General features: G+C 72.4%; 54 protein-coding genes and 1 pseudogene (2 of these 55 running past the window's edge). 19 read left to right on the forward strand and 36 right to left on the reverse strand.

Annotated elements, in window-relative coordinates; all coding sequences use genetic code 11:
- Together OG470_RS27515 and OG470_RS37385 are read right to left on the reverse strand one after the other, a co-directional pair.
- Positions 1-486, reverse strand: partial view of an MFS transporter gene (locus OG470_RS27515; protein ID WP_328416814.1) — the 5' portion only. Its footprint begins 51 nt before the window's first position; only the first 486 of its 537 coding nucleotides appear in the window; the start codon lies at positions 484-486; the stop codon falls past the left edge of the window.
- Between the two features lie 118 nt (positions 487-604).
- A pseudogene (locus OG470_RS37385) lies at positions 605-1,264 on the reverse strand (MFS transporter); the annotation flags it as partial.
- Positions 1,265-1,356: 92 nt separating this feature from the next.
- On the opposite strand from OG470_RS37385, the gene OG470_RS27525 reads away from it, so the two are divergent.
- Positions 1,357-1,863, forward strand: a complete 507-nt coding sequence (locus OG470_RS27525) for a MarR family winged helix-turn-helix transcriptional regulator (RefSeq protein ID WP_328416817.1) — start codon at positions 1,357-1,359, stop codon at positions 1,861-1,863.
- Between the two features lie 52 nt (positions 1,864-1,915).
- Here the strand turns inward: OG470_RS27525 and OG470_RS27530 are convergent, their stop codons facing one another.
- From OG470_RS27530 to OG470_RS27565, 8 genes are all read right to left on the reverse strand, one after another.
- The gene (locus OG470_RS27530; protein WP_328416819.1) at positions 1,916-2,401 is read right to left on the reverse strand and encodes a hypothetical protein; all 486 of its coding nucleotides are present in this window, start codon (positions 2,399-2,401) and stop codon (positions 1,916-1,918) included.
- 183 nt (positions 2,402-2,584) lie between these two features.
- Entirely contained in the window at positions 2,585-3,055 is a 471-nt protein-coding gene (locus tag OG470_RS27535) for a phage holin family protein (protein WP_328416821.1), read from the reverse strand.
- 123 nt (positions 3,056-3,178) lie between these two features.
- Positions 3,179-3,424 carry a hypothetical protein gene (locus OG470_RS27540; protein ID WP_328416823.1) on the reverse strand — a complete coding sequence of 82 codons (246 nt, stop codon included), beginning with the start codon at positions 3,422-3,424 and terminating at the stop codon, positions 3,179-3,181.
- Between the two features lie 125 nt (positions 3,425-3,549).
- Positions 3,550-4,206, reverse strand: a complete 657-nt coding sequence (locus OG470_RS27545; RefSeq protein WP_328416825.1) for a DUF3105 domain-containing protein — start codon at positions 4,204-4,206, stop codon at positions 3,550-3,552.
- Positions 4,199-4,831 (reverse strand): flavoprotein, encoded by a 633-nt coding sequence (locus OG470_RS27550; RefSeq protein ID WP_328416827.1) that lies wholly within the window; start codon positions 4,829-4,831, stop codon positions 4,199-4,201. The genes OG470_RS27545 and OG470_RS27550 overlap by 8 nt, the downstream gene beginning before the upstream one ends.
- Positions 4,813-6,981: a peptidase domain-containing ABC transporter gene (locus OG470_RS27555; protein ID WP_328426637.1), complete on the reverse strand. Its 2,169-nt coding sequence runs from the start codon at positions 6,979-6,981 to the stop codon at positions 4,813-4,815. Before OG470_RS27555 ends, OG470_RS27550 begins: the two co-directional genes overlap by 19 nt.
- Positions 6,982-7,025: 44 nt before the next feature.
- Positions 7,026-10,208, reverse strand: coding sequence for a type 2 lanthipeptide synthetase LanM family protein (locus OG470_RS27560; RefSeq protein ID WP_328416829.1), 3,183 nt, complete (start codon positions 10,206-10,208; stop codon positions 7,026-7,028).
- Between the two features lie 91 nt (positions 10,209-10,299).
- A complete protein-coding gene (locus tag OG470_RS27565) occupies positions 10,300-10,482 on the reverse strand; it encodes a mersacidin/lichenicidin family type 2 lantibiotic (RefSeq protein WP_328416831.1) in 183 nt (60 codons plus the stop codon).
- A gap of 321 nt (positions 10,483-10,803) precedes the next feature.
- On the opposite strand from OG470_RS27565, the gene OG470_RS27570 reads away from it, so the two are divergent.
- The gene (locus OG470_RS27570) at positions 10,804-13,440 is read left to right on the forward strand and encodes an AAA family ATPase (protein WP_328416833.1); all 2,637 of its coding nucleotides are present in this window, start codon (positions 10,804-10,806) and stop codon (positions 13,438-13,440) included.
- A gap of 76 nt (positions 13,441-13,516) precedes the next feature.
- Here OG470_RS27570 and OG470_RS27575 read toward each other — a convergent pair whose 3' ends face one another.
- Positions 13,517-13,915, reverse strand: coding sequence for a DUF6223 family protein (locus tag OG470_RS27575; protein ID WP_328416835.1), 399 nt, complete (start codon positions 13,913-13,915; stop codon positions 13,517-13,519).
- Positions 13,916-14,189: 274 nt separating this feature from the next.
- Here OG470_RS27575 and OG470_RS27580 point away from each other — a divergent pair, with 274 nt between their 5' ends.
- On the forward strand, positions 14,190-15,320 hold the full coding sequence (locus OG470_RS27580; protein WP_328416837.1) for a sensor histidine kinase: 1,131 nt from the start codon (positions 14,190-14,192) through the stop codon (positions 15,318-15,320).
- The gene (locus OG470_RS27585; RefSeq protein WP_328416839.1) at positions 15,317-15,979 is read left to right on the forward strand and encodes a response regulator transcription factor; all 663 of its coding nucleotides are present in this window, start codon (positions 15,317-15,319) and stop codon (positions 15,977-15,979) included. The genes OG470_RS27580 and OG470_RS27585 overlap by 4 nt, the downstream gene beginning before the upstream one ends.
- A gap of 25 nt (positions 15,980-16,004) precedes the next feature.
- On the opposite strand, the gene OG470_RS27590 is transcribed toward OG470_RS27585, so the two are convergent.
- From OG470_RS27590 to OG470_RS27600, 3 genes are all read right to left on the reverse strand, one after another.
- On the reverse strand, positions 16,005-16,376 hold the full coding sequence (locus tag OG470_RS27590) for an ArsR/SmtB family transcription factor (protein WP_328416840.1): 372 nt from the start codon (positions 16,374-16,376) through the stop codon (positions 16,005-16,007).
- 16 nt (positions 16,377-16,392) lie between these two features.
- Complete coding sequence (locus OG470_RS27595) at positions 16,393-17,286, reverse strand: MHYT domain-containing protein (protein WP_328416842.1); 894 nt, start codon at positions 17,284-17,286, stop codon at positions 16,393-16,395.
- Positions 17,287-17,450: 164 nt separating this feature from the next.
- A complete protein-coding gene (locus OG470_RS27600) occupies positions 17,451-20,252 on the reverse strand; it encodes a DEAD/DEAH box helicase (RefSeq protein WP_328416844.1) in 2,802 nt (933 codons plus the stop codon).
- An 86-nt stretch (positions 20,253-20,338) separates the two neighbouring features.
- Here OG470_RS27600 and OG470_RS27605 point away from each other — a divergent pair, with 86 nt between their 5' ends.
- The gene (locus tag OG470_RS27605; protein WP_442930995.1) at positions 20,339-21,109 is read left to right on the forward strand and encodes an HAD family hydrolase; all 771 of its coding nucleotides are present in this window, start codon (positions 20,339-20,341) and stop codon (positions 21,107-21,109) included.
- A gap of 50 nt (positions 21,110-21,159) precedes the next feature.
- Here the strand turns inward: OG470_RS27605 and OG470_RS27610 are convergent, their stop codons facing one another.
- Complete coding sequence (locus tag OG470_RS27610; protein ID WP_328416846.1) at positions 21,160-22,014, reverse strand: LysR family transcriptional regulator; 855 nt, start codon at positions 22,012-22,014, stop codon at positions 21,160-21,162.
- A 70-nt stretch (positions 22,015-22,084) separates the two neighbouring features.
- On the opposite strand from OG470_RS27610, the gene OG470_RS27615 reads away from it, so the two are divergent.
- The gene (locus OG470_RS27615) at positions 22,085-22,999 is read left to right on the forward strand and encodes an EamA family transporter (protein ID WP_328416848.1); all 915 of its coding nucleotides are present in this window, start codon (positions 22,085-22,087) and stop codon (positions 22,997-22,999) included.
- Here the strand turns inward: OG470_RS27615 and OG470_RS27620 are convergent.
- The 6 genes from OG470_RS27620 to OG470_RS27645 form a co-directional block, all read right to left on the reverse strand.
- A complete protein-coding gene (locus OG470_RS27620) occupies positions 22,962-23,900 on the reverse strand; it encodes a diacylglycerol kinase (protein ID WP_328416850.1) in 939 nt (312 codons plus the stop codon). The two genes, OG470_RS27615 and OG470_RS27620, sit on opposite strands and share 38 nt — an antisense overlap.
- A gap of 167 nt (positions 23,901-24,067) precedes the next feature.
- Positions 24,068-25,021 (reverse strand): twin-arginine translocase subunit TatC, encoded by a 954-nt coding sequence (gene tatC / locus OG470_RS27625; protein WP_328416852.1) that lies wholly within the window; start codon positions 25,019-25,021, stop codon positions 24,068-24,070.
- 18 nt (positions 25,022-25,039) lie between these two features.
- The gene (gene tatA / locus OG470_RS27630) at positions 25,040-25,333 is read right to left on the reverse strand and encodes a Sec-independent protein translocase subunit TatA (protein WP_252414657.1); all 294 of its coding nucleotides are present in this window, start codon (positions 25,331-25,333) and stop codon (positions 25,040-25,042) included.
- Between the two features lie 181 nt (positions 25,334-25,514).
- A complete protein-coding gene (locus tag OG470_RS27635) occupies positions 25,515-25,760 on the reverse strand; it encodes a hypothetical protein (RefSeq protein ID WP_328416858.1) in 246 nt (81 codons plus the stop codon).
- A 10-nt stretch (positions 25,761-25,770) separates the two neighbouring features.
- Complete coding sequence (locus OG470_RS27640) at positions 25,771-26,865, reverse strand: helix-turn-helix transcriptional regulator (RefSeq protein ID WP_328416860.1); 1,095 nt, start codon at positions 26,863-26,865, stop codon at positions 25,771-25,773.
- Positions 26,862-27,860, reverse strand: coding sequence for a helix-turn-helix transcriptional regulator (locus OG470_RS27645; protein WP_328416862.1), 999 nt, complete (start codon positions 27,858-27,860; stop codon positions 26,862-26,864). The genes OG470_RS27640 and OG470_RS27645 overlap by 4 nt, the downstream gene beginning before the upstream one ends.
- 127 nt (positions 27,861-27,987) lie before the next feature.
- Here OG470_RS27645 and OG470_RS27650 point away from each other — a divergent pair, with 127 nt between their 5' ends.
- On the forward strand, positions 27,988-29,007 hold the full coding sequence (locus OG470_RS27650) for a cation diffusion facilitator family transporter (RefSeq protein WP_328416864.1): 1,020 nt from the start codon (positions 27,988-27,990) through the stop codon (positions 29,005-29,007).
- Positions 29,008-29,067: 60 nt separating this feature from the next.
- Positions 29,068-30,153: a DUF3866 family protein gene (locus OG470_RS27655; RefSeq protein ID WP_328416866.1), complete on the forward strand. Its 1,086-nt coding sequence runs from the start codon at positions 29,068-29,070 to the stop codon at positions 30,151-30,153.
- 60 nt (positions 30,154-30,213) lie between these two features.
- Here the strand turns inward: OG470_RS27655 and OG470_RS27660 are convergent, their stop codons facing one another.
- The 5 genes from OG470_RS27660 to rfbA form a co-directional block, all read right to left on the reverse strand.
- Positions 30,214-31,359 (reverse strand): oxalate decarboxylase family bicupin, encoded by a 1,146-nt coding sequence (locus tag OG470_RS27660; protein WP_328416867.1) that lies wholly within the window; start codon positions 31,357-31,359, stop codon positions 30,214-30,216.
- Positions 31,360-31,595: 236 nt separating this feature from the next.
- The gene (locus tag OG470_RS27665) at positions 31,596-31,790 is read right to left on the reverse strand and encodes a hypothetical protein (RefSeq protein WP_328416869.1); all 195 of its coding nucleotides are present in this window, start codon (positions 31,788-31,790) and stop codon (positions 31,596-31,598) included.
- Positions 31,791-31,857: 67 nt separating this feature from the next.
- On the reverse strand, positions 31,858-33,216 hold the full coding sequence (pafA, locus tag OG470_RS27670) for a Pup--protein ligase (protein WP_328416871.1): 1,359 nt from the start codon (positions 33,214-33,216) through the stop codon (positions 31,858-31,860).
- A 68-nt stretch (positions 33,217-33,284) separates the two neighbouring features.
- Positions 33,285-33,908 carry a dTDP-4-dehydrorhamnose 3,5-epimerase family protein gene (locus tag OG470_RS27675; protein ID WP_328416873.1) on the reverse strand — a complete coding sequence of 208 codons (624 nt, stop codon included), beginning with the start codon at positions 33,906-33,908 and terminating at the stop codon, positions 33,285-33,287.
- The gene (gene rfbA, locus OG470_RS27680) at positions 33,905-34,792 is read right to left on the reverse strand and encodes a glucose-1-phosphate thymidylyltransferase RfbA (RefSeq protein ID WP_328416875.1); all 888 of its coding nucleotides are present in this window, start codon (positions 34,790-34,792) and stop codon (positions 33,905-33,907) included. The genes OG470_RS27675 and rfbA overlap by 4 nt, the downstream gene beginning before the upstream one ends.
- An 87-nt stretch (positions 34,793-34,879) precedes the next feature.
- On the opposite strand from rfbA, the gene rfbB reads away from it, so the two are divergent.
- Genes rfbB through OG470_RS27710 form a run of 6 tightly spaced genes read left to right on the forward strand, consistent with a single transcriptional unit; the run spans position 34,880 to position 40,159 of the window.
- Positions 34,880-35,881 carry a dTDP-glucose 4,6-dehydratase gene (gene rfbB, locus OG470_RS27685; RefSeq protein WP_328416877.1) on the forward strand — a complete coding sequence of 334 codons (1,002 nt, stop codon included), beginning with the start codon at positions 34,880-34,882 and terminating at the stop codon, positions 35,879-35,881.
- Complete coding sequence (gene rfbD, locus OG470_RS27690; protein ID WP_328416879.1) at positions 35,878-36,765, forward strand: dTDP-4-dehydrorhamnose reductase; 888 nt, start codon at positions 35,878-35,880, stop codon at positions 36,763-36,765. The genes rfbB and rfbD overlap by 4 nt, the downstream gene beginning before the upstream one ends.
- The gene (locus OG470_RS27695; protein WP_328416881.1) at positions 36,762-37,133 is read left to right on the forward strand and encodes a DUF2304 domain-containing protein; all 372 of its coding nucleotides are present in this window, start codon (positions 36,762-36,764) and stop codon (positions 37,131-37,133) included. Before rfbD ends, OG470_RS27695 begins: the two co-directional genes overlap by 4 nt.
- Entirely contained in the window at positions 37,126-37,827 is a 702-nt protein-coding gene (locus OG470_RS27700; RefSeq protein ID WP_328416883.1) for a glycosyltransferase family 2 protein, read from the forward strand. The genes OG470_RS27695 and OG470_RS27700 overlap by 8 nt, the downstream gene beginning before the upstream one ends.
- Entirely contained in the window at positions 37,824-39,134 is a 1,311-nt protein-coding gene (locus OG470_RS27705) for a lipopolysaccharide biosynthesis protein (protein ID WP_328416885.1), read from the forward strand. Before OG470_RS27700 ends, OG470_RS27705 begins: the two co-directional genes overlap by 4 nt.
- Positions 39,131-40,159, forward strand: coding sequence for a glycosyltransferase family 2 protein (locus tag OG470_RS27710; RefSeq protein WP_328416886.1), 1,029 nt, complete (start codon positions 39,131-39,133; stop codon positions 40,157-40,159). The genes OG470_RS27705 and OG470_RS27710 overlap by 4 nt, the downstream gene beginning before the upstream one ends.
- 66 nt (positions 40,160-40,225) lie before the next feature.
- On the opposite strand, the gene prcA is transcribed toward OG470_RS27710, so the two are convergent.
- The 7 genes from prcA to arc form a co-directional block, all read right to left on the reverse strand.
- Positions 40,226-41,047, reverse strand: a complete 822-nt coding sequence (gene prcA, locus OG470_RS27715; RefSeq protein WP_328416887.1) for a proteasome subunit alpha — start codon at positions 41,045-41,047, stop codon at positions 40,226-40,228.
- A gap of 61 nt (positions 41,048-41,108) precedes the next feature.
- A complete protein-coding gene (prcB, locus tag OG470_RS27720; protein WP_328416889.1) occupies positions 41,109-41,948 on the reverse strand; it encodes a proteasome subunit beta in 840 nt (279 codons plus the stop codon).
- Positions 41,867-42,166, reverse strand: coding sequence for an endonuclease VII domain-containing protein (locus OG470_RS27725; protein ID WP_328416891.1), 300 nt, complete (start codon positions 42,164-42,166; stop codon positions 41,867-41,869). Before OG470_RS27725 ends, prcB begins: the two co-directional genes overlap by 82 nt.
- Positions 42,167-42,244: 78 nt before the next feature.
- Positions 42,245-42,460 carry a ubiquitin-like protein Pup gene (locus OG470_RS27730; RefSeq protein WP_030332902.1) on the reverse strand — a complete coding sequence of 72 codons (216 nt, stop codon included), beginning with the start codon at positions 42,458-42,460 and terminating at the stop codon, positions 42,245-42,247.
- A gap of 104 nt (positions 42,461-42,564) precedes the next feature.
- Positions 42,565-44,082, reverse strand: a complete 1,518-nt coding sequence (gene dop, locus OG470_RS27735) for a depupylase/deamidase Dop (protein WP_442930996.1) — start codon at positions 44,080-44,082, stop codon at positions 42,565-42,567.
- 110 nt (positions 44,083-44,192) lie between these two features.
- Positions 44,193-46,208, reverse strand: a complete 2,016-nt coding sequence (locus OG470_RS27740; protein ID WP_328416892.1) for a hypothetical protein — start codon at positions 46,206-46,208, stop codon at positions 44,193-44,195.
- Positions 46,209-46,357: 149 nt separating this feature from the next.
- On the reverse strand, positions 46,358-48,139 hold the full coding sequence (gene arc, locus OG470_RS27745; protein WP_121653287.1) for a proteasome ATPase: 1,782 nt from the start codon (positions 48,137-48,139) through the stop codon (positions 46,358-46,360).
- 177 nt (positions 48,140-48,316) lie between these two features.
- Between arc and OG470_RS27750 the strand changes: the two genes are divergently transcribed.
- Positions 48,317-48,607, forward strand: a complete 291-nt coding sequence (locus tag OG470_RS27750) for a ferredoxin (RefSeq protein WP_328416895.1) — start codon at positions 48,317-48,319, stop codon at positions 48,605-48,607.
- A 54-nt stretch (positions 48,608-48,661) separates the two neighbouring features.
- On the opposite strand, the gene OG470_RS27755 is transcribed toward OG470_RS27750, so the two are convergent.
- The 3 genes from OG470_RS27755 to OG470_RS27765 are packed head-to-tail and all read right to left on the reverse strand — an operon-like array spanning position 48,662 to position 51,370.
- Positions 48,662-49,234, reverse strand: coding sequence for a hypothetical protein (locus OG470_RS27755; protein WP_328416897.1), 573 nt, complete (start codon positions 49,232-49,234; stop codon positions 48,662-48,664).
- A gap of 46 nt (positions 49,235-49,280) precedes the next feature.
- Positions 49,281-50,282: a tRNA (adenine-N1)-methyltransferase gene (locus OG470_RS27760; RefSeq protein WP_442930997.1), complete on the reverse strand. Its 1,002-nt coding sequence runs from the start codon at positions 50,280-50,282 to the stop codon at positions 49,281-49,283.
- Complete coding sequence (locus tag OG470_RS27765) at positions 50,279-51,370, reverse strand: site-2 protease family protein (RefSeq protein ID WP_386991559.1); 1,092 nt, start codon at positions 51,368-51,370, stop codon at positions 50,279-50,281. Before OG470_RS27765 ends, OG470_RS27760 begins: the two co-directional genes overlap by 4 nt.
- Before the next feature lie 129 nt (positions 51,371-51,499).
- Between OG470_RS27765 and OG470_RS27770 the strand changes: the two genes are divergently transcribed.
- The 4 genes from OG470_RS27770 to OG470_RS27785 all read left to right on the forward strand — a co-directional run.
- Positions 51,500-52,414 carry a RecB family exonuclease gene (locus OG470_RS27770; protein WP_328416901.1) on the forward strand — a complete coding sequence of 305 codons (915 nt, stop codon included), beginning with the start codon at positions 51,500-51,502 and terminating at the stop codon, positions 52,412-52,414.
- 237 nt (positions 52,415-52,651) lie between these two features.
- Entirely contained in the window at positions 52,652-53,338 is a 687-nt protein-coding gene (locus OG470_RS27775) for a response regulator transcription factor (RefSeq protein ID WP_328416903.1), read from the forward strand.
- A gap of 354 nt (positions 53,339-53,692) precedes the next feature.
- Complete coding sequence (locus OG470_RS27780) at positions 53,693-54,460, forward strand: ABC transporter ATP-binding protein (protein ID WP_328416905.1); 768 nt, start codon at positions 53,693-53,695, stop codon at positions 54,458-54,460.
- Positions 54,460-56,761, forward strand: the 5' portion of a protein-coding gene (locus OG470_RS27785; protein WP_328416907.1) for an ABC transporter permease. The gene runs 254 nt beyond the window's last position; only the first 2,302 of its 2,556 coding nucleotides appear in the window; it begins with the start codon at positions 54,460-54,462; its stop codon lies beyond the right edge, outside the window. The genes OG470_RS27780 and OG470_RS27785 overlap by 1 nt, the downstream gene beginning before the upstream one ends.

Raw genomic sequence — 56,761 nt, forward strand, 5'->3', positions numbered from 1 at the left:
GGTGCCGCTCGGCTCGACGGGAACGCCGGGGCGGTTTTGATTGACGGTCGGGGCTTCGGAGGTGTTGAGCGCCGCCGCTGGTAGCCGCCGTTCGAGCCGGATGATCAGCGCGGCACCGGCTAGCACGGATCCGGTAAGGAACAGCCAGGGCAGCCGGCCGTCGACCACCAGCAGCGCGGTGAACAGCGCAGGCGCGATGGTGGCCGCCAGCGACCAGGACAGTTGGTAGGCCGCCAGGTATCGACCCCGGGCGTCCTCCGGCGCGGCGGCGATCGCCAAGGTGCTCGCGGCCGGGCTGTGCAGCAGTTCGCCGCCGGTATAGAGGACCGTGGTACCGACCAGCACGACGAGCAGTACGGCGGTGCTGCCGGGGCGGGCGGTGCCGAGCAGGATGAATCCGAGGAACGCCAGGGCGAACACGGCCGCGCCGGTCGCGGCCACCCGGGTCCGCCGTCCCATCCGGACCGCGAGCCGGGTCACCGGCACGCCGGCGAGCGCGCAGAGCGCGGTGTTGACCGCGAACAGCGCGCCGACGGTGGCCGCCGGGGGCGTGCAGGACGGTGATCGCGTACGCCGGCAGCAGCAACGACAACGCCGAGTAGCCGAGCGCGATGAGGAAGTTCGCCCCGGTCAGGCCGAGGAACGGCCGGTCGGCGAGCACCTCGCGGTAGCCGATCCGGGCGCGCGAGCGGATCATCGGCATCCGGCGGGGCACCCGACGAGCGAACAGCGCCGCGACCAGGAAGCTTGCCGCGTTGAGCCAGGCGGTGACGGTGAACCCCGCGTCGCCGGCCAGCCCGATGATCAGTGAGGCGATCAGCCCCCCGGCGCCGAGACCGCCGTTGCGCAGGCTGCGGGCCAGGGCGTTGAGGCGGTCACGGTCCGCTCCCTCGGCGATGTCGCCGATGGTCGCCTGCTGGATTGCCGGGAAGGCCCGGTCGCCGGCGGCGGTGAACAATGCGACGGCCGCGAACGCTGGCAGGGTGACCGCGAGCGGGTACGCGGCAAAGCCCAGGCCCCGCACGGTGTACCCGACCAACTGCATCCGGCGCGCGCCGAACCGGTCGACGGCGGCGCCCGCCAACGGCAGCAACGCCATGCCCGCGAGTCCGGCGACGGTCAGCACCGCGCCGATGGCAGTGAGCGGGAGGCCGGTGACCCTCTGAAAGAAGACGAGCGAGAACGGGACGTACATCCCGGAGCCCAGCGCGTCGATCGTCATGCCGGTGATGAGGGCCCGCTCGCCGGGGTTTCGTCTGGTCATCGTGCCGCCTCCCGTTAGCTTGCAGATAGCTTAGGACTAAGAAACTTAGTCAGGAGCATCTGAGCTTGTATGAGGTGTGACACAATCGGACCATGCGGCAGAAGAGAGCGACGGCAACCGGTGACGGGGTGGACGTGATCGTCGGTCAGTGGGCGGCCGAGCGCCCCGAGCTTGAGACCCTCCCGATGGAGGTCTTCGGCCGGATCTACCGGATCTCCCGCCTGATGGGAGACCGGGTCGAGCGGGCGTACGCGCCGAGCGGCATCGGACGCGGTGAGTTCGACGTGCTCGCCACCCTGCGCCGCGCCGGCGAGCCGTACACGCTGTCGCCGAGCCAGTTGTCGGCGGCCCTGATGCTCACCACCGGCGGCATGACCGGCCGGTTGGACAAGCTGGAGCGGGCCGAGCTGGTGCAGCGGATTCCCGATCCGGCCGACCGGCGTGCGCTGCGTGCCCGGTTGACCACCAAGGGTCGACAGGTGGTGGACGAGGCGCTCACCGCCGGGCTCGCCGAGCAGGCGGCGGCACTGAACCAGCTACCGGCCGCGCAGCGTGAGCAACTCGCAGGACTACTCCGTACGCTGCTCGCCGCCTGCTGAATCGCACCACTGCGGCGTGGCGTGGCGTGGCGTGGCGTGGCCGCTCCGCCGGTCACCCTGTCGTAGCGGGGCCAGGGTCGCACAGTGCGTCGACACGCTGATGCCAAGCGCTTCCCTCAACCGCGACGGTATAGCTGATCTCGTGGGTTCGCTGGTCCGCGGTCTGGACCGAGAAGCGCATCGGCAGAGGATCGGGCTCGGCGATCTCGCACTCAACCGTCACCCGGAGATCGATCACCCCTGTGCCGCCTGGATCCAACAACTGCGGCTGGCCAGCGTCGCGCACCAGAACGCCGGACTCCTGCGCTCCCACAACACGAGCGGTAATCGGCGCATGACCAGCATTGATCACTATCAGCTGGGCGTCCAGGTCCGCGGTTCCGTTGCCTCGATCGCCCCCGTTGCTCCCGCCGGCCATGGCCACAAGTGCGACCGTGGCTGACTGCGCCCGCTCATCGCGACGGTCCTGCAGCTTGGCAACACCGACGCCGCCAATCGCCACTCCGAGCGCGAAGGCGGCGACGAGGTGTACGGCCACGCGTCGTCCAGACGGTACGCGCTCGCGCGGGCTCTCGTCCGACGGCGGTTGCTCGCCGGCACGGCGCAGTAAGCCCCGTCAGTCATTGCCGGATCCCGGAACTCTGCGGTTCATCGGCGTACTGAAGCCGCTCGCACTGCGGCACCGTTCACCAGCGACGCTACCTGTCCCCGCGTGTCCACATCAGCCGTCGTCCCGCCCGGAACCCCACCGGTCGAGTTCGCCCCGAACGGCGGCTGCACCGGCCGGCACCACCTGACTCGCGGTGGTGGAGACGGCTTGCTGCATCTCGTCGGCCAGCCAGGCCGAGCCGCCTCCGGCCGCCCGCAGCTGCTGCAGGCCGGCCCGTCCCAGCACAACGGCGGCCACGAGGTAGCCGCCGGTGAGGCCCGCGGTAGCCAGCCGGCGGGGCAGAAAGGTCTCCAGCATGCGCAGCGCGGTCGCCGAAGCTGCGCCGGCTCCCAGGACGAGACATCCCCCGGCGGTCGCGAGCAGCGCCAGCCCCACTCCGGTCGGACGAGCCACCCTCATCAACTGGCTGCGTACCTCCCGGACCTCCTCACGCACCACCTCGGCCACGTCCGCGGCCAGGCGATCTGTCGCACCGACCGGCCTTTCGGCTCCTCGGGACCGTTCCGCCGCCGGGTCACTCATGGTCAGGTCACCCCTTCCGCGTCCGCTGCGGGCAGCCGCTTACCCACGAACGTCACCGCCATGCCTGTCCAGGGCTGTTCCGGGCAGGGACGAACAATGCGTTCCGGCCGTCGCCGGTCGAGGCTAGGTGTCGGATGCCCGGATCGTGCGGAGCAGGTAGCCGGGCAGAATAAGTTCCTGGCCGCCTGTCTTTGCGGCCACCTCGGTCTCCTCGATCTGCGTGTCGAACCATTCCGGCTCGGGGAATCCCGTCCGCAGCAACTCCTCAGTCACGCCCCAGCCGTGGCCCGCCTTCAGTGACACCGCCAGGACGAAGACGGTCGCGCCCGGAGCGGCGAGGCCCGCCAGTAACGCGAGGTATCCGTCCATCTCGCCACCGCCGCGCCGGTGGAGGACACCAAGACCACCTGCCCTGCCGCCCCGGTGTCCGCCACCCGCCCGGCGGGCACGTCACGCCACACGTCCGGCCTCCTGCCCGGTTGACGATCTGGGCGTCACATCCCGGTCGGCTCGGGCGCGTCGCCCGCCGGATGCGCCAGGACGAACCGCTCCACGACGGCGCCACTGACCGAGGCGCAGAACTGCCGGTACCCGGCGTGCGCGCCCCAGTGCGACAGGGCGATCGGACGGCCGGCCGGGAACGCCCCGTACCCGGGGTCCCACGGCGCCACCACGAACCTGCCCCCGTACCGGTCGCCACCGAGCTTTCGGGCCAGCGCCCGCAGCGCCTCGATCTGGTCGTGAGCGAGCGGTTCGACGTACCAGAGGATGGTGTACCCGTGTTCGAGGTTGTGGACCAACGTCTCGACAGGCGGACGGTCCCGGGCGGTGTAGAACCGGCGCACGGTCGGGGCCGGCACCACGAAGTGTGGCCCGGACGACGGCGGGACCAGGTCGTACTGGATCCGGGTGACGTGCGGCTCGGCGGTGCCGGGGCCGACGTGGACGCCAGCGCCGCGGATCGGGTCGGTCAACTCCGGGTCGCATCCGGCCCGGTCGGCGGCGACCCCGATCGCGGCGGCAGGCCGGCGGGCGACCGGGTCGGCGTACGCGCGAAGGAACGGGATGATCGCCACCACGAGCAGGACGACGCCGAATGCGACGGCCACCGCGGCGATCCGCGGCCCGTACCCGGGGCGCGCCTCAGCCACGACCTTCTCCCCCGCCGCGCAGGTGGACGGCGGCCCACTCCAGTACCACCTCGACGGCCGGCATCCCCCGGCCGGCGAGGGTGCCGGTGCTCAGGGCGAGCACGGGTACGGGCGGCACCACGCCGTACCCGTCGGCGCGCAACTGCGCCACGTTGCGCTGCACCGCCGGGCGCTGCCACATCGCCGAGTTCATCGACGGCACCAGCACGACGGGAGCGGCGGCGGCCAGCACGCAGGTGCCGACCAGATTGTCGGCGATCCCCAGAGCCGCCTTGGCCAGGGTGTTGGCGGTGGCCGGCATGACGAGCACCAGATCCGCCCACGCCGACAGGGCCAGGTGCGGAACCTCCGTCATCGCCTCCTCGTCGGTGAGGGCCGGGTGTCCGGTCAGCAGAGCGAACGAACGGGCCGGGACGAAGCGGGCCGCGGCGGCAGTGAGCACGACCCGGACGTCGAGCCCCAACGCGTGTCGCATCACCATGATCGACTGGGGCAGGGTCAGGACGTCCGCGGAGCCACAGGCGGCGACGAGGACCCGCCGCGCCGGGAACGCCTTCGGGTCGACGTCGGCGGACGCGGCGGGGCGGTCCGGCGCTTCGCCGGCGGTCACGGTACGGGTATCCACGGGTCGCCTCCTGAACGGGCGGGTTCGTCGTCGGTCAACTGACACCGGACCAGGTCGGCGTAGACGCCCCCGGCATGCAGCAGGTCGTCGTGCCGCCCGCGCTCCACGATTCGGCCTGCGGCGACGACGAGGATCTGGTCGGCGTTACGGACGGTGCTCAGGCGGTGGGCCACCACGATCCGGGTGCAGCGCATCGCCGAGATGGCCTGGTCGACGCGCCGCTCGGTGGCCACGTCGAGGTGGCTGGTCGCCTCGTCGAGCAGGAGCACGGCGGGCTGCCCCGCCACGGCCCGCGCGATGGACAGCCGCTGCCGCTGCCCGCCGGAGAGGGCCTGGCCCCGCTCGGCGACCTGGGTGTCGTACCCCATCGGCATCGCCGCGATGTCCTGGTCGATCGCGGCGACCTCGGCGGCCGCCCGGATCGCCGGCATGCCGACGCCCGGGTGCACGAGGCTGATGTTGCGCCGGATGGAATCCCGGAACAGGTAGCTCTCCTGCAGCACCACACCGAACTGACGGCGCAGCGCGGTCGGGTCGATCCGCGACAGCGGCACCCCGTCGAAGAGGATCTCCCCGCCGGTGGGCCGGTAGAGGCCGGTCAGCAGCATGGCCAGTGTGCTCTTGCCGCTGCCCGACGGACCCACCACGGCGACCTTCTCTCCCGGCGCGACGTCGAAGGAGACGTCCCGCAACACCGGCGCGGCGCCGCCGTCGTAGCGGAAGCTCAGGTCGCGGACACTGATCCGGCCGGTGAGCCGGGGCGCGGGCAGGTCGGGGTCCCCGGCCGGTTCGGGCTGGGCGGCGAAGACATCGCGCAGGCGTTGCAGGTGCGACACGACCGACTGGAGGACCTGGGCGCTGGCCACCAGGGAGGCGAGCGGGATGAGCGCGGACAGCGCCAGCGCCTGCAGGCCCAGGGTCTGGCCGAGGCCAGCGCCGTCGAACAGTCGACCGGTGCCGAGCCACAGCAGCGCCAGTGGCCCGGCGAGCTGGACGCTCGCGGTGATGTTCGCGACCGTTGCGGAGAGCCGGTTCTGGGCGACGTCGGCGTCCAGTGCCGTGGTGTAGCGGCGCAGCCAGCCGTCGAACACCTGCCGCTCGGCACCCATCGACTTGACGGTCGCGATGCCCGACAGCGCCTCCATCAGCGCGCTCTCCGCGTCAGCCTGCACGGTCAGGTGGCGCTGGTTCAACCGCAGCAGCCGGCCGTTGACCACCGCGACGGCCACCACCTGGGTGACGCCGATCGCGGCGGCGAGTCCGGCGAAGGCGAGGTCCTTGGCGAACAGCACACCGAAGTACGCGATCACCAGCACGCCGTCGATCACCGCGGTCAGCACCTGGGTGGTGACCAGTTCGCGCAGCAGGATGCTGCTGGACAGCCGCTGCATCAGGTCACCGCTGGCCCGCTGCTGGAAGAAGGCGTACGGCAGGCGCAGCAGATGCCGGAACAGTCGGGTCATCAGCGCGGCGTCCACCTTCGCCTGCAGCGTGACCAGGAGCCGGGACCGCAGGTAGGCCACACCGAACTGGGTGAGCACCAGTGCCGCGATGCCCAGCGCCAGGTACGGCATGAGGGCGGTCTCCCGGGCCGGCATGATCTGGTCGAAGGTGACCGTGGTGGCCAGGGGCAGTGCCAGTCCCAGCGCCTGCAGCACGAGCGAGACGCTGAACGCGGCTCCCAGTCGGGGCAGGAAGGGTCGCAGCAGCGGGTGAGCGCGCCGCCACCTGGCCAGCGGACCGGGCCGGGTGGGGGGCGGCTCGGGTGCGGACTGCGGGTCGTGGGTGAAGGTCAGCACCGTTCCGCTGAAGCCGGCGGCGAACTCGGCCGGGGTGAGCAGCCGACGCCCGAGCGCCGGGTCGACGAGCCGGAACCCTCTCGGACCGACGTGTTCCACCACGACGAAGTGGGCGTCCTCCCAGTGCGCGATGGCCGGCAGGGGCAGTGCCCCGACCTGACCGGCGTCGGCCCGGAAAGCCCGGCCGCGCAACCCGAACCGCGGAGCCGCGGCCAGCAGCGCCCGCGCGGTGACCCCGTCACGGCCGACGTCCAGCCCTTCCCGCACCCGGGCCAGCGAGGCGCGTACGCCGTGCCGGCGGGAGACCATGGCCAGGCAGGCGGCGCCGCAGTCAGCGTCGGTCATCTGCATCACCAGCGGCACCCGCCGCCGGCCCGGCCACCCCGGGACGACGGTCAGGCGGCGCACTGCCGCCCCCGATCGCCGAGCCTGCTGGTGGTGATGCGGTCGCGCACCGGCGCATCCGTCGGGGGCGCCAGCAGGAGCACCGACGGCACTCGGCCGGGTGCGGCCAGCCGCAGCAGGGCAAGTCCGATCCCCGACAGGCCGGTCATCAGCTCCGGTGAGGCGAGCGCCGTCGGGTTCGCGCAGCGCCAGCCGCCGGCGAGACCGTCGCGCAGCACCGCTGCGGCGGGTGCCGCCACCTGCTGCGGGGCGGCCGCCAGCAGCAGGTCGAGATTGCCGAGGTCGCCATGGCACAACGAGTGGTTGCGACCGAAGCCGGTGGCCAGGGTGGTGGCGACCGCCGTGGAGATCTCCGCGTCCAGGACCTCGTCGGTGCCGAGGGCGTCGCGGACGAGCAGCCGCGACAGGCCGATCCCCGGGGCGCCGTGGCACCAGGTCACCGTGCTCTGCCCGGGGCGGCGCAGGTCGGCCCAGTTCGCCAGCGCCGGGCGGAACAGGCTGCGGTCGTAGGCCAGGGCGCGGGCAGCGGCGTCGGCGTACCCGGGCTCGCCGGTCGCCTGCCGGGCCTGGGCCAACGCGGCGGCGAGCCCGGCCGAACCGTGGGACAGCCCGCCCAGGGGGACGCCGGTCGCCGCTCCGGCGGGGTGCGAGTAGCGGTCGGCGGCGACGCACAGTCGTCGGGCAGCGGCGCGCACGGCCGGCCCGACCCGCTCGGGATCCAGGCCGGCGCGGCACACTGCGAGGACGGCACCGGCGTACCCGTCGACCAGATCGGGGGCCTGGTCGGTGGCGGCCAGCGTGACGATCCGCGCGAGTGCCACGTCGACGACCGGCGTGAACCGGCGGGTCTGCCACAGCGCTCCGAGGTGGCCGAAGGTGTAGAGCAGCCCCGCCCAGCCGGTGAACGCGCCGATCCGGTCGCCGGGGATCCGGCGGTCGAGGACGCGGGCGGCGAGCCCGGCCGCCGCGCGATCGGCGAGGTCGGTGAAGCGCTGCTCACCGCTCAGCCGTCCGGCGTGGGCCAGGAAGAGTGCCACCCCGGCGACGCCGTCGTAGAGGTGCGGACCGAACGGCGCTGGCGCCCACCGACCCGGGTCCGCGGCGCTGGGCGTGAGACCGAACCAGGTCGGCTCGGCACCCGGGCCGGCGAGCCCGGCCACGAGGGCCGCCACCTCGGTCGCGGCGGCCAGGTACGCCGCCGGCGGAGGCGTCGGTGCCGGTGGGACGTCCGCGAGCCGCCAGCGCACCCGTGCATGAGGTGCGTCGGTGGCGTCCACCCGGGAGGCGAAGGCGGCCTCGATCAGCCAGCGTTGCCGGGCCAGGTCGGCCGCGTCGAGCCGGGCGACCCGACGACGCGCCTCAGCGAGGCCCGACCGGGCCAGCAGTCCGGGCAGTCGCCGTCCCCGACCGGTCCACAGGTCCCGGGAGTCCACCCTGGTGGTGAACATCGGCACGTCACGGCGCGCCAACTCGGCCCGTTCCTCGACGACGGTGGCCGCCAGCAGCGGCAGTTCGGCCACCCCCGACCAGAGCCAGTCGTGCAGGCGTTCGGTGTCGAGGCCGTCCTGCAGCGCGTCGGTGTGCAGGGCGGCGTCCCGCAGCCGCAGGTAGGTGCGGGTGGGGCGGAGCACGACGCGGATCTCGTCGGCCGAGAACGCGGTGACCGGCCCGTCCGGGGCCAGCAGTTCGTCGCGTACGTCGGCAAGGAGGAGGTACATCGCGTCGAAGCCGGCCAGCACCTGCGGCAGATGCGGGGCGACGTCGGTCACCGGCGGAGCGGCGGCGGGGTCGTGGGAGGCGGCCTCCTCATGGTGGTGGCCGGGTGCGCACAGCCGCATCTCGTCGGTCCCCTCGGCCTGCCAGGCCGAGCAGTTGCAGCCGTCGCCGGCCGGTCCCGCCGCCTCGTCGGCGCGTGGCAACAGGCCGACGGCGAGCACCGAGTCGGCGATCGCGTCTCCACCACGGGCACTCGCGGCCCGGACGACCGACGGGGTGAACACGGTCTCCAGGTCCACCAGGACGGGATGTTCGCCGTGGGCGATCACGTTTTCCTGGTGGCAGTCGGTGGCGCCAACGGCCTGCAGCAGGGCCAGCAACGCGCCGACCCGGCGGGCGAAGTCGCGGTGGCCGGCCGGTGTGCTGGGGGTCCGCAGGTCGACGTACTCGGCCCAGCCGTGCTCGCCGCGCGGCAGGACGGTGAAGGTGTGCAGGTCGGCGCCGCGCTCGTTGAGCCAGGCCAGCAGGTCCTGGAACCGTGCCTCGACGTCGACGGGGCGGGGCTTGTAGACCAGCCGCAGGCCGGTGTCGAAGGTGGCCACCAGCACCCTGCGACCGTCGCGGTGCGGGTCGCCGGTCTCCTGGACCTCGACCAGGCGACCGACCGGGGCACCGGCGTGGAAGATCGCGCCGAGGGTTGGCGCGTCGCTGCTGAGCCGCTCCAGGAACTCGATCGTGCGCTCCGCCCAGTTGCGGGTCAGCTCGTACGCCTGACGTGCCAGGACCGGGTACTCGGCCAGCAGGGTCAGGGCGGCCTCGGGCGAGCGATACCGGCGGAAGAAGGCCGCGAAGCGCTCCTGCGGCGTCTCGCCGGGCGACGTGCCGCGCAGCCGGTCAATGTTGAGTTCCAGAACGACGGCCCGGCTGAGGACCACCACCAACTCGTCGAGCAGGCCGGTCAGGCCCAGCCGGTCGGCGTCGGCGGGCAGCAGGTCGGGGGCGTCGTCGGCGAGCTGGCGGGTCCGTCGCGCCACCCGGGCGCGGGCCTGCGCGACCACTGGCGCCACCAGGGCGAGGCAGGCGTCCAGCGGGCGGCCGGGCAGCAGCTGGGGTTCGATCTCCCCGCCCATCGGCTGGCCGTAGCAGGCCAGCAGGCGGCGGATCCACTCCGGGGGCCGGCCGAGGCGGGCGGCGAGCCGTTCCGGCGTCTCGTCCAGGAGCGCGAGGAGCACCTGCTCGTCGACACCCTCCGCCGCCAGCCGGCGTCGCCAGTCCTCATCGTCGGTGAACGCGCCGCCGGTGCGCCACCGGGACAGCCGCCACCGCGCCCGCTCGCCGGGCGGCGTCTCCGTCGACACGGGCGCGGCCAGCCGTTCCGTGATGGTCAGCGCGGCCAGGAGGCGCTCCTCGGCGCGGGCGGTCGGGTCGTCGTCGGCGCGGTGCGGTGGTACGGACATTCGGTGCTCCCGTGGCGGTGGATTCGGGCGGGACGACGGGGTCCGGGCCAGGCCCGGACCCCGTGCGGACCCGAGGGTCGGTCGTTCGAAATCAGCAGACGCAGTGGCAGCAGGCCGTGGTGTGGCCGGTGGTCGCGGCGGCACCGCCGGCCACCGTCTCCAGCTGGTCACGGTCCAGCTCGACCACGCCGGCCGGGTGGCTCTCCACGGCCTCGGCCGAGGCGGCGCGGCGATACTCGTCCTTCCAGCTGCTGACGATGTCGGTGATGGACATTCAGGGCTCCTTTCACGACGACCGCCGGCCTGCCCGGCGGTCGCTGGCAGAAACAGCCTCCGTGCCAGGGGGGTGCCGGCACATGAGTAGCCGGTACCTCACCCCCGACCGGCGCTGTCACGGTCGTGACAACCGAATCGGCGGATCGGGGCGTCAGGTGTGCAGGCGTGTCTGGAAGGCGACGGCACCACCCGTCAGGGTGTGTGAGGGTGAGGCCCGCGCCACCCAGACCGCTGTGCGCACGACCGGCTGTGAGAGCGGGTCGAGACGGAGATGGCGACCGGGCCCGGGGCGGGAACCCGGCCGGGTTGAAGGGGTTCCGTGTCTGCACCAGGAGGCTTCGTCGACGGAGACGCCGGATGGCCCTTCGTTGGCCGGATGCGCGAGCGGGACCGGGCGGTCGAGGCCCTCACCGCGCCGGCGGGTCAGGGGGTCCTGCTCACCGGCGATGCCGGGGTGGGAAAGAGCCGGCTGTTGGAGGAGGTGCTGGATCACGCGCTACGACGGCAACATGTCGTACTGCGGGTCACCGCCACGCCAGGCTGGCGCGGCGTACCGTTCGGCGTGCTCGCCAGCCGCCTGCCGCAGCCGTCGGACGCGAGCGTGGCCGACGTCTTCCGGGACGCGGAGCGCCGCCTGCGCGAGGTCGCGGCGGGCCGGGGCGTGGTGGTCGGCGTGGACGACCTCAACTGGCTGGACGACGCGTCCGCCGCACTGCTCGAACGTCTCGTGGCGGGGGGCACCGTGCGAGTGGTGGCGAGCGTGCGCGGCGCCGCCCTGGACGCCGCGCCGGTGGCGGCGCTACGACGGTCCCGAGCCGTCGACCGGGTCCACGTGCCACCGCTGAACCCGGACGAGACCGCCCTGCTGGTCCGCGAAGGGCTCGGTGGCCCGGTCGACGGTCTGACCCTCGGCGCGCTGTGGCGGATCAGTCAGGGCAACCCGCTCTTCCTGCGTGAGGCGGTGCGGTGTGGGCTGCGCGACGGCGGCCTGGTCCAGCGCGACGGGATGTGGACGTGGCCGGCCGAGTCACTGTGTCCCACTCATCTGGCCGACCTCATCGAGCAGACCCTCGGCACGCTCACCCCGGAGGAGGCCGAGGCGCTGCAGTACGTCGCTCATGCCGAACCGGCGCCACTGGCCCTGATCGAGCGGACGGTGGACCCGCTCGTCGCGGAACGGCTCGAGGAACGGGGCCTGATCCGCCTGGTCCGCCACGATGCGGCGGTGCTGGTGCAGACCGGCCACCCGCTGTACGCCGAGGTGGTCCGCAACCGCACCGGGGCGCTGCGGGCCCGCCGGCTGCGCCGGACCCTGGCCGAGGCACTCGCCGCGGTGGACGGCGGCACTGACGACCGGGCACGGATCGCGGCCTGGCGCTGCGAGGCGGACCTGCCGGTCAACGCGGACGACCTGCTGGTGGCGTCGGAGTACGCGCTACGCCGGCACGACGCGGTGCTGGCCGAACGGCTGGGCCGCCGAATCGACTCCGCGCGCGGCGACTGGCAGGTGGGTCGAGCACTGGTGGCGCAGGGGCGCAGCGACGAAGCGGACGGGTACCTGGCCCGCGCGGCGGCCGACCTCACCGACCCGCGGGACCGCGCGGAGGCGACGGCGCTGCGGGCCTTGAACATGTACTGGGGAGGTCGACGGCCCGACCGTGCCCGTGCGGTGATCGACGCGGGCCGCCGCGAGCTGCCCACCGAGGCACTTTCCGGGCTGCTCGCCGCAGAGGTGGGGGTCGCGGCGTTCGGCGGCGACGCGGGCGGTGCCCGGGCGTCCATGGCGCGGTTGGCCGCCGATCGGCCCCGGGACCCCCTGCTGGCGACGGCCGTCGCGGCGCTGCTCCCGTACCTGCTGCTGTTCAGCGGGCAGCCGGGACGGGCGGTGCGGATGTTCGACACCGGCGACGTCGACATCCCGGAGACCTGGCCGACGATGCGGGCCGCGACGCAGGCCTGCCACGTGCAGTCCCTGCTGTTGTCCGGACGGCTGCACGAGGCCGAACGACTGGCTCAGTGCTACTACCAGGACGCGGTGGCCCGGGGCGTCGCGGACGCGGTCGGGCTGCTCGCCTTCTCCCGGGGCAAGTGTGCCTATCACGCCGGGCAGATGCGCCGGTCGATGCGCTGGCTGCACGAGGCGCGCACCCTCGCCGCCAACACCCTGTTCCCGATCCGGGACTACGTGCTGTCGGCCAACGCCTACGTGGCGGCGCAGTTGGGTGAGCTGGCCGAGAGCAGACGACTGCTGCGGCAGCTCATCGACGACCGTGCCGACGGCGACGGGAACTCCGGCGGCCTGGTGGCCATCGACGCCGAGCTGACCACGGCCTGGCTGACCGCCGCCGAGGGACGGCCGGCCACGGCCACCGCCATGCTGCGCGAGCTGCACGGGCGGGCTGAGCAGGCGACGACGGTCACGGTCGAGTGCCTGCACCTGCTCTCCCGCCTGGAGCCCAGCGTCGCGACCGCTGAGCAACTGGCCAAGGCCACGGCCGACTGTGACAGTCCGCTGTTCGAACTGTGGTCCGACTACGCCCACGCGCTCGCCGGCGACGACCCGGCGGCGCTGGAACGGGTCGGCACCGCGCTGGAGGCCAGTGGATACCTGACGCTCGGCTTGGAGGCGGTGGTCGCCGCCGAGGCGGCGTGCGGGCGCCGCGGCGACCAACGCCGGGCGAACCTGCTGGCCCGTCGGGCGGATCTGCTACGGGAACGGTGCGACGGATACTGGCCGCCCCTGAGCCCTCGGCCAACGGACCGGGACGGGCTGACTCCGCGGGAACGGCAGATCTGCGAACTGGCCTCGACCGGGCACGACAACGCGGCGATCGCGGCGGAGTTGGTGTTGTCGGTGCGGACCGTGGAGAACCATCTTCAGCGGGCGTACGTCAAGCTCGGCGTGCGGGGCCGGAACGGACTGACCAAGGCGATCGACGCACGGCAGGCCGGTTGAGGGCGGCTGCGACCGCACGGCACCCGTCCAGCATCCGGTGACCCGGCGCCATGGCCGGGTCAGCCGGTGCGCCGGGTCAGCCGGTGCGCCGGGAGCGGGCCAGAGCCAGCCCACCGAGGACCATGGCGATCAGCCCCACCACCAGGGCCACGTAGGCCCCGCCTCGCCCGTTGCCGGTGCCGATGCCGCTGTCGGAGGTGGCCACCACCAGCCCGCCGAGGGCCAGGCCGATCAGCCCTCCGGCCAGGGCCATGGTGGCCCCGAGGAGCCCGTTGCTGGTGCCGATACGACCGGTGGGGCGGGCCAGCGCCAGCCCACCGATGATCGCGCCGGCCAGCCCCAGCACGGCGGCCACGCTTGCCCCGAGTCGCCCGGCGCTCATGGCGTAGACATCGGCGGCGGTCGGCTGGGCCGAGACGTTCGCTACCGCCGGTGCGGCGAACCCGAAACCTCCGAGCAGGACGGCTCCGGCCACGGTGAGTACACGTCGGACTGACGTCAGGGCTCCCGGTGGGTTCATGTTCTCTCCAAATTCGTGCGGCTGCCTGCCGAGGTTTCGGATGCCGCCTGATCATGTCGCCGGGCGCACCGCCAGTCGTCCAGCAGATGCAGGCAATTCGCGCTGCCGCCGATGACGCACCCGACTACTGCGGACGCCGCAGGCGCCGGGAAGGTACTGCGTTCGCGGTAGACAGCCGCTCGTCCGTGAGCAGGAGTCGCCAGCAGCGACATCGGACTAAGGTGCGGCCATGAGCACAGGACGGTCCGGCGATCGGGCCGCTGTCACCGATTGGGCGATCGCCGTTTGCGTGGCAGCGGTGCTGGTGGTCGCCGGGCTGTCCGAGAACCACTCCACCACGGACCTTGACCTACTCGGCTACGTACTGTTGGTGGCCGGTGGGCTGGCTCTGGTCGCGCGCCGCCGGGCTCCGGTTCCCGTCCTGGCCGTCACCGGGCTGTGCGCGGTGGGTTACCAGGCGGTCGGTTTTGACGTGCCCGCCGTCGCGTTCCTGTTCGCGGTGTACGCCGCCGTACGGGCGGGCCACCGCGTCAGCACGGTCCTAGCGGCGGTGCTGATGCTGGCCGCTCTCCCGGTCGCGGCCCTCGCCCTGCCGCAGGACATGTCCGTGGCCGAGGCGCTCGCTCGCGCCCGGGGTGCCCTGGAGGTGGCCTGGCTGGTCGCCGCCGGTGCCGCGGGTGAAGCGCTGCGGCAGGCCGAGCGGCGGGCGGACGAAGCCGAGCGCACCCGGGAGGAGACCGCGCGCCGCCGCGCTGACGAGGAGCGGCTGCACATCGCGCGGGAGTTGCACGACTCGCTCACCCACCAGATCTCGATCATCAAGGTGCAGGCCGAGGTGGCTGTCCACCTGGCCCGCAAACGGGGTGAAGAGGTGCCGGAGGCGCTGTTGGCGATCCGGGAGGCCGGTCGCGAGGCGACCCGGGAGCTGCGAGCGACCCTGGAGGCGCTGCGCGACGACGACACGACCCCGCCGCATGGGCTCGACCATCTCCCGGAACTGGTGGAACGGGCCCGGCTGACCGGCCTGGACGCGACGTTGACGATCGGAGGGCAACGCCACGAGGTGCCGGCCGCGGTGGACCGGACCGCGTACCGGATCGTTCAGGAGTCCCTCACCAACATCGCCCGTCACGCGGCCGCCGCGACGGCGTCGGTCCGGATCGACTACCGTCCGGACGCCCTCGCGATCCGAGTCGACGACGACGGCGAGGCCACGCCGGACACCGCCCCGATGCCTGGCGTCGGGCTGCTCGGGATGCGCGAGCGAGTCACCGCCCTCGGCGGTCGCCTGCGGGCGGAGCCGCGCAACGGGGGCGGCTTCACCGTCCACGCCGAACTCCCCGTGGGCCGCACGTCATGATCCGCGTACTGCTGGTCGACGATCAGCCGCTGCTGCGCAGCGGCTTCCGCGCGCTCCTCGACGTCGAAGACGACATCGAGGTGGTGGCCGAGGCCGCCGACGGCAGGGAGGGCCTGGTTCTCGCCAGGGAACACCTGCCCGACATCGCGCTCATCGATATCCAGATGCCGGTCATGGACGGCATCGAGGCGACCCGGCGGATCGCCGCGGACCCGACCCTGGCCCGGGTGCACGTCGTCATCCTGACCAACTACGGCCTCGACGAACACGTTTTCCACGCGCTGCGCGCCGGCGCCGCCGGGTTCCTGGTCAAGGACATCGAGCCGGCGGACTTTCTGCACGCCATCCGGGTCGCCGCGCGCGGCGACGCGCTGCTCGCCCCGTCGATCACCCGCAAGCTGATCAACCGGTACGTCACCGAGCCGCTCCACACCGGCGTCGGCACGACGCTGAAGGGGCTGACCACCCGCGAACGCGAGACCGTCGCCCTCCTCGCGCAGGGCCTGTCCAACGACCAGATCGCCGAACGCATGGTGATCAGCCCGATGACCGCCAAGACCCACATCAACCGGGCGATGACCAAGCTCCATGCCCGTGACCGCGCCCAACTCGTGGTCCTCGCCTACGAATCCGGCCTGGTGGTCCCGCGCAACCGCTGACGCCCGCCGACCTCGGTGGTGGCGCTCAGCGGGTCTTCTTCGTTGCCCGCTTGCGAGGCGGCGTCAGCAGGTCGGCGATTGCCGCGATCGCGGAGGGCACAAGGCGGTAGTACGCCCAGACGCCGCGCTTCTCGCGCTCGAGCAGGCCGGCCTCGGTGAGGATCCGAAGGTGATGACTCACGGTCGGTTGGGAGAGGCCAAGCGGCGCGGTGAGGTCAGTCACGGACGCCTCGCCCTGCGGAGCGGCCTGGATCAGACTGAGCAGTCGCAGCCGGGCCGGATCGGCGAATGCCTTCAGCACTCCCGCGAGCCGCTCGGCATCGGCGCGTTTGATCGGCTCGCCGGCCAGCGGCGAGATTGCAGGCATACCAGTTTTCGCAGCTCCCACGTCTTCCATCGTTTCACAGTCGGCGTCAGCGGGGCGGCATCTCCCGCCGGGACGGGAACGGCGTGCCGGGCTGACCGAGAGTGGATCGGGCGCGCAGCCCGACCGGGTCCGGGGCGGCGGTGGGTGGCGCGACAGCCGACTCCGGGGCCCGCCGGGCGTCCAGGTACGCGGCGGCGGCCCGGTCGTCGTCGGTCGGCGCGGCGAGCAGGGCGTAGAGCAGACCAACCACGCCGAAGATCACCGCCAACACGATTGGCACCAGCAGGTTGCCCATCCCGGTGCCGGCCACATCGGTCACGCCACCCTCAGCCTCGTGCTGGTGCACCGAGAGGGCGCTCATGCCGGTGAAGTGCATGCCGTTCACGGCGACGCCCATGACCAGCGCGGAAGCGAAGATCGCCAGTGGTCGGCGGACGGTCATGGCGAGCCACAGTGCGACGGTGGCCGCCACTACCGCGATCACCACCGAGAGCGCGACCCGGGTGGTGTCGTAGCCGAGGCTGCCGTTCAGGCGCATCGCCGCCATTCCGGTGTAGTGCATGGCGGCCACGCCGGCACCGGTGAAGATGCCGCCGGCGACCAGCCGTACCGGGTTCAGCCGGCCGGTGCCCACGATGGCCAGACCGATGCCGACCGCCACCACGGCGATGACCGTACTGGCCGCGGTGAGCGGTACGTCGTACCGGATCCGGGTGCCGTCGACGGCGAAGCCGAGCATGGCCATGAAGTGCATCGCCCAGATGGCGGTGCCGCCGATGGCCCAGGCGGCCAGCAGCCCCCACCAGGCACGCTGGCCGGCGGTTCCGGCCGTACGGATACGCCCGGCGCAGATGAGCCCGAGGACCGAACCGAGGACGGACAGCGCGTAGCTCAGCGCGGGTGTGATCCACCCGTACTCAAAGTGATTGATCTCCGCCACGGCGGCCTTCTCCCCATTCGTTACCGGCGCGTACGGAAGCGCCCGGGCAATGATCGGGGGTGCCCGGAGCAGGCGCAACAGCGCCCCGGGCCCAATTCGGGGGGTGCTGTTGCGGTGACCGTGTGATGCGTCGATTGCTCAGCGGCGATGACCGAAAGTGATGATCAGGCGGAGGTGTGGTAGGCCAGCACGCCCCGGTTGATGGCCGAAATCGCCTGCCGGGCGGTGGAGCGCAGCTCCGGCGACGCGCCGCCGGAGTCGGCAAGTTGACCGAGGAGATCGACCACCTGCCGCGCCCACCGGACGAAGTCACCGGCCGGCATCTCGCCGTCGATCTCGTGACCGCTGCCGAGCACCTTGGCCAGTGCTTCGCCTCGGGCCCACCGGAAGACCGGCCAGGCGAAGCCGAGATCGGGCTCCCGGGTCGCGGTCAGGCCGCGCGCCGCCTCGTCGGCCTCGATCTCGCCCCACAGCTTCAGCGTCTCGTCCACCGCGTCGGCCACCGGCCCGCGGGGCAGCGACGCCCGCTCGTCGACGTCGCGGCGCGCCTCGAAGACCACCACGGACACCGCGGCGGCCAGCTCGGCCGGGGTGAGCCCGTCCCACACGCCACGGCGCAGGCACTCGGCGACCAGCAGATCCGCCTCGGTCCAGATCCGGCCGAGCATCCGACCGGCGTCGGTGACCGCGCCGTCGCGGGCGAGGTAGCCGCGCTCGGTCAGCAGGGCGACGATCCGGTCGAAGGTCCGGGCCAACGAGCCCGTACGCCCGGAGACCCGCTCGCGCAACTCCTCGGTGTCGCGCTCCAGGCGCCGGCGCCGCTCCGCCCAGCGGGCGTGCTCCTCCCGCTCCGGGCAGGCGTGACAGGGGTGGTTGCGCAGCTCGGTGCGGAGCTGGGTGAGCCGGTGGTCCTCGCCGGTCACCTGCCGGGAGCGGCCACCGCGTCGGCCGCCGTGCCGGTCCAGGCCGGTGCCGCTGACCTCGGCGGCGAGATCGCGCCGGGCGCCCGGCGAGCGGTGGTTGAAGTGCTTGGGCACCCGGATCCGGGCCAGCACCTCGGCCGGGGTGGTGAAGTCGCCGGGGCTGACCCGCCCGGCCCAACGGTCCTGGGTGAGCACCAGGGGCCGGGGCTCGCCGAACCCGCCGGTCGCCGGGTCCAGCACAACGGCCAGCCCGGCCCGCCGGCCCGACGGCACCCGGATCACGTCACCGATCCGCAGCCGCTCCAGAGACGCCACCGCGGCGGCCTTGCGCTGGGACTGCCCCTGCCGGGCGATGGCCTTCTCCCGGTCGGCGATCGCCACCCGCAGCGCGAAGTACTCGTCGAATTCGCCGTGGTGGCAGGCGGCCTCCGCGCCGTACGCCTCGATGGTCTCGGTGTTGCGCTGCACCTGCCGCGCCAGGCCGACCACCGACCGGTCCGCCTGGAACTGGGCGAACGAGGACTCCAGCAGGGCTCGGGCCGGCTCCGCCCCGACCGTGCCGACCAGGTTCACCGCCATGTTGTACGAGGGCCGGAAGCTGGAGCGCAGCGGGTAGGTGCGAGTGGAGGCGAGCCCGGCCACGTGCCGCGGGTCGGTCTCCGGGGACCACACCACCACGGCGTGCCCCTCGACGTCGATGCCGCGCCGGCCGGCCCGCCCGGTGAGCTGGGTGTACTCCCCCGGGGTCAGGTCGACGTGTGCCTCGCCGTTGTACTTGACCAGCCGCTCCAGGACCACGCAGCGGGCCGGCATGTTGATGCCCAGCGCGAGGGTCTCGGTGGCGAAGACCGCCTTGACCAGGCCCCGGACGAACAGCTCCTCGACGATCTCCTTGAACACCGGCAGCATGCCGGCGTGGTGGGCGGCCAGGCCGCGCTCCAACCCGTCGAGCCACTCCCAGTAGCCCAGCACCGACAGGTCCTCGCCGGGGATGGCGGTGACCCGGGACTCGACCACCCGGCGGATCTCGGCCCGCTCCTCGGGCGAGGTGAGCCGCAGCCCGGCGGCGAGGCACTGCTGCACCGCGGCGGCGCAGCCGGCCCGGCTGAAGATGAACAGGATCGCCGGCAGCAGACCTTCACGGTCGAGTCGGTCGACGATGTCCGGGCGCATCGGGCCACGCCAGCGCGGGCCGCGCCGGCCGGCGCCGGGTCCGGCGCTGCGCCCCTCCCCCAGCTCCAGGCGGCGGACGGTGTCGCGGGTGTAGCGCAGCAGCTCCGGGTGCACGTCGTGCTTGCGGGCGGCGTCGGCGTCGTGGAACAGGTCGAACATCCGCTTGCCGACCAGCATGTGCTGCCACAGCGGCACCGGCCGGTGCTCGCTGACCACCACGGCGGTCTCGCCGCGCACGGTGACCAGCCAGTCGGCGAACTCCTCGGCGTTGGAGACGGTCGCCGACAGCGAAACCAGGGTGACCGAGGCGGGCAGGTGGATGATCACCTCTTCCCACACCCCGCCGCGGAACCGGTCGGCGAGGTAGTGCACCTCGTCCATCACCACGTAGGCCAGCCCCTGCAGGGTGCTGGAGCCCGCGTAGAGCATGTTGCGCAGCACCTCGGTGGTCATCACCACCACCGGCGCGTCGCCGTTGATCGCGTTGTCGCCGGTGAGCAGACCGACCTGCGCGGCGCCGTACCGGGCGACCAGGTCGTGGTACTTCTGGTTGGACAGCGCCTTGATCGGCGTGGTGTAGAAGCACTTGCGCCGGACCGGTGGGGTCGCCGGATCGTCGGACGCCGCCGGGTCGCCGGGCCGCCCGCGCAGCGCCAGGTGTACGGCGAACTCCCCGACCACGGTCTTGCCGGCTCCGGTGGGGGCGCACACCAGCACCCCGCTGCCCCGCTCCAGGGACTGACACGCCTCCCGCTGGAAGTCGTCGAGGTCGAACCCCAGGTCAAGGGCGAACTCGTCCAGCGCCGGAAACTCTGAGGCCTGTGCGGCCCGGCGGCGCGCCGCGACGTACCGCTCGGCGGGGCTCGACATGGTTCCAAGATTAGTGCGTGCCGGGACAGGACACCCGACAAGGCCGTCTGGAGGCGCCGCCGGGGGCGGTCGGTAGGGTGCACGGCGTGCCGGACCATGCCGAACCGCCCCTGACTCGTCCGCCGGGCAGCGCCGAAGACGCCGCCGCCCCCCGGGCGTCCCGACGGCCCGTCAAGGCGGTGCTCTTTGACTTCCACGGCACCCTGGCGCAGGTGGAGGAGCCCCGGCAGTGGGTGCTGTCGGCCGCGGCGGCGTGCGGGGTCACCCTGGATCGGGTCCGGGCCACCTCGCTGGCCGACCGGCTGTTGACCGCCGGGCGGGCGGGCGGCCCACTGCCGGCCCGGGTGCCGCCACGGCTGGCCGAGCTGTGGTCCGACCGGGATCTCTACGAGCACGCCCACCGGGGCGCGTACACGGGGCTGGCCGAGACCGTCGACGCGGGCATCGAGGGGTTCGCCGACGCCCTGTACGAGCGACTGCTGATCGCCGAGGGCTGGGTGCCGTACCCGGACACCGCCCCCACCCTGAGCGCGCTGCGCGACGCTGGCGTGCGGGTGGGGGTGGTCAGCAACATCGGCTTCGACCTGCGGCCGCACTTCGACGCCTGGGGCTTGACCGGGCTGGTGGACGCGTTCGTGCTCTCGTACGAGGTGGGGCGGTGCAAGCCCGATCCGGCGATCTTCCTGCGCGCCTGCGGGATGCTCGGCGTCGACCCGGAGCAGACGCTGATGGTCGGTGACTCGCCGGCGGACGCGGGCGCGGTGGCCGCCGGCTGCGCGGTGCTGGTGCTGCCGGCCGCCGACCCCGGCCGGGAGAACGGGCTGGGCGCCGTGCTGGACCTGGCCCTGACGGCCTGAGCGCGCCTGATCGGCCCGGGCTCGCCGGGTCATCACACCAGGCGGTGCGGTCAGCCGGCGACGACCTCGTGGGCGAGTGCGACCAGGTCGGCGACGCCCGGGTGTCGGGGCGGGTGCCGCCAGGCCAGCAGCACGGTGATGTCGGGAGCGTCGGTGAGTGGCCGGTACGCCACCGCCGGGGTGGGATACATCGCGGCGGTCGCGGAGGTGGTGACCCCGACCGCCCGACCGGCGCTGATCGCGGCGAGCCAGTCGTCGGTGTTCACCACCGGCACCACGGTCGCCGGCGCGGCGCCCGCCGGCCAGAGGTCGAGCGTGGTGGTGCCGGTGGCGGTGTTCACCGCGAGGGGCTGGTCGACCAGGTCGGCCAGGGTGAGCACGGCCCGCTCGGCCAACGGGCTGTCCGCCGGCACGGTGGCCAGCCGGGGCTCGGTGAGCAGCCGCACGGTGCGTACGTCGGGCAGATCGACCGGCTGGCGCAGCACCGCGACGTCCACGGCGCCCCGGGCCAGCCCTGCGCTGCGGTCGTCGATGCGGAGCAACTCCAGCGGCGTGTCGGGGTGGGCGCGCCGCCACCGGCGCAGCAGGGTGACGGTGTGCCCGCCCAGCGCCGACCAGGCGTGCCCGAGCCGCAGCGGGCGCCCGGCGGCGTACCCCGGGTCCAGCACGTCGTCGACGGCCGCGACCGCGGCGGCGGCCCGGTCACGCAGCGACCGGCCGGCCGGGGTCAGGTGCAGATGGTGGGTGGACCGGTCGACCAACCGGATCCCCAGATGGTCCTCCAGCTGGCGGAGCGTGCGCGACAGCGCGGGCTGGGTGACCCGGAGTCGCCCGGCGGCGCGGGTGATGCTGCCCTCCTCGGCGATGGCCAGGAAGGCACGCAGGTGCCGCAGCTCCACGGTCATAACTGGGGAGCATAACCGCAGTGGAACCGGCATTTCCCTCCCCCGCGCCGCGTCCCCTAGCGTCGCCACCGTGACCGACACCCTGCTGCCCGACCGGCCGACACCCGCTCCCGCGCCGACCGGCCGAGCCGGTGGCGTCGGCGCGGTGGGCATGGTGCTCGGTGGGGCGCTGTCGGTGCAGTTCGGCTCCGCCGTGGCCGCCCTGCTCTTCCCGCGTAGCGGGGTGGCCGGCGCGGTGACCCTGCGACTGACGATCTCGGCCGTGCTGCTGCTCATCGTCTGCCGGCCCCGACTGCGCGGCCACGACCGGGCGGCCTGGGCCGCGGCGGGCGCGTTCGGGCTGGCACTGGCCGGCATGAACTCGCTGTTCTACCAGGCCATCGAGCGGATCCCGCTGGGCCCGGCGGTGACCCTGGAGGTGCTCGGCCCACTGGCGCTGTCGGTGTTCACCGCCCGCCGGCTGGCCAGCTGGTGCTGGGCGGGGCTGGCGCTGGCCGGGGTGGCGCTGCTCGGGCAGGGCGGCTTCGACCGGCTGAACCCGGCCGGGGTGGCCTTCGCGTTCGGCGCGGGCGCCATGTGGGCCGCGTACATCGTGCTCAGCGCCCGGGTCGGCAGCCGGTTCCCGGGCGCGGACGGGCTGGCCCTGGCGCTGACCCTCGCCGCGCTCGTCACCCTGCCCCTCGGGATCATCGACGGCGGCGCCGCGCTGCTCGACCCGGCCGTGCTGGCGCTCGGCACGGCCCTCGCGGTGCTCGCCTCCGGGCTGCCGTACACGCTGGAGCTGCTGGCGCTGCGCCGGATGCCCACGGCCACGTTCGCGGTGCTGATGAGCCTCGGCCCGGCCATCGCCACGCTGGCCGGTTGGCTGGTGCTGCGGCAGGCGTTGACCCTGCTGGAGTGCGCCGCCATCGTGCTGGTCATCGCGGCCAGCATCGGCGCGGTACGGGTCAGCGCAGCAGCCGCAGGGCGCCCGGCACGGCAGTGATCGTCACCGGCAGGTCCAGCGAGCGCTCGCCGTCGGCGTAGGTGGTGATGCCCTCGGCGGTCAGCTCCACCGTCCGTGCCCGGTACGTGCGGACCAGGGGGTGGCTGACGTGGGTGCCCTGGTAGATGCGCGGCTTGACCCGGATCAGGGTGCGCCGGTTGATCCGGCCACCCACCACCACGTCGAGCAGCCCGTCGGTCGGGTCGGCGTCGGGGCAGATCCGCATCCCCCCGCCGTAGGTCGGGCAGTTGCCCACCGCCACCAGCACCGCGTCCAACTCGTGCTGCTCCCCGTCCAGGCGCAGCGTGTACCGGCGGGGCCGCAACCGTGCCAGCTCGACGAGGATCGCCAGGTCATACCGGCGAGGGCCACGCGGCCAGCGCATCCGATTGGCCCGCTCGTTGACGATCGCGTCGAATCCGGCCGCGAGGACCGCCCCGTACCAGCGCTGGACGCCGTCAGCGCCGGTCATCGAGGCGAGGTCGACGAGGTGGCTCCGGCCGGCACGCAGCGCCTCGGCGATCACCGTCACCGCCGCCAGCGGATCGGCCGGGAAGCCGGTGTCGAGGGCGAAGTCGTTACCGGTACCGGCCGGCACCGCGCCGAACGGCACATCGGTGCCGGCGACAGCCTGCAGCGCCCGGTGCACGGTCCCGTCCCCGCCGACCGCGACCAGCGCACCGGCGCCGTCGGCTACCGCGGCGTGGCAGGCCGCCTCCGCCTCGCCGGGACTGGACGCCGACAGCAGCCGGACCGGTCGGTCGGCGGCGGACAGCCCGTCGAGCAGCCGGGGCAGCAGGGCGCGGTGCCGTCCCCTTCCGGCCGTCGGGTTGATGAGCACGGCGACGGGACCCCCGGTGTGCGGGCCGGGCGGGTGATCGTCTGCGGTCACGGGCAGCACCGTAACCGGTCGGATGCCCGCCGGTCACCGGGGGCGGCGACGTCACCATCGGTGCCGGCGTCCGCGCGCACGGTGCAGCGGGGGTGGCGGTCTCGTCGCCGGCACATGCGGCGACGCCGCCCCCGGCAAGCGGGGACGGCGTCGGCGGACCGGGCGGCGCGGGGTCGTCAGGTCATGTCGTCGTAGCGACGTTCGATCGGGGCCGGTGGGGCGATCGGATCGGCTGCGCCGACCGGCGTGGCCATGTCGATCCGCTGCCCGGCCTCGACCGGCTCGGCGTCGTGCTCCAGCGGCGACACCTCGTCGTCGTCGAGGCCGGCGTAGACCTCCTTGCCGCGCCCTCGCCGGCGATCGTTGAGGAACGCGACCCCGACCGCGGCGAAGTAGAGCGCGGAGAGGCAGAGCGCCAGGGCGGTCATCCCGAACGGGTCCGGGGTGGGGGTCACCACGGCGGAGAAGGCGAAGAACACGAAGATCGCCACCCGCCACCAACCGAGCAGCTTCTTCCCGCTGGCCAGGCCCACGAAGTTGAGCATCAGCACGATCAGCGGGAACTCGAACGCCACCCCGAACAACAAGATCAAGTTGGTGACGAACGATATGTACCGGGTGACTTCCAGGTTGGTCGAGATGTCATCGCCGGACACATTCAGCAGGAACTCGAGGCCCTTGGTGGTGACGAAGAAGGCCAGCACCGCACCGGCGGCGAAGAGCGGCGCCGCCAGGGCCGTGAAGATGTAGGCGTAGCGCCGCTCGTTGCGGTGCAGCCCGGGCGCGATGAACGCCCAGAGCTGGTAGAGCCAGATGGGCGCCGCGATGATCAGGCCCACCCACAGGCCGATCTTCAGGTTCAACAGGAAGACGTCCGCAACGCCGAGCTGGACGAACTTGCACTTCCCGCTGATCGGGTCCATCGACGCCGGCAGGTCGCAGTACGGCTTCGACAGCAGCACCCGGACCGGCGTCGCCAGCCAGATGCCGATGCCGAAGCCGATCAGGATCGCCAGCGAGGCACGGAACAGGCGGTTGCGCAGCTCGCGGACGTGCTCGATGAGCGTCATCGAGCCGTCGGCGGCCCGTTCGAAACTGCTCGGGCCGCGCTTACGCAGTGCGAAGGCCACGGTGCTCGGGCCTCTCGATCAGTTGTCGCGGACGCGGTGCACCGGGTCGACGACCGGCTGCTGCTGCGGCGGGGCCTGGTACGGCGCCTGCTGCGGCTGCCCGGCGTGCGGCGGCAGCGGCTGGTAGCCGGCCTGCGCGTCGGCCTTCTCGGCGAGGTCGCGGTCGTCATCCTGCAGGCTCTTGGTCTCGGCCTTGATGATCCGCAGCGAACGGCCCAGCGAGCGCGCAGCGTCGGGGAGCCGCTTCGCACCGAAGAGCAGGATCAGCACAACCACGAGAACCGCGATGTGCCACGGCTTGAGGGCACCCATGAGAAGCTCCAGTCGCTCTGTGTGTCCGGGGGGTGGTACGCAGCCCATCGTACGTGCGGATCGGCGGGACGCCACCCGCCGGGGGGTGATGGTCCGGCCCGGCCGGTGAAGTCTTGACCAACGCGGATGATCCGTCAACCACCCGCCGGGCAGCCGCTCGAGGCGCCGTGGACGGGGTCGATCAGCCGCGCTTGGCCTTGATCACGGCGAGCCGCCGTTGGGCGGTGTCGAGTTGGCGCTGGACACCCTCGGCACGCTGCTGCAGCGCCTCGGCGGTCTCCCGCAGCCCTTCGGCCTCGGCGGCCCGTCGCTGCAACGCCGCCGCGGCGCGGCGCAGCCGGGGCAGCCGGGTCAGCACCGGCCGCACGGCCAGCGCGAGCGCCACGAGCGGGAGCAGCACCACCGCGAGCACGATCCATTTCAGCACGGCGGTCAGCCTACTGGGTGCGGCCGGCCACCGCCGGGTCGCCCGAGGGCGCGCCCGCCCGGTCGGACGGGCCAGGTGTCGCGGATTCGGGCGTCGCCTGGTCGGCCTCGGGCCGCCGGGGTGCGGCGGTGGGCGCCGGCACGGCGTACGCGTCCAGCGCGGCGGCCGCCGTCGCCCGGACCTGCTCAGCCAGCTCGACCGGGGCGACCACGGTGACGTCCGGGCCGAGGCCGAGCACGAACCGGCGGGCCCACCCCAGGTCGGTCACCCGCAGCGAGACCAGCCACTGGTCGCCGTCGCCGGCCTCCACCCGCTCGCACGGGTAGTACTCGGTGATCCACCGCTCGCTGCGGGCGATCCGCAGGGTGATCAGCGGCAGGTCGGGCGAGGGACGGAAGACACCCTCGGTGAGGTCGTGCGGGACGGCCTGCGGTGGCGCGGCGGCCGGCTCGTCCAGCTCGGTGATCGCGTCGATCCGGTCGGCCCGGAACAGTCGGACCGCCTCGGCGCGCCGGCACCACGCCTCCACGTACGCCCGGCCGCCGACCATCAGCATCCGCAGCGGGTCGATGACACGGTCGGTGGTCTCGTCCCGGGCCGCCGTGTAGTAGGTGATCCGCAGCGCCCGGCCGCCCTCTACGGCGGCGCGCAGCGCCTCCACCCGCCGGGTGTCCCCCGGCAGCCGGACCGCCACCGGCGCGCCCACCAGGTCCCCGGCGTCCTCGATCTTCGCGAGGGCCCGCTCGACGGCCTCCCGGTTGGCCACCCCGGGTGTCTCGGCGAGCATCCGCAGCGCCACCACGAGGGCCAACGCCTCGTCGGGGGTGAGCCGCAGCGGCCGGTCGATGCCGGCGTCGTAGGTGATGGTCACCCGGTCGCCGTCGAAGGCCATGTCGATCAGGTCACCGGGGCCGTAACCCGGCAGCCCGCACACCCAGAGCAGCTCCAGGTCCTCGCGCAACTGTCGCTCGGTGACGCCCAGATCGCCGGCGGCCTCGGCGACCTCGATCCCCGGTCGCGCCAGCAGGTAGGGCACCAGGTTCAGAAGCCGGGCCAGGCGGTCTGCGGAGGCCCGGGAGCCGCCGCGGGCAGCCGGCCGGGTCACCGGGCACCCCCGGTGACAGCCAGGTCGTCGTGCCGGGCGGCGATCTCCTTGAGACGCTGGATGACCGCCTCGCGGACCTCCGGCGGGTCGAGCACCCGCACGTCCGGGCCGTACCCGACGAGGTGGCCGGCGATCCCGTCCGGGTCGGCGTACGGCAGGACCAGCCGGTCACCGTCCGTCCCGGCGGTCACCTCCACCGCCCAGCGGCGCAGCCCGGCGGCCCGGCCCGGTGCGGCCAGCACGGTGGCCCGGCCGGTGCGCTCCACCGGGCCGGACCAGCGGGCCACGTGGCTGATCAGGTCGACGCCGGCCGGCGGCTGATATCCGCCGGCCGCGCCGGTCACCCGGACCGAGCCGACCACCCGGGACAGCCGGAAGCAGCGGGTCGCCGCGCGGTCGAGGTCGTGGCCGACCACATACCACCGGCCGCGCCAGCAGACCACGCCCCACGGCTGCAGCCGGCGGCGACTGGGCGCGTCCCGGTCGGGCACCCGGTAGTCGAAGCCGACCTCGCGGCGATCCCGGGCGGCGGCGGTCAGCGGCGCGAACGCCGGGTCGACGGTGACCATCGGCTCCAGGCCCAGGGTGGCCTGCGGGTCCACGTCCACCCCGGCGGCGCGCAGCTTGGCTAGCCCGGATGACGCGGCGGCGGCGAGCCCGGCGTGCTGCCACAGCCGGGCGGCGATGCCGACCGCGGCGGCCTCGTCCGGTTCGAGGGGGATGTCGGGCAGCGCGTACTCGCGATGGGCGATCCGGTAGCCGGGCTCGGCGTCGAAGACGCTGGCCGTTCCGGTCTCCAGCGGCACGCCCAGCTCACGCAGCTCGGCCTTGTCCCGTTCGAACTTGCGCTGGAACGCCTCGTGGTCGCGCGCGTCGTCGGGATCGTGCTCGTAGCCGGGCACGGTCGCGGCGATCTGCGCGGCGGTCAGGAACCGTCGCGTGGACAGGAGGCAGATCACCAGGTTGACCAGGCGTTCGGTGCGGGTCCGCGACACGGGTAGACGCTAGCAGCCGACGCGCCCGGGACGTGCATCCGCGCGGGCGTGCCGCACATCTGTTCGGATCGGGGTGTCCGGGCCGGCAGCCCGGCGGGGTGTCGTCGCCGGTCATAGGGTGACTCTCATGGCGGAAGTGGGCGTCAAGGCGGAAGCGGGCGTCAAGACCGAGAGCGTCGGCACCGTGGTCGTCGCCGGCGCCGCCAACCTCGCCATCGCGGTGGCCAAGCTGATCGCCGGGCTGATCTCCGGCTCGGCCGCGATGCTCTCCGAGGCGGCACACTCGATCGCCGACACCACCACCGAGGTGCTGCTCTACCAGGCGCTGCGCCGGGGCGCCCGGCCCGCGGACACCCGGCACCCCTTCGGGTACGGCAAGGAAAGCTACGTCTGGGCGTTCTTCGCGGCCATGTTCACCTTCGTCGCGGGCGCCGGTTTCGCCGTCACCCACGGCGTCACCACCATCCTGGTGCACCAGCACAGCGGCGACTATCTGGTCTCGTACATCGTGCTGGGGGTGTCGTTCGTCATCGAGTCCATCTCGCTGGCCCGGGCCGTGCGGCAGGTCCGCCGCGAGTCCCGGCGCTGGAAGACCACTCCCCGGCGGTTCCTGCGGCTGACCGCCGACACCACCGTCAAGGCGGTCTTCCTGGAGGACAGCGCGGCGCTGATCGGTCTGCTGCTGGCCGGGCTCGGGGTCGGCCTGTCCGAGGCCACCGGCGACGAGGTGTGGGACGGCGTCGCGTCGATTCTGATCGGGCTGCTGCTGCTGACGGTCGCCGGGATCCTGGCCAGCAACAACCTGTCCCTGCTGGTCGGCCGGGCGGTCCCGGAGCGGCTGCGCCGCGTGATCGAGCAGGAGATGGCCGGGCTGCCCGAGGTGGAGCGGATCGACACCCTGCTGACCATGCAGCTCGGCCCGGACGACATCCTGGTCGCCGCGAAGGTCGATTTTCGTGACGAGGCCACCGGCGCGGCCATCGAGGCCACCGCCGACGAGGCCGAGCGGCGGCTCACCGGGCGGTTCCCGGAGATCCGCTACGTCTTCCTCGACCCGACCCGTTCGCTGCCCGGCGCCGGCGGCCAGGCGCGAAACACCCAGGCCGGCCCGAGCCCGGACGCCGGCGGCGCACCCGACCCGACCTGAACCACGTCGCCGGACCACCCGGGCGCGGGACGCCGGGCCCGCGCGGCTAGCGTGCCCGTCATGGTGCGATGGCGGGCGGGGACGGTGGCGGCGCTGCGGCGGCAGTGGACCGGGGCGATGGAGCTCGACGTCGACCTGCCCGACGGCACCCGCATGCGGGCGCTGGCCTACCCGGAGTTGGTCGGCACGCCCGAGCCCGGCGACCGGGTGCTGCTCAACGTCGGTGCGCTGCTGATGGGGCTGGGCACCGGCGGGTACGCCCTGGTGGTGGCGCTGCCGGACCGGCTGCCGCCCGACCCGCCGGCCTCCGGCGACACCCGCGACACCGGGCACCTCGTCAAGGCCCGCTACACCCCGCTGCAACCGATCCTGCTCGGCGTCGACGAGGAGGCGTCCCCGCACCGGGACGTCCTGGCCGACGCCGACGACCTGGGCGGGCTGCCGGTGGTCACCGCCGACCTGCACTCGGCTCTGCCGGCGATCCTGGCCGGCATCCGGGCCGACGCCCCGCACGCCCGGGTGGCGTACCTGCTGACCGACGGTGGGGCGCTGCCGGCCTGGTTCTCCCGCACCCTGGCCGGGCTGCGCGCCGACCTTGCCGGGACGATCACCGTCGGGCAGGCGTTCGGCGGCGACCTGGAGGCCACCACCCTGCACGGCGGCCTGCTCGCCGCCCGGTACGTGCTGCGCGCCGACGTGGCGGTGGTCGCGCAGGGGCCCGGCAACCTCGGCACGGGCACCCGGTGGGGCTTCTCCGGGGTCGCCGTCGGCGAGGCGGTCAACGCGGTCGCCACGCTGGGCGGCCGGCCGGTCGGGTCACTGCGGATCTCCGCCGCCGACCCCCGCCCCCGGCACCGGGGCGTGTCCCACCACAGCCTCACCGCGTACGGCCGGGTGGCGCTCGCCCCGGCGGAGCTGGTGGTGCCCGACGACCTGGACCCGGCGCTGGCCGCCGAGGTGGACGCGGCGCTGGTCCCGCTGGCGGCCCGACACCGGATCGTCCGGGTGCCCGTCACCGGCCTCGACGCGGCGCTGCGGGCCAGCACCGTGCCGCTGTCCACCATGGGCCGTGGCCTCGACGCCGACCACGCCTACTTCCTCGCCGCCGCGGCGGCCGGCCGCCACGCCGCCACCCTGCTGCCCTGACCCGGCCCGACCCCGGCCCGACCCCGGCCCGGTTCTGGGCCGGAGCGGGTCGGCCGTCGGTCAGCGCACCAGGGGGCGTTTGTCGCGGGGCAGGGCTTCGATCATCTCCCGGGGCAGGTTGAGGGTGTCCGAGATGACCTGGGGTGGAGTGTTCGCCATCCACTGGGTCAGGGAGATGTCCTCGAACCGGGGCTTGCGGAACATCTCCAGAAAGACCAGCGGCTCGGTGCCGAGGTTCTCGATGTAGTGGCCGTACGCGAACGGCACGTACCCGACGTCGCCGGAGCGCATGTCGAAGGTGCCGGCCACGCCGGTGCTGGCGAACACGCCCATCCGGCCGTGGCCGGAGATGTAGTACTGCCACTCGTCGTCGGTGGGATGCCAGTGCAGCTCGCGCATCCCACCCGGGTCGACCTCCACCAGCGCGGCGCAGATGGTGGTGGCCGCCGCGAACTGGTTCACGTCGGCGATGCGCACCTGACCGCCCGGGAACCGTTGCGGCTGCTGCGCGAGCAGCCGGTGGCTCAGCGTCCGGGGCACGTCCCCGGTCGGGCTCACCACCCGGTCGCGTTCCAGCGGCGGCGGCACCTCCCCGGCGAAGATGTACTTCTCCCGCTCCGGCAGCGAGTCGAGCTGCTCGGGCCGCCAGCCGAAGTTCTCGGCCAGCACGTCCTTCGGGGTGTGCGCGAAGAAGTCGCTGATCAGGAACGTGCCGTTCTCGGTGAACGCCCCGTCGTCGAGGACCAGCAGGAACTCCACCCCCTCGTCGAGGGCCTGGATGTGGTGCGGCACGCCCTTGGGGAAGAACCACAGGTCGCCGGCGCGCAGGTCGTCGAGGAAATTGCGGCCCTCCTGGTCGACCGCGCTGATCCGGCAGCTGCCGCGTGACACGTACGCCCACTCGGACTGCTGGTGCCAGTGCAGTTCCCGGTACGCGCCCGGCTCCAGCGCCATGTCCACGCCGCAGAGCTCGGTGGCGATCGGCAGCTCCCGCACCGTGACCTCCCGGGTCCAGCCGCCGCGCTGGATCCGGGTGTGCGCGTCGGAGAAGGAGAACCGCAGGTTGGGCAGTGTGCCCGCGTCCGTGCTCGGTGGGGTCAGCAGATCCGGGTTCTGCCGGTCCCGGACCACGTCACGCGGCCCGGGATCCTGCCAGCCGGCCTGCCCCCGCTGCGGCTGTGGCGCCGCGCTGTCCCCGCCCGTCATCGCTCGCTCCCTCCGTCGGACCCGCCGTTGCCACCGGGCGGCTCCGCGGCTGCGGGCGTCCGGCGACCGGCGACGGTTGCCCGACCCGGGGGCCCGGTCGGGCCAGCGGTGGCCCCCCGGGGCCAGCCACCGGCACCGATGCGGAAGCGGCGTCGTCGCGGCAATCCCGGCCACGGCGGGGACGCCGGTGCGGTACGGAGTGTCGGCCGGCGGGACCGGCGAGGAAGCCCGTGGGATCAGGCGAGGAAGATCAGGGCGAGCCAGCCGCCCACGATGAGCACCAGCGCCAGGGCCAGCACCCACGTCGGCACGGTGTAATCGCCGCGCCGGTTGCGGTCGATCTCGGCGCGGATCTTGTCCCTGCGGCGTTCGACCCAGTTCTGCCGCTCGGTGCCGCGCTCGGAGCGGTCGGAAGGTCCAGAAGTCGTCATGGCGCGCCCAGCCTACCGAAAGCGCCGGCCCCGCCGGCGGACACCACCGCCGGGGCCGGCGCAACGGTCACATGCTGGCGATCAACCGCTCCACCCGCTCGTCGTACGCCCGGAACGGGTCCTTGCAGAGCACCGTGCGCTGCGCCTGGTCGTTGAGCTTCAGGTGCACCCAGTCGACGGTGAAGTCCCGCCGCTTCTCCTGGGCGTGCCGGATGAACTCGCCGCGCAGCCGGGCCCGGGTGGTCTGCGGCGGGGTCTCCTTGGCCTCGAAGATCTCCGGGTCGGTCGCCACCCGGTCCACCTCGCCACGGCGCTCCAGCAGCCCGTAGAGGCCGCGACCGCGACGCAGGTCGTGGTAGGCCAGGTCCATCTGCGCCACCCGCGGGTGCGACAGCGGCAGGTCGTGCTTGCGCTGGTAGCGCTCGATCAGCCGCAACTTGGTGACCCAGTCGATCTCCCGGGAGACCGGCTCCAGATCTCCGCTCTCCACCGCGTTCAGCACGCGGCCCCACAGCTCGACGACTCGCTTGGCGGCCTGGTCGCCGCCACGGCGCTCCACGAACTCGGTGGCCTTGGCGAGGTATTCCTGCTGGATGTCCAGCGCGCTGACCTCCTTGCCGGAGGCCAACCGGACCTTGCGCCGGCCGGTGATGTCGTGCGACACCTCCCGGATCGCCCGGATCGGGTTCTCCAGCGACAGGTCGCGCATCACCACCCCGGCCTCGATCATCCGCAGCACGATGTCGGCCGTGCCGACCTTGAGCAGCGTGGTGACCTCGTTCATGTTGGAGTCGCCGACGATCACGTGCAGCCGCCGGTAGCGCTCGGCGTCGGCGTGCGGCTCGTCGCGGGTGTTGATGATCGGGCGGCTGCGGGTGGTCGCCGAGGAGACGCCCTCCCAGATGTGCTCGGCCCGCTGCGACAGGCAGTAGACCGCGCCGCGTGGGGTCTGCAGGACCTTGCCGGCCCCGCAGATCAACTGCCGGGTGACCAGGAACGGGATGAGCACGTCAGCGAGCCGCCCGAACTCGCCGTGCCGGGAGACCAGATAGTTTTCGTGGCAGCCGTACGAGTTGCCGGCCGAGTCGGTGTTGTTCTTGAACAGGTAGATCTCACCCGCGATGCCCTCGTCGTGCAGTCGCTTCTCCGCGTCGACGAGCAGACCCTCCAGGATCCGCTCGCCGGCCCGGTCGTGGGCGACCAGATCGGTCACCGAGTCACACTCCGGAGTGGCGTACTCCGGATGCGACCCGACGTCCAGGTAGAGCCGGGCCCCATTGCGCAGGAACACATTGCTCGACCGACCCCAGGACACCACGCGACGGAAGAGATACCGCGCGACCTCGTCCGGGGACAGCCGCCGCTGCCCGCGATAGGTGCAGGTGACGCCGTACTCGGTCTCGAGGCCGAAGATTCGCCGCTCCATGAGGTGACATTAGCCGCCCGGAGGGCCGGTTCGTCACTGTCACAGCACAGGTCGTGCCCCGGGTGCGGTCACATACCGGCTGAGTGCGACATTCCGTCCGGTCCGATGCTCGCCACGAACCTCCGGCAGCTGTCGTACTCCGGCAACAGCCCGCGCTCGCGGGCCTGCGCCAGCGTCGGCGCCGCGTCGTCGCGGGCGGACAGTTGCGGGACGTCGGCCGGCCACTCGATGGCCAACTCCTCGTCCAGCGGGTGCACCGCGTGCTCGCCGGTCGGGTTGTACGTGGTCGAGCAGAGGTAGCTCAGCGTCGCGTCGTCGGTCAGCGCGCAGAAGCCGTGCCCCAGCCCCTCGCTGAGGTAGACCGCCCGGCGGTCGGTGTCGTCCAGCCGGACGCCCTCCCAGCGGCCGAAGGTCGGCGAGCCCACCCGCAGGTCCACCACCATGTCGAGCACCGCGCCCCTTACGCAGGTGACGTACTTGGCCTGCCCGGGCGGGACGTCGGCGAAGTGGATGCCGCGCACCACACCGCGCGCGGAGACCGACAGGTTGGCCTGGGCCAGCCGCAGGGGATGCCCCACCACCTCGGCGAGCCGGTCGAAGCGGTACCACTCCATGAACATGCCGCGCGGGTCACCGTGCTGCTGCGGGGTGATCTCCCAGGCGCCCTCGATGCTCAGCTCCCGGATCTTCACCAGACGCCCCCGTCGCCGCTCTTCTCGGCCAGCAGGCCGAGCAGGTAGTCGCCGTAGCCGCTCTTGGTCAGTGGCTCGGCCAGCGCGCGCAGCTGAGCGTCGTCGATCAGGCCGGCCCGCCAGGCCACCTCCTCGACGCAGCCGATCTTCAGACCCTGCCGCTCCTCGACCACCCGGACGAACTCGGCGGCCTGCATCATCGAGGTGAACGTGCCGGTGTCCAGCCAGGCGGTGCCGCGGTCCAGCACGGTCACCGACAGCTCCCCGGTCTCCCGGTACACCTCGTTGACCGCCGTGATCTCCAGCTCGCCGCGGGCGCTCGGGGTGAGCTTGCGGGAGATGTCGACCACCCGGTTGTCGTAGAAGTACAGGCCGGGCACCGCGTAACGGGACTTCGGCCGGGCCGGCTTCTCCTCGATCGAGAGCACCCGACCGTCGGCGTCGAAGTCGACCACGCCGTACTCCTGCGGGTTGGCCACCTGGTAGGCGAAGACGCGACCGCCGATCGGGTCACCGTGGCCGGCGAGCTGCCGACCCAGGCCGACGCCGTGGAAGATGTTGTCGCCGAGGATCAGCGCCACCGACTCGTCGCCGATGAAGTCCGCCCCGAGGATGAACGCCTGCGCGATGCCCTCCGGGCGCTCCTGGCTGACGTACTCCAGCCGCAGCCCGAACTGGCTGCCGTCGCCGAGCAGCCGACGGAACTGGCCCTGATCCTCCGGGGTGGTGATCACCAGGATCTCCCGGACCCCGGACATCAAAAGGGTGGAGAGGGGGTAGTAGACCATCGGCTTGTCGAAGACCGGCATCAGCTGTTTCGACACCGCCCGGGTGATCGGCCAGAGTCGCGATCCGGTGCCACCGGCAAGTAGGATTCCACGCACCGGCGAAGCCTACCGGCACGAATACGGAACGTGCGCGGGGGTCGCATGCCCCGCGCGACGCGCGACTTGGCGTACACTTCCGGACCCGTGAGGATCCTCGTCACCGGCGGAGCCGGATTCATCGGGTCGGAGTACGTTCGCCTGCTGCTGGGCAAGCCCCTCGGCAGTGCCGACGGCGTGCCGCCGCTCGAGCCGGCGGCAGTGACCGTGCTCGACAAACTGACCTACTCGGGTAACCGGGCCAACCTGGCACCGGTACAAAACGATCCACGGTTGCGGTTCGTGCAGGGCGACATCTGCGACCCGGTCCTGGTCGACCAGGTCGTCGCCGACCACGACGTGATCGTGCACTTCGCCGCCGAATCACACGTCGACCGGTCCATCGCCGGCGCCGCGCCGTTCGTCACCACCAACGTGCTGGGCACCCAGACACTGCTCGACGCCGCGCTGCGCCACCGCACCGGCCGGTTCGTGCACGTCTCCACCGACGAGGTCTACGGCTCGATCGACGAAGGATCCTGGACCGAGACCTGGCCCCTGGCCCCCAACTCGCCGTACTCGGCGTCCAAGGCCAGCTCCGACCTGCTCGCCCTGGCCTACCACCGCACCCACGGCATGGACGTGGTCGTCACCCGCTGCTCCAACAACTACGGGCCCTACCAGTTCCCCGAAAAGGTCATCCCGCTGTTCGTCACCAACCTGCTCGACGGCGGCACCGTCCCCCTCTACGGCGACGGCGCCAACATCCGCGACTGGCTGCACGTGCACGACCACTGCCGAGGCATCGCCCTGGTCCAGCAGAAAGGCCGCGCCGGAGAGGTCTACAACATCGGCGGCGGCACCGAACTGACCAACAAGGAACTCACCGGCCGACTCCTGCAAGCCTGCGACGCCGACTGGGACCGCGTCATCCCCGTCGCCGACCGCAAGGGCCACGACCGCCGCTACTCCCTGGACATCACCAAAATCCACGACGAACTCGGCTACAGCCCCAGCATCGACCTCGACCACGGCCTCGCCGACACCGTCCGCTGGTACCAGGAAAACCGCGCCTGGTGGGAACCCCTCAAGACCACCCCCACCGCATGACCCGACTACTCCTCACCGGCGCCGGCGGAATGCTCGGCCGGGACCTGGTCGCCGTGCTGGCGACCCGGCCCGATCTCAAGGTGACCGCCGCCACCCGGGCCGACCTGGACGTCACCGATCCCACCGCTGTCAGCGCCGCGGTGGCCGGGCACGACGTCGTGATCAACGCGGCGGCGTGGACCAACGTCGACGGCGCCGAGGCCGACGAGGCAGCGGCCACCGCCGTCAACGGCCAGGGCGTGGCGAACCTCGCGGCGGCGTGCGCGACCGACGGAGCCCGCCTGATCCAGGTCTCCACCGACTACGTCCTCGCCGGCGACGCGCACACCCCCTACCCGGAGGACGCGCCCACCGCGCCGGTCAACGCGTACGGCCGCGGCAAGCTGGTCGGCGAGCAGGCCGTCGCCCGGCTGCTGCCCGACACCGGGTACGTGGTCCGCACCGCCTGGCTGTACGGCGCGCACGGGCCGAACTTCGTGGCCACCATGCTCCGGCTCGCCACGCAGCGGGAGCATCTCGACGTGGTCGACGACCAGCACGGCCAGCCCACCTGGTCGTACGCCCTCGCCGAGCGGCTGGTGGCGCTCGGCGACGCGGCACTGGCCGGGCGCGCCGCCCCCGGCGTGTACCACGGCACCTGCGCTGGCCAGACGACCTGGTACGGATTGGCCCGGGCGGCGTTCGCGCTGGCCGGGCTGGATCCGGACCGGATCCGACCCACCACCAGCGACCGGTATCCGCGTCCCGCCCCCCGCCCGGCGTACAGTGTGCTAGGGCACAGCCGCTGGGCGGCCGCGGGTCTCCCGCCGCTTCCGGATTGGCACACCAGCCTGGTTGACGCGTTCGACTCCCCCGCTCCACCCGCCCCGTGGAAGGTCGCATGAAGCTCACCCTCGTCACCGGCCTGACCGGCCTACTGCTGCTCGGCACCATCGTCGAGTTGCTGCGCCGTCGTCAGCTGCGCGAGAAGTACGGCATGCTCTGGCTCGCCGTGCTGATCATCGTGATCCCGCTGTCCCTGTTCCCCCGGCTGCTCGACAACGTCGCCGAACTCCTCGGTGTCGCCTCCGGTGTCAGCCTGGTGCTTTTCCTCGGCATCGTCTTCCTGCTGCTGGTGTGCGTGCACCTGAGCTGGGAGGTCAGCGCCCTGGAAGAGGAAACCCGCACCCTGGCCGAAGACTTCGCCCTGCTCCGCGCGCAGATCGACGCGGACCGGGCGGCCCGAGACGAACTGGTGTCCAGCGATGGTTAACGGCAAGCGCACCTTGATCATCATCCCGGCACTCAACGAATCGGGCTCCATCGCCGACGTGGTCGGCGAGGTTCGCGGCGAGCTGCCCGGTGTCGACGTGCTCGTCGTCGACGACGGCTCCACCGACCGCACCGCGGCCGTCGCCGCCGCCGCCGGCGCCCGGGTCGCCACGCTGCCGTACAACCTCGGCGTCGGCGGTGCCATGCGCCTCGGCTATCGGTACGCACGGGACAACGACTACGACGTCGCCATCCAGATCGACGCCGACGGCCAGCACGACCCCCGGTACGTGCCGAAGCTCGTTGACCTGCTCGAGGACAGCGACCTCGTCATCGGCGCCCGGTTCGCCGGCGAGGGCGACTACAACGTCCGCGGCCCCCGCCGCTGGGCGATGGTGATGCTCTCCGCCGTGCTGTCCCGGGTCGCCCACACCAAGCTCACCGACACCACCTCGGGCTTCCGGGCCGCCAACCGGCGGGTCATCGAGATGTTCGCCAGCTGGTACCCGGCCGAATACCTCGGCGACACGGTGGAGACCCTGGTGCACACCGCGCGGCGCGGCTTCCGCATCCGGCAGGTGCCGGTCGCCATGCGCAAGCGGATGGCCGGCACACCCAGCCACTCCCCCGCGAAGGCAATGATCTATCTCGGTCGCGCGTTCGCCGTGCTCACGCTGGCGCTCATCCGCCGGTGATCCGTCGCCTGCTGCGCCTGATCCCGCCCGGCACCATCGCTGTTGGTGCCGGGCTGGGTCTCCTCGGCCTCGCCTCCTACGTCCACCTCGCGGTCGCCGGCCACAGCCTCACCGAGGCCGACTATTCCTCCCTGTCGGTGCTCTGGTCGATCGTCTTCACCCTCGGCATCGGCGTGTTCATGCCCGTCGAGCAGGAGGTCGCCCGGGTCGTCGCCGCCCGCCACAGCCAGGGGCTACCCCCGGGCCCGGTGCTGGCCCGCGGCGTCGCGGTGGCCGCCGTGGTGCTCGCCGTGCTGGTGCTGGCCGTCACCGCCGGCCGACAGCCGCTCGCCGACCGGCTCTTCGCCGGCGACGGCACCATGGTCACCGTGCTGGTCGGCGCGCTCGTCGCGATGGCCATCGCCTACTCCACCCGCGGCGTCCTCTCCGGCCTGCAACTCTTCCCCTGGTACGGCACCCAACTCGGCATCGACGGCGGGCTGCGCATCATCCTGGTCGCCCTGCTCGGGCTCGCCGGGGTGACCTCCCCGGTCTGGTACGGCCTGGTGCTGGTCGCCGCCCCGCTGGTCAGCGTCCTGCTCACCCTGCCGCCGGTGCTCCGCACCATCGGCGGCGGCGTACCGGTGGCCTGGGCCACCCTGCTGCGTGGCCTCGGCCTGCTCACCGTCTCCAGCCTGCTCTCCCAGGTCGTGGTGAACATCGGCGTGATCAACCTGCAGTTGCTCGCCCCTTCCAACACCGCTGCCGCCGGCGCCCTGCTCTCCGCCCTCGTGCTGGTCCGTATCCCGCTGTTCGTCTTCGGGTCGATGCAGGCGTCACTGCTGCCCGGCCTGGCCACCACCGCCACCACCGGCGACCGGGCCGGCTTCCACAGCCTGCTGCGCCGCGCGCTCGGCATCGTCACTGCGCTCGGCCTCACCGGAACGATCGGCGCCGTGCTGGTCGGCCCCTGGCTGGTACGCACTCTCTTCGACGCGCCCGACGTCCTCGGCCACGGCGACTTCGCCTGGCTTGGCGTCGCCACCCTCGCCTACCTGTGGGCCATGGTGCTCGGCCAGGCACTGCTCGCCCTCGACCGGCACCGGGCCCAGGCGCTCGCCTGGACCGCCGGCGTCGCCGCTCTGGTGGCCGTGACACTCGTCCCGGCCCCGGTGACCCTGCGGGTCGAATTGGCCTACGCCATCGGCTCCGTCGTCGTGGCCGCCACCATGGCGGTGCTGCTGCGAGACGGCACCCACCGCGCCCCCACCCCCACCCGGCCCCTCGACGACGCCGTGGCCCCTGCCGTATCCGGAGGCATCCGATGACCCGCCCACAGGTGACCGCGGTGATGCTCGCCTACGGCGCCGAGCCGTACCTGGTCGACGCCGCTCGGGCAGTCCTGGCCAGCACCGACGTCGAGATCGAGCTGATCGTCGTCGACAACGGCTGCACCGGCGACGGCATCGACATCGTCAAGGGTTTCCCCCAGGTCCGCGTGGTCCGGCCCGAACAGAACACCGGCTACTCCGGCGGCTGCCGGGTCGGTGCCGCCGAGGCCACCGGCGACTGGCTCGCCTTCGTCAACTCCGACGCCATCGTCGCCCCGGACGCCCTCGCCAAGACCGTCGCCGTGGCCGCCGACCCCGGCGTCGGCGCCGCGATGGCCTCGATCCGGCTCGCCGACACTCCCGAGCTGATCAACACCTCCGGTAACCCGCTGCACTTCACCGGGCTGTCCTGGGCCGGTGGCAACGGCGAACCCGCCACCGCCCACGCCAGCCGCACCACCGTTCCGTCGCTCAGCGGCTGCTGCTTCGTGATCAGCCGACAGCGTTGGCAGGACCTCGACGGCTTCGCCGCCGAGTACTTCGCCTACCACGAGGACACCGAGCTCAGCCTGCGGCTCTGGCAGCGCGGCCTGCGCCTGGAGTACGTTCCGGACGCCGTCGTCCGGCACCACTACGAGTTCTCCCGCAACGACCTGAAGCTCTACCTGGTGGAGCGCAACCGGCTGGTCACCCTGCTCACCGCGTACCAGACCCGGACGCTGGTGGTGCTCGCCCCGATGCTGCTGCTCACCGAGGCCGCCATGCTCGCCGCCGCGCTCGCCGGCGGCTGGACCAAGCAGAAGACCCGCGGCTGGGGCTGGCTGTGGCGCAACCGGTCCTGGGTCGGCGCCCGCCGCCGTCAGCTCCAGAGCGAGCGCACCGTGCCCGACGGGGTGATCGCCGAGCTGATGACCGCCCGGGTGGCACCGTCGAACGTCGACTCACCCCCCGGGATGGGCGTTTTCAACGCGGTCGCCGCCGGCTACTGGGCCCTGGCCCGGCCGCTGCTCCAGCGCCGCTGAGACACCCGCCGGCAGACACGAGCGCCGGGGACCGCCTTTGCGGTCCCCGGCGCTTCTGTCACACGATCAGCGATCGGCCTGACCCGGCCGATCCTCCAGGTCGGCGGAGCCCGCGGAACTGGTCGGCTTACCGGACTCCCCGGTCGGCACGCTCGGCGTGTCCGGCAGGTCGCCGGTCGACGGCGCCGTCTCCCCGTCCAGCAGCGCGGTCAGCGCGGCCCCGGTGATCCGTCGGAACGTCCGCCCGACCCGCTGGCGGTCCAGCACGGCCACCTCGAGCTGGTTCGCGGCGATGGTCCGGGCGGCACCGCCCTCCCCGCCGACGCTGCTCAGCGCCTGCACCGCGACCTTCACCGCCTCCCCGAGCGACATGTCCGCCCGGTGGTTCGACTTCAGCACCCCGGTGATCGCCTCGGCCTGGCCGCCCATCGCCATCCGCCCCGGCTCATCGTTGACCGAGCCGTCGTAGGTGAGCCGGTACAGCTCGTCGTCGGCGGCGGTGGACCCGACCTCCGCCACACAGATCTCCACCTCGAACGGCTTCGACTGCTCGGTGAAGATCGCGCCCAGGGTCTGCGCGAACGCGTTGGCCAACGCCCGGCCGGTGACGTCCCGACGGTCGTAGCTGAGCCCGTTCAGGTCGGCCATCCGCACGCCGGCCCGCCGGAGGTTCTCGAACTCGTTGTACCGGCCGACGGCGGCGAAGCCGATCCGGTCGTAGATCTCGCTGACCTTGTGCAGGGCACTGGAGAGGTTCTCCGCGACGAAGAGCACCCCGCCGGAGTAGCTCAGGACCACCGCGCTGCGCCCCCGGGCGATGCCCTTGCGGGCCAGCTCGGAGCGGTCGCGCATGATCTGTTCGGGCGAGGCGTAGAACTGCATGGCCACGGCGGCGGTTCTCCTTACGGCGCGGTGCTGACGACTGCTGACTGGTGGGGGTGGACGGGGCTCAACCGCCCGGGTTCTCCATCCGGCCGGCGACCACGCCTTCGGCGATCGTCGCCGTCTCGGCGTCGGTGAGCCGGTGGGTGCCCTCGGCGGTCGCGGTCATCACCACCGGGTAGATCCGCCGGGTCAGGTCCGGCCCGCCGGTCGCGGTGTCGTCGTCGGCGGCGTCGTAGAGCGCCTCGACCGCGAGCCGGGTCGCTTCCGCGGCGGTGATGCCGGCCCGGAAGCGCTTCTTCAGCGCGGACTTGGCGAAGAGCGAGCCGGAGCCGATGGCGTCGTAGCCGGTCTCCTCGTACGGGCCGCCGGTCACGTCGAAGCTGAAGATCCGGCCGGCCTTCGCCGGGTCCGCGGCGGCCAGGTCGAAGCCGGCGAAGAGCGGCACCACCGCCAGCCCCTGCATGGCCGCGCCCAGGTTGCCCCGGATCATCGAGGCCAGCCGGTTGGCCTTGCCGTCCAGCGAGAGCATCGCGCCCTCGATCTTCTCGTAGTGCTCCAGCTCCACCTGGAACAGTCGCATCAGCTCGATCCCGATGCCCGCGGTGCCCGCGATGCCAACCAGCGAGTACGCGTCGGCCGGATGCACCTTCTCGATGTCGCGCTGGGCGATCAGGTTGCCCATGGTGGCCCGTCGGTCGCCGGCCATCACCACGCCGTCGGCGGCCGCGATGGCGACGATGGTCGTCGCGTGCGGCGCCAGGTCGGCGGCCATGCCCGGCGGCAGCGGCCGCCGACCGGGCAGCATCTCGGGGGCCACCCGGCTCAAGAACGTGGTGAAGGAGGACGTCCCCGCGTTGGTGAACACATCTGGTAGACGCCCGGATGGATCAAAGCCCGCTGCCACGTGGTTCCTCTCAGGTACGTGATCGCCCTGGCCAGCCTCATGGGACTGTCACGGAACTGGCCAAGACCACCGTTGCAGTTGAAGCAGAGTATCCCGCGCACCCATCGGGTGCGATGGCCGTGGTCCAGATGTTGCGGGTCCGCGCCGCCACAGATCGCGCAGACCCCGCCCTGCTCGGCCAGGAGCTCCTGAAACTCCTTCTCCCCGATGCCAGCCACTCGCCGCAGTCCCGGCAGCGGCGGTGGCCGTCCTGATCATCGGATGGACAAGGCATGCCCGGTTTGCCCGGCTATGCCCTACTGCCCGCCTTTTTGTACGTAGCCCCTCACGAATTCTTCTGCGTTTTCCTCCAGGACGGAGTCGATCTCGTCGAGCAGGTCGTCGACGTCCTCGGTGATCTCGGCGTGCCGCTCGGCCACCTCGGGGTTGGCCTCGGTGGTGACGTCCTCGATCTCCTCGCCCTGGCGGGACTTGCCGGACTGCGACTGGCCGCCGCTGTCATGAGTGGCCATTGCTGCCTCCTCCACGATCGTCTGCGATGAACTTACCTCGCGCAGGCGACGAAAAGCCCGCCGCGCGCCGGCTTGCGGCACCCGACGGGCATCCGGACCCGCGCTCAGCCCCCGGTCAACGTCTCCAGCAGGTCCTTGGCGCTGGCACAGCGGTCGAACAGCGCTCCGACGTGCGCACGGGTGCCCCGCTCGGGCTCCATCATCGGCACCCGGACCAGCGACTCCCGGCCCACGTCGAAGATCACCGAATCCCAGCTGGCGGCGACCACCTCGGAGGCGTACTGGGCCAGGCAGCGGCCACGGAAGTACGCCCGGGTGTCCTCCGGCGGCTCGGTCATCGCGCTGCGCGTCTCGTCGTCGGTGAGCAGTGTCTTCATCGCTCCCCGGGTGACCAGCCGGTTGTAGAGGCCCTTCTCCGGCCGGACGTCGGAGTACTGCAGGTCGACCAGCTGAAGCTTGTGCGAGCCCCAGCCGAGCTTCTCCCGCTCCCGGTAGCCCTCGAGCAGCCGCAGCTTGGCCACCCAGTCCAGCTCGTCGGCGCAGAGCATCGGATCACGGCCGAGCCGGTCCAGCACGCTCTCCCAGCGGTCCAGCACGTCGATGGTCTGCTCGTCGGCGTCGGTGCCGTACCGGTCGTCGACAAAGGACCGGACCCGCTCCAGGTACGCCCACTGCAAGTCCAGTGCGGTGAGCCGGCGGCCGTCGCGCAGCCGCATCCGGTGCGACAGGGTGGGGTCGTGGCTGACCGCGCGCAGCTCGCTGACCGGGTCGGCGATGCCGAGATCGCCGCCGAGCGCCTTCTCTTCGATCATGGTGAGGATCAGCGCGGTGGCGCCGACCTTGAGGTAGGTGGAGATCTCCGAGAGGTTGGCGTCGCCGATGATGACGTGCAGCCGGCGGTACTTGTCGGCGTCGGCGTGCGGCTCGTCGCGAGTGTTGATGATCGGTCGCTTGAGGGTGGTCTCCAGACCGACCTCGACCTCGAAGAAGTCGGCGCGCTGGGAGATCTGGAAGCCGCTCTGCCCGCCGTCCTGCCCGATGCCGACGCGGCCGGCGCCGCAGACGATCTGCCGGGTCACGAAGAACGGCGTCAGGTACGCCACGATGTCGGCGAACGGGGTCTGCCGGCGCATCAGGTAGTTCTCGTGGGCGCCGTAGCTGGCGCCCTTGTTGTCGGTGTTGTTCTTGTAGAGGTGGATCGGCTGGCTGCCGGGGATGGTGGCCGCCCGGCGGGACGCCTCGGCCATCACCCGCTCGCCGGCCTTGTCCCAGCGCACCACGTCCCGGGGGGTGGTGACCTCGGGTGTGGAGTATTCGGGGTGGGCGTGGTCGACGTAGAGCCGCGCCCCGTTGGTGAGTATCACGTTGGCCAGGCCGAGGTCCTCGTCGGCCAACGCCTCGGCCGGGTCGTACGCGGCCCCGGAGTAGGTGAAGCCGCGGGCGTCGCGCAGCGGCGACTCCTCCTCGTAGTCCCAGCGGGCCCGTCCGCCCCGGTTGAGTTCGGGGCGGGCCCCGTAGGCATTGACCACCTGCGACGAGGTGACCATCGGGTTGGCTCCGGCCTGGCCGGGCACGGAGATGCCGTACTCGACCTCGGTGCCCATGATCCGACGTACCGTCATGCGACCACTCGCTTCGCTCGCCCACGGAGCCGGCGTGCCCGCCGCTCACACCATCGAGACTAGTCTGCGTGGTGGCCGACCGCGCGGCCCTGCCGCACGGCGCGGCGCGGCTACCGCGGCCTGGCGGGCTTGAGCGGCACCAGCGTCAGACCCTCCCGAAGGGAGGGGTCGACCTTGAGTGCCCCATCGATGGCCCGCTGGGCCGCCGGGTCGGCCACGATGAGCCGCAGCGGGCGGGGAACGCGACGCAGGATCTCCGCGGTCCGGGCGGGCTCTTCGTAGATCGTGAAGTAGATGCCGGGCTCGGTCTGACCGCTGGTGCCCTGCATCGCGGACAGGAAGATCGACTCCCGGTATCCATGCAGGCCCTGCTTGTCCACCACCAGGGTGACGGTGCCGGGGATCGCCGGGTAGGCCCGGTAGGCGGCGGCGGTGACCGACGCGGGGCGGGTGATGGCCCGCACGTCGCGTCCGGCCCAGTCCTTCGCCCAGGTGCCGTTGCTGCCGGTGCGGTGGAAGAAGCCACCGGTCCAGCCGATCAGGCCGGTGCCGGCGAGCAGCGCGATCGTCACCAGAGCGGCGGTGGCGACGGAGGGCAGTGCGCCGGTGATCGGGCGGCGTCGCGGCTCGGAATCGGTGCTCTCCGCGGGTACGGGCAGCAGTCGGGCGAGCGCGGCGGTGCCGATGATGAGCACGACGATGACGAGGTGCGCGGTCTTGCCGAAGTAGTAAGCGGGTTGGGTGCCGTTGGCGAGGTTCACGGCGGCCATGGCGGCGGAGAAGAGCAGGCCGACGGCCAGCACGACGAGGTAGCGCCGCCAGGTGGATTCGCCGCGGTTGGTCTGGACGAAGATGCCGGCGACGACGAGCGCACCGAGGCCGAGCATGGCGTTGTAGGTCTCGACCGGCGGTGTGCCGCCGGGGGCGGCGAGCGCCTCGCTCTGGCCGGCGACGAGCACGCCGAGCAGCGCGGTCAGCGGGGCCAGGGCGGCGGTGAACAACGCGATGATGGCGACGGTGCCGGGGCGGGTGCGCAGCCGGCGCCGGTCGGCGACCAGCCAGCAGAGCACCATGGCACCGATCGGGAACAGGAAGAGGTAGTAGCTGAAGCCGATGCCGATCAGCACTGCCCCGACCAGGATGAGTTGCTCGCGGAGCCGGTGGAGGGGGCGGACGACGAGGGCGATCAGGATCGCCGAGAGGCTGAGCCCGAACGTCTCGCTGGGGTAGCCGGCGACCAGCAGCCGGGGCAGTTCGGTGCCGAGGACCAGCGCGGTGACGGCGATGATGAGGACCAGTCGGCGCAGCGGGTGCAGGGGGCCGGCGACGTGCTGAGCGGCCCAGATCAGCGCGATGAGCAGCATCCCGAAGGTGGCGAGACACCAGAGCACGTAGTGGTCCATCAGCGCCGGCCCGGTGGGTGCGTCGCCGGCGCTGCGCAGGAAGCCGTCGAGCAGCGCGGTGGTGAAGTGCCAGCCCTGCGGGTAGTGGACCAGGCCGGAGAAGATCTGCTCGCGGGCGGTGTCGGGGTCGAGGAAGAGGTAGCCGCCGAGGCGGCCGATCACGTCGAACAGAGCCGGGTGGCGTCCGTTGTCCTCGCCGACCATGGCGAGGTTGAGTCGCTGGCCGAAGCTGGTGGCGCGCAGGTAGGGAGTGGCGAGATAGCCGGCGGCGAGGGCGGCGGCGGCCAGCGAGGCCAGGTCGGACCAGCCAGGGCGGGGCAGCCGGGGCGCCCGCCGGGACAGCGCGGCGGCCAGGGTCAGGACGGTGAGCGCCAACCCGGAGACCGGCACCGGGTGCAGGCCCCAGGGCCAGACGCTGAAGAGCAGGCCGGCGGCGCAGGTGAGGCCGGCCAGCAGGGCGAGGGCGAGCACCACCCGGTCGAGCAGGGTACGCCCGGAGCGCAGCAGGCTGGCCGTGGCGAACAGGACCAGCGGGGGCAACAGCCAGGCGGCGTGTACGGCGTTCGCGCCGAGCGGCACCAGCCAGCAGGCGACGAGCACGGCCAGCAGCGGGCCGATTCCGGGGCGCCGGGCGGCCGGCGGCGTGGGGGGGTTTACTAGCGGATCCGGCTTGTCCGTGCCACCCGGCACTGCTGGCATTTCCTTGGTGGCGTCGGCACGCACGGGAGTCCTCGTTCGATCGGTCGGAGAAGTCGCCGCAGTCTAGCTGGAACGGGCGGATCCGTTGGCCCGCCGGTACCGCGTCGCGTCGGGGTGGGCGTCGGACGCACGCAGCGGCGGCACCGGACAGGTCCGGTGCCGCCGCGGGGTGATCAGAGGTACTGGCCGGTGTTGCTGGCGGTCTCGATGGACCGGCCGGCCTCGGCGCCCTTGCCCCCGGAGACGAGCGTGCGGATGTAGACGATCCGCTCGCCCTTCTTGCCGGAGATGCGCGCCCAGTCGTCGGGGTTGGTGGTGTTGGGCAGGTCCTCGTTCTCCCGGAACTCGTCGACGCAGGCGTCGAGCAGGTGCTGCAGTCGCAGCCCCTTGCGGCCGGAGGTGAGGAACTCCTTGATGGCCATCTTCTTGCTCCGGTCGACGATGTTCTGGATCATCGCGCCGGAGTTGAAGTCCTTGAAGTAGAGGACTTCCTTGTCACCGTTGGCGTAGGTGACCTCGAGGAAGCGGTTCTCCTCGGTCTCCGAGTACATCCGCAGCACCACGGCGTCGATCATCGCCGCGACGGTGGCCTGGGGGTCGGCGCCGTGTTCGGCCAGGTCGTCGGGGTGGAGCGGCAGCCCGGAGAGGATGTACTTGGAGAAGATGTCCTTGGCCGCTTCGGCGTCCGGCCGCTCGATCTTGATCTTCACGTCGAGCCGACCGGGGCGCAGGATCGCCGGGTCGATCATGTCTTCCCGGTTGGAGGCGCCGATGACGATGACGTTCTCCAGCCCCTCCACGCCGTCGATCTCGCTGAGCAGCTGCGGGACGATCGTGTTCTCCACGTCGGAGGAGACACCGGAGCCGCGGGTCCGGAAGATCGAGTCCATCTCGTCGAAGAACACGATCACCGGGGTGCCCTCGCCGGCCTTCTCCCGGGCTCGCTGGAAGATCAGCCGGATGTGCCGCTCGGTCTCGCCGACGTACTTGTTGAGCAGCTCCGGGCCCTTGATGTTGAGGAAGAAGCTGGTGTGCTTCTCCTTGCCCTGCCGCTCGGCGATCTTCTTGGCCAGCGAGTTGGCCACCGCCTTGGCGATCAGCGTCTTGCCGCAACCCGGCGGGCCGTAGAGCAGGATGCCCTTGGGCGGACGGAGCTGGTGCTCACGGAACAGGTCCGCGTGCAGGAACGGCAACTCCACCGCGTCGCGGATCTGCTCGATCTGCGACTGGAGGCCACCGATGTCGGTGTAGCCGACGTCGGGCACCTCCTCCAGGACCAGCTCCTCGACCTCGCTCTTCGGGATCCGCTCGTACGCGTACGCCGAGCGGGGCTCGATCATGAGCGAGTCGCCGGCCCGGATCGCCGAGCCGATGAGCGTCTCGGCGAGGTGCACGATGCGCTCCTCGTCGGAGTGGGAGACCACGAGCGCCCGGTCACCCGGCCCGCCGCCTGGCCCCTCCAGGATCTCCTTGAGCATCACGACCTCACCGACCCGCTCGTAGCCGAACGCGTCGACGATGTTGAGCGCGTCGTTGAGCAGGACCTCCTGGCCGCGACGCAGCTCGGCCACGTCCAGCGAGGGCGAGACGGCGACCCGCAGCTTGCGACCGCCGGTGAAGACATCCACCGTGCCGTCGTCGTGCTTGGCCAGGAAGACGCCGTAACCACTCGGCGGTTGTGCGAGGCGGTCGATCTCCTCCTTGAGCGTCACGATCTGCGTGCGAGCCTCCTTGAGGGTGCTCACCAGCCGGTCGTTGTTCTCGGTCAGCCGCGCCAACTGTGCCTGGGTGGCCGCCAGCCGCTCTTCGAGCTGGCGGACGTGTCGGGGGCTTTCGGTCAACTTGCGCCGCACCAGGGCGAGTTCCTCCTGAAGGAACGCGACCTGCGTGGAGAGATCGTGGGCTTCCTTCTCCCACCGTGCGGCGCGCGAGTCCGCGTCGTCGCTGCGTGCCACGTCCCACCTCCCCGGGGGCTTGAACGTTCTGCCCTAACACTAGCCGCTATGAGGCCGATTCGGTCCCACGCAACACCCTCGTCACCGAACCTTGATCGCCAAGGGTGGCCTGGCGGGCCGGTACCGGCGTTCGGGTACCGTCGGAGCGTAGGACGCGAGAACATGGGGGGTGCACCGGTGGCCGAGGTCGCGACCGACCAGTTGCAGGTCTGGGTGGACCAGGATCTCTGCACGGGCGATGGGCTCTGCGTGCAGTACGCGCCGGAGGTGTTCGAGTTCGACATCGACGGCCTGGCGTACGTCAAGGGTGCCGACGGTGAGCTGCGGATGGCGCCGGGCAGCCGGGTCGACGTGCCCGAGCACCTGCGACTCGAAGTGATCGACTCCGCGAAGGAGTGTCCGGGCGACTGCATCCACGTGGTGCGCGCCGACGGCGTCGAGGTCGCCGGCCCGGACTCCGAGGACTAAGCCACGCCGTCGTGGGGCCGGGCCGCGCGGCCCGGCCCCACGACGGGGTACGCCTCAGAGCATCGGTCGGCCGACCACCGAGGCGACCAGCCGGGCGAACTCCTCCAACCGGGCGATCTGCCCGGCCCCGCCGTCGTCGAGGGTCTTGCCGAAGCGCAGCGCGTCGTGCCGCGGCGTACCGGACATCTCCTCGCTCGGCGGCGCCTCATCCAGCGAGGTGAGCAGCAGGTAGACGTCGATGCTGTCGACCCGGATCTCACCGCTGTCGGAGCGGGTGAGCCGACGCCGGCAGCCGACCTCGGTGACGGTGGAGACCGGCACCACCCGCAGGGACGACGTCATCGACCCCGGCGGCCCCTCCTCCGGCGGCACGTCCTCGCCGTGCCAGAGGATCAGCCGGCTGCCGTCGCAGACCACGACCTCCTGCCACACGCCGTTGACCTCGTTGACGAAGCGTTCCAAGGTGAAGCCGAGCACCGACGCGCCGCGCAGCACCCCACCGAGCGCCTCCAGGGCGACGTCCGGGTCGCGCAGGTAGGCCCGCGCCGCCGACTCCAGGTCCTGGTAGGGCGACCAGTCGGGAAACACCGCGGGCAGGTCACCGCCGCCGTAGCCCGGTCGGCTCATGCCGCCGCCTCCCCCCGCTCGGCGCCGCCAGCGCCCAGCTCATCGGTCACGGCCTGTCCTTCCCCCCCGTCGCGTCGGGATCCACACCTGCCGCCTGAGCGGCGGCGGCCTGCCGGGCCGCCTCCGCCTCGCGCAACACCTGCCGGCGCTGCACGTACGCCTCGGTGCCCTTGCTGGGCTTACGACGCCGGGGCGGCGCGGTGACCCCGGGGGCCAGCTTGCGCGCGGAGACCAGGAACGCGGTGTGCGCGATCATCCGGTGATCCGGACGGACGGCGAGGCCCTCGGCGTGCCAGTCACGCACCAGCGACTCCCACGCCCTCGGCTCGGTCCAGCCGCCGCGCTCCCGCAGCGCCTCCACCAGCTCGGAGAGCTGGGGCGTGGTGGCCACGTAACCGATGAACACCCCGCCGGGCACCAGCGCCCGCTCGACCATGTCGAGGGTCTCCCAAGGAGTCAGCATGTCCAGGATGATCCGGTCGAAGCCGGTCTCCTGGCACTGCGCGACGTCGCCGACGTGCAGGTTCCATGCCGGGTGCGGCCCGTTGAAGAACGACTCGACGTTGCGCTTGGCGATCTGGGCGAAGTCGTCACGCAGCTCGAACGAGTGCAGCTCTCCCTCGGTGCCGACCGCGCGCAGCAGCGAGCAGCTGAGCGCGCCGGAGCCGGCACCGGCCTCCAGCACCTTCGCGCCGGGGAAGATGTCGCCCATCGCAACGATCTGCGCCGAGTCCTTCGGGTAGATCACCTGAGCGCCGCGCGGCATGGACAGCACGTAGTCCGACAGCAGCGGCCGCAGCGCCAGGAACGCGGTGCCGCCGCCGGAGGTGGTCACCACACTGCCGTCGGGCAGCCCGATCAGCGCGTCGTGCGCCAGGATGCCGCGGTGGGTGTGGAACTCCTTGCCGGGCTCCAGCGTCACGGTGTGCATCCGCCCCTTCGGGTCGGTCAGCTGCACCCGGTCGCCGGGCCGAAAAGGCCCGCGGTGCACGGGTGTCAGCGCCGGGGTGGCGGCGTCGGCCGGGACGGTGGAGGGAGTTGCGGTCACGATGTCATCTTCCGGTTGGGTTCGAGGAGCTGCGCCAGGTCCGCGATGTGCAGGATGCCGACGACATCTTCGCCTGCGGTCACCACGTACTGCGCGCCTGGGTGGGTCTGCACGGCCTCCATCACCCGCTCCCCGTCCAGCCCGACCGGCAGCGCCGGGAGCGCGCCCAACGACCGGGCGACGGCGTCCACCGCCAGCCACGGGCGGCGCTCGGCGGGCACCGCCTCGGCGGCGACCGGGTCGACCAGCGCCACCGGCCGGCCGGTGGAGTCGGTGACCAGCAGCGCAGCGCCGGGTTGCCCACCCTCGGTGCGCCGGCGCTGGGCCTCGGACAGCGGCGTGCCGGTGGTCACCGGCCAGACCGGCCGGGCCAGCCGGGACAGGTCGATCAGCGGGAACCGGCGGCTGACCCGGGCGGCCCGGATCGACTGCCCGGCGCCGCGCCAGAGGGTGACGGCGACCAGCAGCATCAGCGGCAGCGCCAACGGCGCCAGGTAGTCGGCCAGGGTGAGCAGGAGGACCAGGAAGGCGGTGCCGGCGGCGACCACGCGGCCCGTCCAGCCGGCGACCTCGGTGCCCCGGTGCCGGTCGCGGGTGAGCGCCCACACCGCGGCGCGCAGCGCCCGGCCGCCGTCCAGCGGCAGCCCGGGCAGGCTGTTGAACACCGCGACGATGACGTTGCTCACCGCGAGCTGGAAGGCCAGTTGGTGGGCCACGGTCTGCTCGGGCAGGGCGAGCGTGGCGGCCACCGCGAGAACGCCGAGCACCGCGGACACCGCCGGGCCGGCCAGCGAGACCAGCAGGTCGACCCGGGGCGTCGGGGCGTCCCGGTCCATCTCGGTGTAGCCGCCGAGCAGTTCCAGGGTGATCCCGCGCACACCGATGCCGTACCGCCGGGCGGTCAGCGCGTGGCCCAGCTCGTGCAGCAGCACCGAGCCGAGCAGCGACACCACGAACCCGAAGCCGATCAGGTAGCCGCTGAGCTGCGACAGATCCAACTGCCGGCGGGCGAATTCGGCGTACAGCACCGCGACCAGCAGGGCGAGCAGGACCATGGAGCCGTTGAGGTGCAACGGCACCCCGAACACCCGGCCCACGCTCAGGCCGGAACGGCGGTCGGGCCGACGCGGCGGCCGGGATGTCTGCTCCATCGCAACGATGCTACGGACCGGGCGGGCGGCGGTCGGTGTCACACCGGTGCCCTAACGTTTGCGGACATGACGGCGGAACCGGTCACCACCCCACAGTCCCCCTCCCCGGCGCAGGTGCCGCCCACGGTGCGGGCCTCGCTGTCCCCGTCGCGGGCGGCTGATTTCAAGACCTGCCCCCTGCTCTACCGGTTCCGCAGCATCGACCGCCTGCCCGAGCGGACAACCGTCGAGCAGGCCCGGGGCACCCTGGTGCACGCAGTGCTGGAGCGACTGTTCGACCTGCCAGCGCCGGGCCGCACGCCGGCCGCTGCCGGTGACCTGGTGGCCCCCCAGTGGGACCGGATGGTCACCGAGCAGCCGGAGCTGGCCGGCCTCTTCGAGGGCGCCGAGCCGGCCGGCCCGGTGGAGTTCCTCCGCTCCGCCGCCGCGCTGCTGGAGGGCTACTTCGCGGTGGAGGACCCGACCCGGCTGGAGCCGGCCGAGCGGGAGAGCCTGATCTCGGCGGTGGTCGACGAGGAGCTGCTGATCCGGGGCTACCTCGACCGGCTCGACGTGGCCCCGGACGGCGCGCTGCGGGTGGTCGACTACAAGACCGGTGGCGCCCCACGGGAGGCGTTCGAGGCGCGGGCGCTGTTTCAGCTGAAGTTCTACGCGCTGGTGCTGTGGCGTACCCGGGGGGTGGTGCCCCGGGTGCTGCGGCTGCTCTACCTGCGCGACGCCGAGGTGTTGGACTACACGCCCGACGCCGACGAGTTGGTCCGCTTCGAGCGCACGGTGGTGGCGCTGTGGCGGGCGATCGAGCAGGCCACCGCCCAGCAGGATTTCCGGCCCCGGCCAAGCCGGCTCTGCGACTGGTGCAGCCACCAGGCGCTGTGTCCCACCTTCGGTGGCACCCCGCCGCCGTTCCCGGTCGCGGTGGCCAACACCGATCCGCTCCGCGACGCCCGGTCCGGTCCGGCGGCGCCGGGCGCTGACGAGTGACCTCCGGACGCGCCCGCCAGTCACCGTGAGGCTGTCCGCCAGCGGCATCCCCTGACCGCTCGCGCCGGCCGCCCCCACCCCCGCGACACACCTCAGCCGGAAACCCGACCCGGCTCGTACCGCGCCGGTCGGGACGCGGCGACGGGCCGGCCTCTACGGTGGTCCGCGACGCACGGGCCGGTGTGCGCGAGGATGTCCGGTGCGGCAGCGGCGTCGGCGCGGCGACAGGGAGACGAGATGAGCGATCGGGTGGCCTCGGCGCGGCCGGTGCGGATCCTGCTCGCCGACGACCAGCCGCTGTTGCGCACCGGGTTCCGGATGGTGCTGGGCGCCGAGCGCGACCTGGACGTGGTGGCGGAGGCCGGCGACGGCCTGGAGGCGGTGGAGTTGTCCCGCCGACTGCTGCCCGACGTGGTGCTGATGGACATCCGGATGCCACGGATGGACGGGGTGGCCGCGACCCGGGCGATCGTCGACGCCCGACTGCCGGTGCGGGTGCTGGTGTTGACGACCTTCGACCTGGACGAGTACGTGGTGGGGGCGCTGCGCGCCGGCGCCAGCGGGTTCCTGGCCAAGGACGTCCCGGCGGAGGAGCTGATCGCGGCGATCCGCACGGTGGCCGGCGGGGACGCGGTGGTGGCGCCGCGGATCCTGCGGCGGCTGCTGGACCGCTTCGCCGACCTGCTGCCCGACCCGGCGGCGACACCGTCGTCGGCGCTCAGCGCGCTCACCGAGCGGGAACGCGAGGTGCTGGTGCAGGTGGCCCGAGGGCTGTCCAACGCCGAGATCGCGGTGGCGCTGTCGGTCAGCGAAACCACCATCAAGACCCACGTCGGGCACGTGCTGACCAAGCTGCGACTGCGCGACCGGGTGCAGGCGGTGGTGCTGGCGTACGAGTCGGGGCTGGTCCGTCCCCGGGCGTAGCCCGCACCCGCCCGACTACCCCACCCGGCGTACTCGAAGATCCCTCCGCGGGGTGACGGCCAGGTTGCCGCGCTCACCTACCGTGACCGGAGATGGCTCGGCGCGGTTGACCCTCTCGTGGGGTCAGCTCCTAGCGTCGGGCCCGGCAGCGTTTCGCCGGTCGGAAAACAGGTCGACCGGCCGTCGGGTCAGGGGCAACCCTGAGTCGGCATGGGGGTGCACCCGCAGCGTGAAATCCGCGCCGGGTCAACCCATGGGCGGACGGGTCGGGCGCGTACAGCGCCGATGATGAGAACAGTCGCGCCGGACCAGCGGGGGCGGCGCGTATTGGCAGAGACGGAAGAGGTAGATGACGTGACCGCGACGGTAGGCCAGCAGGCGCAGGCCGCGGCCCGGGCGAACGACGTGTGGAAGGTGTACGGCAGCGGTGAGGCACAGGTCATCGCGCTGAGGGGGGTCAGCGCGGAATTCGAACGCGGCCGGTTCACCGCGATCATGGGCCCGTCGGGTTCCGGCAAGTCGACGCTGATGCACTGCCTGGCCGGTCTGGACTCGGTGACCCGGGGCACGGTGGAAATCGGCGAGACGACCGTCACGGGGCTGGGTGACTCCGGTTTGACGAAGCTCCGCCGCGACAAGGTCGGCTTCATCTTCCAGCAGTTCAACCTGCTGCCCACGCTGACCGCCAAGGAGAACATCCTGCTGCCGCTGTCGATCGCCGGGCGCAAGCCCGACCCGGCCTGGTACGACACGGTGATCGACACGGTCGGCCTGCGGGACCGGCTGGACCACCGGCCGGCGCAGCTCTCCGGCGGGCAGCAGCAGCGGGTGGCGTGCGCACGGGCGCTGGTCTCCCGCCCCGAGGTGATCTTCGCGGACGAGCCGACCGGCAACCTGGACTCCCGTTCCGGCGCGGAGGTGCTCAACTTCCTGCGCAACTCGGTCCGCGAGCACGGCCAGACCATCGTGATGGTCACCCACGACCCGACCGCCGCCGCGTACTCCGACCGGGTGGTCTTCCTCGCCGACGGTGAGATCGTCTCGGAGCTGATCGAGCCGACCGCCGAGACGGTGCTGGACACCATGAAGAAGCTGGACGCTCCGGCCGAGGTGGGCAACTGATGTTCCGGGCGACACTGAAGAGTCTGCTGGCCCGCAAGGTCCGGCTGATCCTGTCCGGGCTGGCGGTGGTGCTCGGGGTGATGTTCGTCTCCGGCGCCTTCGTGCTCACGGACACGCTGGGCCGCTCCTTCGACTCGGTCTTCGCCGACGGCTTCTCCGAGATCGACGTGAACGTCACGGCGAAGCCGAAGGTCGAGGTCAGCGAGATCGAGGGCGAGCAGACCGCCACCCCGCTGCCCGCCGCCGTGGTGGACCGGGTCAAGCAGGTGCCGGGAGTGGCTTCGGCGACCGGCATCGTCAACGCCGACGGCGCCCGCGTGATCGGCAGCAACGGCAAGGTGGTCACCTCGTTCGGTCCGCCGCAGTTGGGCGAGAACTGGACCGGTGAGAGCGAGCTGTTGCAGCTGCGGGAGGGCCGCGGGCCGCAGGCCGACGATGAGATCGTCATCAACAAGTCGCTGGCCACCGCCGCGAAGGTGGAGGTCGGCCAGAAGGTCGGCGTGCTCACCGCGTTCGAGTCGAAGAAGCGGGACTTCACCCTGGTCGGCATCCTCGGTTACAGCGGTGACCGGGACTCGATCGGCGGGCTCAACGAGGTCTTCTTCACCACTCCGGTGGCGCAGCGACTGATGATCGGCGAGCCGGACGCGTTCAGCAGCATCACCGTGCGCACCGCCGACGGGGTCTCCGACGAGGCGCTGCGCGACGACGTGGCCCGCACCCTGGGGGCGGATTACGAGGTGAAGACCGGCGAGCAGGTGGCCGCGGACGCCTCGGCCAGCCTGAAGGAGGGCCTGTCCTTCTTCAACAAGATCCTGCTCGGCTTCGCCGCGGTGGCGCTGCTGGTGGGCACCTTCCTGATCCTCAACACCTTCTCGATCATCGTCGCCCAGCGCACCCGGGAGCTGGCGCTGATGCGCGCCATCGGGGCCAGCGGCCGGCAGATCATCGGTTCGGTGGTGCTGGAGGCCATCGCGGTGGGGCTGATCGCCTCGGTGCTCGGCCTGGCAGCCGGCATCGGGGTGGGCGCGCTGTTGGCGTTCCTGTTCGGCAAGCTGGCCGGTGGCCTCACCCTGGCCGGGATCGGCGTGCCGGCGGCCGCGGTGATCGGCTCGTTCGCCGTCGGTCTGGTGATCACCGTGGTGGCGGCGCTGCTGCCGGCGCTGCGGGCGTCCCGGATCCCGCCGATCGCGGCGATGCAGGACGTGGCCACCCCGGACCGGCCGTTGACCAAGATCACGGTGGCCGGGTCGGTGATCACCGGCATCGGCGCGGTGCTGCTCTTCCTCGGGCTCAGCGGCAACGCCAGCGGTCAGACGCTGCCCACCATCCTCGGTGGGGTGCTGTTCGCCTTCATCGGCGTGGCGCTGCTGACGCCGCTGATCAGCCGGCCGGTGGTGGGCCTGCTCGGCGCGATCTTCTCCTGGTCGGTGCCGGGCAAGCTGGGCCGGCTGAACTCCGGGCGCAACCCGCGCCGCACCGCGATCACCGCAGCCGCGCTGATGGTCGGCATCGCGCTGGTCACCGGCGTCACGGTGATCCTCGACTCGGCCAAGGGCAGCATCAGTGCGCTTGCCGAGGACACCATCAAGGCCGAGTTGGTGATCTCCGGTGTGCAGGGCGGCCCACGGCCGCCGAGCTTCGACCCGGGGGTGCTGGATCGGGCCAAGGCCCTGCCGGGCGTGCAGATGGTCGACGGCGAGTACGGCGACATGGCGAAGCTCAACGGCGAGAGCACCTGGGTCGCGGCGAGCAGCGACGTCGCGTCGCTGCGGCAGATCTTCGGCGCGAAGCCCACCGCCGGTGACATCGACCGGCTCGGGCCGACCCAGATGCTGGTCAGCTCGGATACCGCCACCTCTCGGGACCTGACGGTGGGCTCGACGGTGAACGTGCAGCTGACCCGGGGCGACGCGCGGACGTACACGGTCAGCGGCATCTACGAGTCCTCGCAGCTGACCAACCCGGTGACCCTGCCGGCGGAGGCGGCGAAGGACTTCGCCATCCCCCAGCCCATTCAGGGCTTCATCCAGTTGGCCCCCGGCACCCGGGTCGCCGACGTGCAGCCGCAGGTGGAGGCACTGCTCGCGGACAGCCCTGAGGTGTCGGTGGCCGACCGGGCCGCGTTCATCAAGCAGCAGACCGGTCAGCTCGACGGGCTGCTCACCATGATCCAGATCCTGCTGGCGCTGGCCATCGTGATCGCCGTACTCGGCATCATCAACACCCTGGCGCTGTCGGTGCTGGAGCGGACCCGGGAGTTGGGTCTGCTGCGGGCGATCGGCCTGCGCCGGTCGCAGA

The organism is Micromonospora sp. NBC_00389, from assembly GCF_036059255.1.
Lineage (GTDB): Bacteria > Actinomycetota > Actinomycetes > Mycobacteriales > Micromonosporaceae > Micromonospora.

Excerpts from the sequence above, each read along its gene's own strand:
- OG470_RS27525 (WP_328416817.1), top strand. The coding sequence starts at position 1,357 with ATGCGGCAGAAGAGAGCGACGGCAACCGGTGACGGGGTGGACGTGATC.
- OG470_RS27535 (WP_328416821.1), bottom strand. The coding sequence starts at position 3,055 with ATGAGTGACCCGGCGGCGGAACGGTCCCGAGGAGCCGAAAGGCCGGTC.
- OG470_RS27540 (WP_328416823.1), bottom strand. The coding sequence starts at position 3,424 with ATGGACGGATACCTCGCGTTACTGGCGGGCCTCGCCGCTCCGGGCGCG.
- OG470_RS27555 (WP_328426637.1), bottom strand. The coding sequence starts at position 6,981 with ATGCAGATGACCGACGCTGACTGCGGCGCCGCCTGCCTGGCCATGGTC.
- OG470_RS27560 (WP_328416829.1), bottom strand. The coding sequence starts at position 10,208 with ATGTCCGTACCACCGCACCGCGCCGACGACGACCCGACCGCCCGCGCC.
- OG470_RS27565 (WP_328416831.1), bottom strand. The coding sequence starts at position 10,482 with ATGTCCATCACCGACATCGTCAGCAGCTGGAAGGACGAGTATCGCCGC.
- OG470_RS27580 (WP_328416837.1), top strand. The coding sequence starts at position 14,190 with ATGAGCACAGGACGGTCCGGCGATCGGGCCGCTGTCACCGATTGGGCG.
- OG470_RS27585 (WP_328416839.1), top strand. The coding sequence starts at position 15,317 with ATGATCCGCGTACTGCTGGTCGACGATCAGCCGCTGCTGCGCAGCGGC.
- OG470_RS27590 (WP_328416840.1), bottom strand. The coding sequence starts at position 16,376 with ATGGAAGACGTGGGAGCTGCGAAAACTGGTATGCCTGCAATCTCGCCG.
- OG470_RS27600 (WP_328416844.1), bottom strand. The coding sequence starts at position 20,252 with ATGTCGAGCCCCGCCGAGCGGTACGTCGCGGCGCGCCGCCGGGCCGCA.
- OG470_RS27610 (WP_328416846.1), bottom strand. The coding sequence starts at position 22,014 with ATGACCGTGGAGCTGCGGCACCTGCGTGCCTTCCTGGCCATCGCCGAG.
- tatA (WP_252414657.1), bottom strand. The coding sequence starts at position 25,333 with ATGGGTGCCCTCAAGCCGTGGCACATCGCGGTTCTCGTGGTTGTGCTG.
- OG470_RS27650 (WP_328416864.1), top strand. The coding sequence starts at position 27,988 with ATGGCGGAAGTGGGCGTCAAGGCGGAAGCGGGCGTCAAGACCGAGAGC.
- OG470_RS27655 (WP_328416866.1), top strand. The coding sequence starts at position 29,068 with ATGGTGCGATGGCGGGCGGGGACGGTGGCGGCGCTGCGGCGGCAGTGG.
- OG470_RS27660 (WP_328416867.1), bottom strand. The coding sequence starts at position 31,359 with ATGACGGGCGGGGACAGCGCGGCGCCACAGCCGCAGCGGGGGCAGGCC.
- OG470_RS27665 (WP_328416869.1), bottom strand. The coding sequence starts at position 31,790 with ATGACGACTTCTGGACCTTCCGACCGCTCCGAGCGCGGCACCGAGCGG.
- pafA (WP_328416871.1), bottom strand. The coding sequence starts at position 33,216 with ATGGAGCGGCGAATCTTCGGCCTCGAGACCGAGTACGGCGTCACCTGC.
- rfbD (WP_328416879.1), top strand. The coding sequence starts at position 35,878 with ATGACCCGACTACTCCTCACCGGCGCCGGCGGAATGCTCGGCCGGGAC.
- OG470_RS27695 (WP_328416881.1), top strand. The coding sequence starts at position 36,762 with ATGAAGCTCACCCTCGTCACCGGCCTGACCGGCCTACTGCTGCTCGGC.
- OG470_RS27700 (WP_328416883.1), top strand. The coding sequence starts at position 37,126 with ATGGTTAACGGCAAGCGCACCTTGATCATCATCCCGGCACTCAACGAA.
- OG470_RS27710 (WP_328416886.1), top strand. The coding sequence starts at position 39,131 with ATGACCCGCCCACAGGTGACCGCGGTGATGCTCGCCTACGGCGCCGAG.
- OG470_RS27730 (WP_030332902.1), bottom strand. The coding sequence starts at position 42,460 with ATGGCCACTCATGACAGCGGCGGCCAGTCGCAGTCCGGCAAGTCCCGC.
- dop (WP_442930996.1), bottom strand. The coding sequence starts at position 44,082 with ATGACGGTACGTCGGATCATGGGCACCGAGGTCGAGTACGGCATCTCC.
- OG470_RS27755 (WP_328416897.1), bottom strand. The coding sequence starts at position 49,234 with ATGAGCCGACCGGGCTACGGCGGCGGTGACCTGCCCGCGGTGTTTCCC.
- OG470_RS27770 (WP_328416901.1), top strand. The coding sequence starts at position 51,500 with ATGACGGCGGAACCGGTCACCACCCCACAGTCCCCCTCCCCGGCGCAG.
- OG470_RS27775 (WP_328416903.1), top strand. The coding sequence starts at position 52,652 with ATGAGCGATCGGGTGGCCTCGGCGCGGCCGGTGCGGATCCTGCTCGCC.